Source organism: Nocardioides sp. PD653-B2, from assembly GCF_002117935.1.
Lineage (GTDB): Bacteria > Actinomycetota > Actinomycetes > Propionibacteriales > Nocardioidaceae > Nocardioides.
In genome coordinates, this window is record NZ_BDJE01000011.1 from 165,958 (window position 1) to 222,740 (window position 56,783).

The window sequence follows — 56,783 nt, forward strand, 5'->3', positions numbered from 1 at the left end:
AGATGGACGGCGACCCGGTCATGGTCGCCGACAAGAAGGTCGCCTGGCCCAGTCAGCTCGCGATCGGCAGCGACGGCATGGGCAACAGCCTCGACCACATCCGCCACATCATGGGCGAGTCGATGGAGGCCCTGATCCACCACTTCAAGCTGGTGACCGAGGGCTTCAAGGTCCCGCCGGGCCAGGTCTACGTGCCGGTCGAGTCGCCCCGCGGCGAGCTCGGCGCCCACGTCGTCTCCGACGGCGGCACCCGCCCGTTCCGCGCGCACTTCCGCGACCCGTCGTTCACGAACCTCCAGGCCACGAGCGTGATGAGCGAGGGCGGCATGGTCGCCGACGTCATCGTCGCGATCGCGTCCATCGACCCCGTGATGGGAGGCGTCGACCGATGAGCTTGAGCGAAACGACGTACGGCGAGCTCCAGGAGATCGCCGCCCGCTACCCCGAGGCCCGGTCCGGCCTGCTGCCGATGCTCCACCTCGTGCAGTCGTCCGAGGGCCGGGTGACCCCCGAGGGCATCGAGGCGTGCGCCGAGATCCTCGGCATCTCCGCCGCCGACGTCAGCGGCGTGGCGACGTTCTACACGATGTACAAGCGCCGCCCGGTCGGCGACTACCACGTCGGCGTCTGCACCAACACGCTCTGCGCGGTGATGGGCGGCGACCTGATCTTCGAGCGCCTCAAGTACCACCTCGGGGTCGGCAACGACGAGACCACCGACGACGGCAAGATCACCCTCGAGCACGTCGAGTGCAACGCGGCCTGCGACTACGCCCCGGTGATGATGGTCAACTGGGAGTTCATGGACAACATGGACCCCGACTCCGCGGTCCGGGTCGTCGAGGACCTGCGGGCCGGCACCGAGGTCCGCTCCACCCGCGGGCCCCGGGTCGTCACCTGGCGCGAGGCCGAGCGGGTGCTCGCCGGGTTCCCCGACGACCTGGCCGACGAGGGCCCGGCCGCCGGACCGGCGTCGCTGGTCGGCCTCGGCATCGCCCGTGAGCGCGGCTGGACCGCCCCGGGTCTCGATACGTCCTCGCCTGGCGGCTCGGACGACTCGACCGCCGAAGGCGCTGCCGGCGTTCCGCAGACCAAGCAGGAGGCGGTCGAGCAGGCCGACACCTCCCGCGCCGAGACCGAGACCCAGCAGGAGGAGGGCAAGTGACAGCCGACATGGGCACCCTGACCCCCGTCCTGACCGACAACTGGGCCGACGACCGCGCGTGGACGCTCGCGGCGTACGAGGCCCGCGGCGGCTACCAGGCCCTCGACAAGGCGTTCGGCATGGACCCCGCGGCGGTGATCGAGGAGGTCAAGGAGTCCGGCCTGCGCGGCCGTGGCGGCGCCGGCTTCCCCACCGGCATGAAGTGGGGCTTCATCCCGCAGGACAACCCCAAGCCCAAGTACCTCGTCGTCAACGCCGACGAGTCGGAGCCAGGCACCTGCAAGGACATCCCGCTGATGATGGCCAGTCCCCACACGCTGGTCGAGGGCGTCATCATCAGCTCCTACGCGATCCGCGCCAACACCGCCTTCATCTACATCCGCGGCGAGGTCCTCCACGTCGTACGGCGCGTGCAGCGCGCCGTCCAGGAGGCCTACCTCGCCGGCCACCTCGGCAAGGACATCCACGGCTCGGGCTTCGACCTCGACGTCGTCGTGCACGCGGGCGCCGGTGCCTACATCTGCGGCGAGGAGACCGCGCTGCTCGAGGGTCTCGAGGGCCGGCGCGGCCAGCCGCGGCTGCGCCCGCCCTTCCCGGCCGTCGCCGGTCTCTACTCGAGCCCGACGGTCATCAACAACGTCGAGTCCATCGCCTCGGTGCCGAGCATCATCGAGCACGGTCACGCGTGGTTCGCGTCGATGGGCACCGAGAAGTCCAAGGGCTACGGCATCTTCTCGCTCTCCGGCCACGTGCAGAGGCCGGGTCAGTACGAAGCGCCGCTCGGCATCACGCTGCGCACCCTGATCGACCTCGCCGGCGGCATCCGCGAGGGCCACGAGCTGAAGTTCTGGACGCCCGGCGGCTCCAGCACCCCGATCCTGACGGCCGAGCACCTCGACGTGCCCCTCGACTTCGAGGGCGTCGGCGCGGCCGGCTCCATGCTCGGCACCCGCGCGCTGCAGATCTTCGACGACACCACCTGCGTGGTGCGCGCCGTGCTGCGCTGGACCGAGTTCTACAAGCACGAGTCCTGCGGCAAGTGCACCCCGTGCCGCGAGGGCACCTGGTGGCTGGTGCAGGTGCTGGCCGGGCTGGAGAAGGGTGAGGGCGCCGAGTCCGACCTCGACCTGCTGCTCGACCAGTGCGACAACATCATGGGCCGGTCGTTCTGCGCGCTGGCCGACGGCGCGGTCAGCCCGATCTCCAGCTCCATCAAGTACTTCCGTGACGAGTACGTCGCCCACCTCACCCACGGCGGCTGCCCGTTCGACCACGCCGCCTCGACCGTCTTCGCACCCGCTGGAGCGACAGCATGACGACGACACCTGAGAAGACCGGCGTCGACCTGGTCACCGTCACCATCGACGGCATCCAGATCAGCGTCCCCAAGGACACCCTGGTGATCCGGGCGGCCGAGCAGGTCGGCGTGCAGATCCCACGGTTCTGCGACCACCCGCTCCTCGAGCCGGTCGGCGCCTGCCGCCAGTGCCTGGTCGACATCCCCGACGCCGGCAACGGCCGCGGCTTCCCGAAGCCGCAGGCCTCGTGCACGCTCCCGGTCGCCGAGGGCATGGTCGTCAACACCCAGGCCACCAGCCCCGTCGCCGACAAGGCCCAGCAGGGGATCATGGAGTTCCTGCTGATCAACCACCCGCTCGACTGCCCGGTCTGCGACAAGGGCGGCGAGTGCCCCCTGCAGAACCAGGCCATGTCCAACGGCCGCGGCGAGACCCGCTTCGAGGGCGTGAAGCGCACCTACCCGAAGCCGATCAACATCTCCGCCCAGGTGCTCCTCGACCGCGAGCGCTGCGTTCTCTGCGCCCGCTGCACCCGCTTCTCCGAGCAGGTCGCCGGCGACCCGTTCATCGCCCTGATCGAGCGCGGCGCGCTCCAGCAGGTCGGCATCTACGAGAACGAGCCGTTCGAGTCGTACTTCTCCGGCAACACCATCCAGATCTGCCCGGTCGGTGCGCTCACCAGCGCCGACTACCGCTTCCGCGCGCGCCCCTTCGACCTCGTGTCGAGCCCGTCCGTGGCCGAGCACGACGCCTGCGGCTCCGCGATCCGGGTCGACCACCGCCGCGGCAAGGTCGTGCGCCGCCTCGCGGCCAACGACCCCGAGGTCAACGAGGAGTGGATCACCGACAAGGACCGCTTCGCGTTCCACTACGCCACGCAGCCCGAGCGGCTGACCTACCCGCAGGTGCGTGACGAGGACGGCACCCTGCGTCCGGCGTCCTGGCCCGAGGCCTTCGCCGTCGCCGCCCGCGGCCTTCGCGCCGCGGGCGCCTCGGCCGTGCTCACCGGCGGCCGGGTCACCGCCGAGGACGCCTACGCCTACAGCAAGTTCGCCCGGGTCGCGCTCGGCACCAACGACATCGACTTCCGGGCCCGCCCGCTCTCGGCCGAGGAGACGTCCTTCCTCGCGGCCGAGGTCGTGCTCACCAACCCGGTCACGTACGCCGACCTCGAGACCGCGAAGACCGTCGTCCTGGCCGGACTCGAGCCCGAGGACGAGGCCGGCATGATCTTCCTGCGGCTCCGCAAGGCCTCGAAGTCTGCCCGACCTGGGGGAGGGACTCGCGTGGTGTCGATCGCGCCGTACACCTCCCGCGGCCTGGCGAAGATGTCCGGCCACCTGGTGCGGACGGCGCCCGGCGCCGAGGCCGCCGCGATCGAGGGCCTCGTCGAGCACGCCGAGTTCGGTCTCGACAGCACCGCGGTGATCCTGGTCGGCGAGCGCCTGGCCACCGTTCCCGGCGCGCTCAGCGCCGCCGCGGGCCTGGCGCGCAGGACCGGGGCCCGGCTCGCCTGGGTGCCGCGTCGCGCGGGTGACCGGGGCGCCATCGAGACCGGCTGCCTGCCCAACCTGCTGCCCGGCGGCCGGCCGGTCGTCGACGCGGCCGCCCGTGTCGACGCCGCCACCGCGTGGGGCGTCGACAACCTGCCCGAGACCGCCGGCCGTGACGCCGACGCGATCGTCGCTGCTCTGGTGTCCGGCGAGCTGGGCGGCCTGGTCATCGGTGGCGTCGACCCGGACGACACCTCCGACCCGGCCGCGACCCGCGCCGCCATCGAGGCGGCGTCGTTCGTGGTCGCCCTCGAGCTGCGCGAGACCGAGGTGACCCGCGCCGCCGACGTGGTGTTCCCGGTCGCCCCGGTCATCGACAAGGCCGGCATGTTCGTCACCTGGGAGGGCCGCCCGCGCACGTTCGAGGCGATCCTCTCCAGTCCCAGCTCGCTGCCCGACCTGCGCATCCTGGCCGGCATCGCCGAGGAGCTCGCCCAGCTCGGGCAGGGGAGACCGCTCGGGTTCCGCACGGTCGCCGAGGCGCAGCGCGAGATGAGCGACATCGGGCCCTGGGACGGGGCGCGTGCCTCCCTCGAGGGTGTCGAGACAGGACGTCCTCCTTCCTCCAGCACCGAGGGGACGTTCGCGCTCGCGACGTGGAAGCAGCTGGTCGACAACGGCTCGCTCCAGGTCGGCGACAAGGCCTACCTGGCCACCGGCCGCGCGCCGGTCGCCCGCCTCAGCCGCGCGGTCTACGACGCCCTGGGCGCGACGGTCACGCTCACCGGCGACCGCGGCTCGGTCACGATCGCCGCCGAGCCGGCCGACCTCGACGACGACGTCGTCTGGGTCCCGGCCAACTCCTTCGGCAACGGCGTGCTCGCCGACCTGGCCTCGCCGGGCAGCCGCGTCACCGTGAAGGGAGCCGAGGCGTGAACGCCGGCATCCTGCCGATGGAGGCCGACGACCTCTCCGCCTTCGGCCACGACGCGTGGTGGGTCATCACGATCAAGACCCTGCTGATCTTCCTGATCCTGGTCCTGCTCACGCTCTTCAACATCTGGTGGGAGCGCCGGGTCGTGGCGCGGATGCAGCACCGGATCGGCCCCAACGTGCACGGCCCCTTCGGTCTCCTCCAGTCGCTCGCCGACGGCGTGAAGCTGGCGCTGAAGGAGGACATCATCCCGAAGGCCGCCGACAAGTGGGTCTTCCTCCTGGCGCCGGTCATCGCGACCGTGCCGGCGTTCGTGACGTTCAGCGTGATCCCGTTCGGCCCCACGCACGTGAAGATCCCGTTCACCGACACCTACACCGCGCTCCAGCTGACCGACATGCCCGTCGCGGTCCTGTTCGTCATGGCGGTCGCGTCGGTCGGCATCTACGGCATCGTGCTCGGCGGCTGGTCGAGCGGCTCGACGTACTCCCTGCTCGGCGGCCTGCGCTCGAGCGCCCAGATGATCTCCTACGAGGTCGCGATGGGCCTCGCGCTCGTCGCGGTCTTCCTGTACGCCGGCTCGATGTCGACCTCGCAGATCGTGGCCGCCCAGGACGACCTGTGGTTCGGCCTGATCCTGCTGCCGTCGTTCGTGATCTACGTGATCGCGATGATCGGCGAGACCAACCGGGCGCCCTTCGACCTCCCCGAGGCCGAGGGCGAGCTGGTCGGCGGCTTCCACACCGAGTACAGCTCGCTGAAGTTCGCGCTGTTCTTCCTCGCCGAGTACATCAACATGGCGACCGTCTCCGCGCTGGCGACGACGCTCTTCCTCGGGGGCTGGCACGCGCCGTTCTGGATCGACCGCGTGTGGGCCGGCGCCAACGAGGGCTACGTCCCGGTCATCTGGTTCTTCGGCAAGGTGCTGTTCTTCGTCTTCATCTTCATCTGGCTGCGTGGCTCGCTGCCGCGGCTGCGCTACGACCAGTTCATGGCGTTCGGCTGGAAGCGGCTGATCCCGATCGCGCTGATCTGGATCGTCGCGGTCGCGACGATCCGGGCCGTCTCGCTCGACGGCGGGGTGGATCGCAAGTACTTCCTCATCGGCATCGGCGTCCTGGCCGCGTTCTTCCTCGTGCTCTTCTTCATCGGCGACTCCTCCGACCAGGTGGAGGAGACCGCACCGGAGGCCGCCCCGGTGGGTGGCTTCCCGGTGCCGCCGATGCCGGCCGGCGGACCGGTCCGCGGCGCCGCCCGGCCGCTCACGTTCGAGACCCGTACGTCCGTCACGGAGCCCAGCCCTGCCACGCGCAGCGCGGGGGAGGAGATCTGATGGCTGACTCACCCCAGTCGCCAGGGGAGCCCAAGAGCCTGCGGGAGCAGTTCTGGGACCCCGTCGCCGGGTTCGGCGTCACCTTCCGCACCATGTTCAAGAAGGTCGTCACCGAGCAGTACCCCTTCGAGAAGCTGCCGACCGCGCCCCGCTTCCACGGCCGGCACCAGCTCAACCGCTGGCCCGACGGGCTCGAGAAGTGCATCGGCTGCGAGCTGTGTGCCTGGGCCTGTCCGGCGGACGCGATCTACGTCGAGGGCGCGTCCAACGACGACAGCGCCAACGGCGAGGGCCGCTTCAGCCCCGGTGAGCGCTACGGCCGCGTCTACCAGATCAACTACCTGCGCTGCATCCTCTGCGGCCTGTGCATCGAGGCCTGCCCGACCCGCGCGCTGACGATGACCAACGAGTACGAGCTGGCCGACAACAACCGCGCCGACCTCATCTACGAGAAGTCCGACCTGCTCGCCCCGCTGCTGCCCGGCATGGAGCAGCCGCCGCACCCGATGCGGCTGGGCGACGACGAGGGCGCCTACTACCGCGGCGAGTACTCCGCGCCGGCTCCTGTCGCGAAGGAGAGCGGGAAGTGACCGTCTTCTGGATCCTCGCGCCGATCATGACGATCGCCGCCCTCGGCATCCTCTTCGTCCGCAAGGCCGTGCACGCCGCCCTGCTGCTGGCCGTGGTGATGATCAGCCTCGCGGTGCTGTACGCCGCACTGGATGCGCCGTTCCTCTTCGCGGTGCAGATCATCGTCTACACCGGCGCGATCCTGATGCTCTTCCTCTTCGTGCTGATGCTCGTCGGCGTCGACGCGTCCGACTCGGTCGTCGAGACGATCCGTGGTCAGCGGCTGCTCGCGATCGTCGGCGGCCTGGCCCTCGGCCTGGTCCTGGTGATCGGCCTCGGCCAGATCTCGATGGGCACGGCGGTCGGCCTCGACGACGCCAACGCGGGCGGCAACATCCAGGCCCTCGCCAACATCCTCTTCTCCCGCTACGTCTTCGCCTTCGAGACCACGAGCGCGCTGCTCATCACGGCCGCCGTGGGCGCGATGGTGCTCGCCCACCGCGAGCGGCTGACGCCCAAGCCGCGCCAGCCGGAGCTCGCCGCCCAGCGGGTCCGCGACTACGCCGAGAAGGGCACCCACCTCGGCCCGCTGCCGGCCCCCGGTGTCTACGCCCGCCACAACGCGGTCGACACGCCGGCACTGCTGCCCGACGGCTCGCCCGCTCCCGACTCGGTCTCCCGGGTGCTCGCCGCCCGCGGCGTGATCCGGTCGGCCCCGGAGCAGGCCGACCACATCGAGGCGGTCCAGCGCTCCCTCGAGGGCCACCGCGAGGAGGAGTCGCTGTGAGCGTCACGCCGTACATCGTCCTCTCGGCGATCCTCTTCACGATCGGCTGCGTCGGCGTGCTGACCCGCCGCAACGCCATCGTGGTGTTCATGTGCGTGGAGCTGATGCTCAACGCCTCGAACCTCGCGCTGGTCGCCTTCGCCCGCCAGCACGGCGACCTCGACGGCCAGATCGCCGCCTTCTTCGTGATGGTGGTGGCCGCGGCCGAGGTCGTCGTCGGGCTCGCGATCATCATGACCATCTTCCGGACCCGTCGCTCGGCCTCGGTCGACGACGCCAGCCTGCTCAAGTACTGAGGTGAACGGGTCTATGTACGCACTCAGCGAAGGCGCCATCCCGGTGGTCGACCCGACCGCCGCCGACGGTGTCTTCTCCCTGCTGTGGCTGGTGATCGCGCTGCCGCTCGCCGGCGCGGCGATCCTGCTGATCGGTGGCAGGTACACCGACAAGTGGGGCCACTACCTCGCCACCCTGCTGCCGATCGGCTCGTTCGTGATCAGCCTGGTGCTGTTCATCAGCCTGCTCGGTCGCGAGGACGGCGACCGCCAGGTCAGCCAGCACCTCTACGACTGGATCCAGGTCGGCCACCTCGACGTCGGCGCGGACCTGCTCTACGACCCGCTGTCGTCGCTCTTCCTGCTGCTGATCACCGGCGTCGGCTCGCTGATCCACGTCTACTCGATCGGCTACATGGCGCACGACCCGCGCCGCCGCCGGTTCTTCGGCTACCTCAACCTGTTCGTCGCCGCGATGCTGACGCTGGTGCTCGCGGAGAACTACCTCGGCCTGTTCCTGGGCTGGGAGGGCGTCGGCCTGGCGTCGTACCTGCTCATCGGCTTCTGGCAGCACAAGCCGTCCGCGGCTGCCGCGGCCAAGAAGGCGTTCGTCATCAACCGGGTCGGCGACATCGGCATGTCGCTCGCGATCATGCTCTTCTTCATCACCTTCGGGTCGACCAGCTTCACGGTCATCAGCCACGCGGCCGGCGGCGCGACCGACACGACGATGACGATCCTCGGTCTCCTGCTCCTGCTCGGTGCCTGCGGCAAGTCGGCGCAGTTCCCGCTCCAGGCCTGGCTGCTCGACGCGATGGAGGGCCCGACCCCGGTCTCGGCCCTGATCCACGCGGCGACCATGGTGACCGCCGGTGTCTACCTCATCGTGCGGTCCAACTTCGTCTTCGACCTCGCGCCCCACGCGCAGACCGCCGTGGTCGTGGTCGCCGTGATCACGCTGCTCTACGGCGCGATCATCGGATGCGCCAAGGACGACATCAAGAAGGTGCTGGCCGGCTCCACGATGAGCCAGATCGGCTACATGATGCTGGCCGCGGGCCTCGGCCCGGCGGGCTACGCGTTCGCGATCTTCCACCTGCTCACGCACGGCTTCTTCAAGGCCAACATGTTCCTCGGCGCCGGCTCGGTCATGCACGGCATGAACGACGACGTCGACATGCGCCACTACGGCGGGCTGCGCAAGCTGATGCCGGTGACGTTCCTGACGTTCACGATGGGCTACCTCGCGATCATCGGCTTCCCCGGCTTCTCCGGCTTCTGGTCCAAGGACAAGATCATCGAGACCGCGCTGGCGGACAACTGGATCGTCGGGCTCTGCGCGCTGCTCGGCGCCGGCATCACCGGCTTCTACATGACCCGGCTGATGCTGATGACGTTCTTCACCGAGAAGCGCTGGGAGAAGGGTGTGCACCCGCACGAGTCGCCGTCGGTGATGACGGTCCCGCTGATGGTGCTCGCCGCCCTGTCGCTGCTGGGCGGGCTCTTCCTGCTCAACGACTTCATCCAGGAGTTCCTGGCACCGGTCGTCGGTGCGGTCCCGCACGAGGACCCGCCGATCCCGGCCCTCGGCGTCACGCTGCTCGCCGTGGTCGTCGTCGCCGTCGGCGTCGCAGCCGCGTGGTTCCTGATCGGCAAGCGGGACGTGCCGCGCACGGCACCGCAGGACGTGTCGTTCGTGACCCGCGCCGGCCGCGAGGAGCTCTACGGCAACCAGGTCAACGACGTGCTCGTGGTCAACCCGAGCCGGCGGCTGACCACCGGCATCCTCGCGGTCGACAAGTACGCCGTCGACGGCACGCTCACCGGAGGCCCGGTCGCCATCGGCGCGGTCGCCATGGTCGCCCGACGCGTGCAGAACGGCTACGTCCGTTCCTACGCCCTGTCCCTGCTCGTGGGCGGGCTCATCGTCGTCCTGGCCCTCCTGGCGGTGAATCTCGCATGACCACCCCATTCAAATGCTCGCTTCGCTCCGCTGTGAACGGGGACCCCGGAAATGCATGACTTCCCCTGGCTGACACTCCTCTGGGTCGTCCCGCTCGTCGGCGCGCTCGTGGTGGCGTTCGCCCCCACGACGTCCGGCTCCGCGCTGCCCAAGCAGCTCGCCCTCGGCGTCTCGCTGCTGACGCTGCTGGTCGGCGTCGCGATCGCGGCGCAGTACGACACCGGCGACGGCATGCAGATGACCGAGACCCACACGTGGATCAAGGCGTTCGGGGTCCACTACGCCCTCGGTGTCGACGGGCTCGGCCTGCTCCTGATCCTGCTCACCGTGGTGCTGGTGCCGATCGTCTTCGTGGCGTCCTGGCACGAGGCCGACGACCGCAACCCGGCCGCGTTCTTCGCCTGGGCGCTCGCGCTCGAGGCGTTCGCGCTCATCGTGTTCGCCGCGACCGACGTGTTCCTCTTCTACGTCGTCTTCGAGGCCACGCTGATCCCGGCGTACTTCCTCATCGGCGGCTTCGGTCGCGAGGGCCGGGCGTTCGCCGCGCTGAAGTTCCTGATGTACCAGCTCGGCGGCGGCCTCATCCTGCTCGCCGCGGTGATCGGGCTGTACGTCGTGTCCGCCGACGCCGGCAGCCCGTCGTACCTGCTCTCCGACCTCCAGCAGCTCGACATCGGGACCAACGCCGAGCGCTGGATCTTCGTCGGCTTCATGATCGCCTTCGCCGTGAAGGCGCCGCTCTTCCCGCTGCACACCTGGCTGGCCGACACCACCGAGAAGGCGACGCCCGGCACCAGCGTGCTGCTGGTCTGCGTGCTCGACAAGATCGGCACGTTCGGCATGCTGCGCTTCTGCCTGGGGCTCTTCCCCGAGGCCTCGCAGTGGGCGACGCCGGTCGTCGTGACGCTCGCGCTGATCTCGATCGTGTACGGCGCGTTCCTCGCCATCGGCCAGGACGACATCCTGCGCCTGATCGGTCTCACGTCGCTGAGCCACTTCGGCTTCATCACCCTCGGCATCTTCGCGTTCAGCAGCCAGGGCGCCTCCGGCTCGATCCTCTACATGGTCAACCACGGCGTCGGCACCGCCGCGCTCTTCCTGCTCGCGGGCTATCTGATCCGCCGCAAGGGCACGTCGCTGATCAGCGGGATCACCGGTGTGGAGCACCGGGCCCCCGTCCTCGCCGGTCTCTTCCTGATCGCGGGCCTCGCCACGCTCGGCCTGCCGGGCCTGAGCCAGTTCGTCTCCGAGATCCTGGTGCTGATCGCGGCGTTCGACTACCACTGGTGGGTCGGCGCGGTCGCGGTCACCGGCATCGTGCTGGCCGCGGTCTACGTGCTCTGGCTCTACCAGCGCACCATGACCGGGCCGACGCCTCCGGGCGGTGAAACGGTCAGGGACCTCACCCGGCGTGAGCTGGGCGCGATCGTGCCGCTGATGGCCGCCCTGGTCGTCTTCGGCTTCTTCCCGATGCCGCTGCTCGACGTCGCCAACCCGACGGTCGACACGATCCTGCAGCAGGCCGGCGTCACGGACGACCCGCCCGTGGTACCCGCCGCTGATCACGACTCGGCCGAGGAAGGCGCACACTGATGGACTTCGTGAAGCCCACCATCGAGTACGCCGAGATCTGGCCCCTGCTCGTCGTCTTCGGCGTCGCCTGCGCCGGCGTCGTCGTCGAGGCCTTCGTGCCCCGCGCGGGCCGCTACCTCACCCAGACCCTGCTGGCCGCGGCGGGCCTGGTCGCCGCGCTCGTCGGCACCGTCCTGGTCGCCCGCGACCTCGACGTGCTCGGCGACGGGGTCGCGCGGGGCTCGATCGACGTCGAGGGCACGATCGTCGTCGACGGCCCGACCGTCTTCTTCTGGGGCATCATCACGCTGTTCGCGATCGGCGGCGTGCTGCTCTTCGCGGAGCGCCGGCTCGAGGGCGGCGTCTCGTCGTTCGCCGGCCAGGCCGCCGCCCTGCCGGGCACGGAGGCCGAGCGCCAGGCGTCGACCCGCGGCCTCGACCACACCGAGGTCTACCCGCTCCTGATGTTCGCGGTCTTCGGGATGATGCTCTTCCCCGCCGCCAACGACCTGCTGACGCTGTTCGTCGCTCTCGAGGTGCTGTCGCTGCCGCTCTACCTGCTCTGCGGGCTGGCGCGCCGTCGCCGCCTGCTCAGCCAGGAGGCGGCGCTCAAGTACTTCCTCCTCGGTGCCTTCTCCTCCGGCTTCTTCGTCTACGGCCTCGCGCTGCTCTACGGCTTCGCCGGCTCGATGCAGTACTCCGAGATCAACGAAGCGGTCCGCAACGACACGAGCAACCAGGCGCTGCTGCTGATCGGGCTCGGGATGCTGTCGGTCGGCCTGCTCTTCAAGGTCGGCGCCGCGCCGTTCCACTCCTGGACGCCGGACGTCTACCAGGGCGCCCCGACCGCGGTCACCGCGTTCATGGCGGCCGGCACCAAGATCGCGGCGTTCGGCGCGATCCTCCGCATCTACTACGTCGCCTTCGGCTCCGAGCGGTGGACCTGGCAGCCGATGCTCTGGGTCATCGCGATCCTGACCATGGTCGTCGGTGCCGTGCTCGCGGTCGTGCAGACCGACATGAAGCGGATGCTCGCGTACTCCTCGATCGCCCACACCGGCTTCCTGCTGACCGGCGTGCTCGGCGTCCAGACGGCCTCGGAGCTCTCCGACGGCCAGGTCACCTCGCTGCAGGCGGTGCTCTTCTACCTGACGACGTACGGCTTCGCGATGATCGGCGCCTTCGCCGTCGTCACGCTGGTGCGTGACTCGGGCGGCGAGGCGTCGCAGTTCCAGCGCTGGGTCGGCATCGGCCGCCGGTCGCCGCTCATCGGTGGTCTCTTCGCGTTCTTCCTGCTCTCGATGGCCGGCATCCCGCTGACCGCGGGCTTCGTCGGCAAGTGGGCGGTCTTCACCGTCGCCCTCTCCGCGGGTGCGTGGCCGGTCGTGATCGCGGCCATCCTCTGCAGCATCGTGGCCGTGTTCTTCTACGTCCGCGTGATCGTGCTGATGTTCTTCACCGAGGGTGAGGGCGAGGTCGCGAGCGTGACCCGGCCGTCGTTCCTGACGTCCTCGACGATCCTGGTCGGGGTCGCCGCCACCCTCGTCCTGGGCATCGTGCCCGGCCCGGTGCTCACTCTCGCCGGCCATGCGGGACAATTCGTCAGGTGACGACAGGTTCAGCCGGTTTGGCGCTCCCCGTCGCGGACGAGGCTCTCGCCGGCCGGCTCCGCGACCGCATGGCCGTGGTCGAGGAGGCGCTGTCGGGTCACGTGCAGAGCCGGGCCGGTTTCGTCACCGAGACGGCCAGCCACCTCATGGAGGCCGGTGGCAAGCGGTTCCGGCCCCTGCTGGTGCTGCTCGCGGCCGAGACCGGTGACCGGCCCGACTCCGACGAGGTCGTCACCGCGGCCTGCGTGGTCGAGCTGACCCACCTCGCCTCGCTCTACCACGACGACGTCATGGACGAGGCCGATCTGCGCCGCGGCACCGTCAGCGCCCACTCCGTGTGGGGCAACCACGTCGCGATCCTCACCGGCGACTTCCTCTTCTCGAAGTCCTCCGAGCTCACCGCCGAGCTCGGCCCCGACGCCGTCCGCATCCAGGCGCAGACCTTCACCCGCCTGGTCGAGGGCCAGATCCTCGAGACCGTGAAGCCCGCGCCCGGCGAGGACCCGCTCGCCCACTACCTCGACGTGGTCGCCGGCAAGACGGGCTCGCTGATCGCCACCTCCGCCCGCTACGGAGCCCGCTTCGGCGGCGCCAGCCCCGAGATCGAGCAGGCGCTCACGTCGTACGGCGAGATCGTCGGCTCGGCCTTCCAGCTCTCCGACGACATCCTCGACATCGCCTCCGAGTCGGGCGAGTCCGGCAAGACCCCCGGCACCGACCTGCGCGAGGGCGTCCCGACCCTGCCGGTGCTGATGGCCCAGGCCTCCACCGATCCCGCCGACGCCCGCCTCCGCGAGCTGTTGGAGGGTGACCTCACCGACGACGCCCCGCACGCCGAGGCGCTCGACCTGCTGCGCCGGCACCCCGCCCTCGACGAGGCGCGGGCCTACGTGATCGCCCAGGCCGCCGCGGCCAAGGCCCACCTGACGACGCTCCCCGCCGGCCCGGTCCGCGACGCCCTCGAGGCGTTCGCCGACATCGTGGCCGTCCGCTCGACCTAGCCCTCCGCCTGGTCCGCTCCGCCTGGGGCACCGCCCCGGCGTGACCCCGGCCGGGCCCTTGGTCCCGGCGCTGCTGGACCGATGGCCGGTGCGACCGGGCAGTCGGGCGGCGTAGATGTCGGGGCATGGGAATCTCGGATCGACGAACGCGCCGCGGCGTGGCCGTGACGATCGGCGCGCTGGCGGTCCTCGTCGCCGCGCTGCCGCGGGCCGCAGCGCAGGACGCGACGGGCATCGACCCCGCTGCCCTGCCTCGGGGAGCCGACCCGGCCGTCGCCCACCTGGTGCGCGACACCATCCGCGACGGTGACCTGCGGGTCCCGGCCACGACCCGGGGCCGCCACGAGGCCCTCTGGGCGGTCGCCGGCGGCTACGTGGTCCGCGACTACAACGTCGGCCGGTCGCGCTCGACCGTCCTCACCTTCATCAGCCGGTCGGGCCAGCAGCGCGTGGTCGCCCGGTCGCGGCACTGGGTCGAGGCAGCGGTCTCGCCCAGCGGCCGGCGGCTGGCGGTCCAGACCTGGCACGGTGCGCTGGAGAAGCGCTCGGACATCACGGTCGTCGGCCCGCGGACCGGTCGCGTCGTCGCGCGTCGTGAGCTGCGACTGGCCACCCTGGCTGCGGTCACCGAGTCGCGGGTCCTGGTCGGCCGGCGGGCCCACTGGCGCGACCCGGCCACGCAGTGGTGGAACTACGAGACCGACAGGTGGTGGCGGATCCACGGGCAGGCGGCCGTCGGCGCCGACGTGCGACAGGACAAGGTCGTCTTCGCCACGCCCGGACGCGGCGAGTTCTGCAACCGCGTGGCGGTCCTGTCCCGGCGGCGAGGACGTGGTGGCGCAGCTGCCGGGTCTACCCCCACCAGTGGTCGCCGGACGGCAGCCACGTCATCGCCACCCACACTTACTTCGACGCCGCAGGCACGGACCGGTGGTGGGTCGCCGACGGCCGCACGGCGCAGCGTCTGGCCACGATCACCGGCCGGCTCGACTGGGACGCGGTCTGGGAGGACGACGAGCACTTCTTGACCATGGCGCAGAGCGACGCCGGCCGAGCGGCCGTGCTGCGGTGCGACCTGGCCGGCACGTGCGAGCGCGCCAGCAGGGTCTGGCGGGTGCCGTTGCCGTCCGAGCCGTCGCTCTACTACGCGCCGCCGCCCGTCGTGCTGGCCGGCCGCTGAGATCCACCGAGGAGGAGTCATGCACGCGATCCGCCCGCTCCTGGCCGGTCTGAGTCTCGCCGGGCTGCTGCTCGGGACGGGGGTCCCCGTCTCGGCGGCTCCGGTCGGCGGCACCCCGGGGAACGACGTGCTGCTCGGCACCGGTGCTCGAGACCGGATCCGCGCCGGGGCCGGCGACGACGTCGTGGACTCCGGCCGCGGCGCCGACCGCGTGCGCGGCGGACCCGGCGACGACGACCTCTTCCTCGGCGCCAACCCCCTCCTCCTGGGGCCCAGCGGCGACATCGGGTTCGGTGGCGCCGGGGACGACCTCGTGCTCGGCGGCCCCGGCTTCGACGTCCTCGCCGGCGGGTCCGGAGACGACACCCTGGTCGGCGGGCCCGGCGCCAACACCTACGAGGACGGGGTCGGCCGCGACGTCGTCCTGGGCGGGCCCGACGGGGACGTCGTGTACCTCGGACGCGGACCCGACCGGCTGCGTCTCGGCGGGCACTCCGACGCGGTGTTCGTGGGCGTCGACCATCGGCGCGACGTGATCTGGTGCGGGACGGGGCGAGATCGGGTGTACTACGGCGACGCGCTGGACCCCCAGGACCTGTTCTTCGGGTGCGAGCAGTTCGCGGCCGGCCCCTAGGGTGGGCGACCGCTCAGGTCGCGGCGGTCGCCTCCACCGTGAGCCGGAGCTGGAGGCGGCGGTGGTTGACGGCCTCGATCGTGAAGATCACCAGCGCGATCCAGACGAGCACGAAGCCGGCCCAGCGGCCGGCGGGCATGTCCTCGTGGAAGTAGAGGACGCCGAGGCCGAACTGGAGGATCGGGGCGAGGTACTGCAGCAGGCCCAGGGTGACCATCGAGACGCGCGTGGCGGCGGCGCCGAAGCCGATCAAGGGGATCGCGGTCACGATGCCGGTGGAGATGAAGAGCAGGGCGTGGCCGGGGCCGTGGGCGGCGAAGTTCGACCCGCCGGTGGCGACGAGGTAGCCGACGTAGACGGCGGCGAACGGCGCGATGACGGCGGTCTCGAAGGCGAGGCTCTCGGTCGCGCCGACGTTCGCGGTCTTCTTGCACAGGCCGTAGCTGCCGAAGGAGAGCGCCAGGATCAGCGCGACGTACGGCAGCCGCCCGTAGTCGAGGGTGAGGACGGCGACGGCGGCCGACGCGATGCCCATCGCCACCCACTGCAGCGGACGGAGCCGCTCGTGGAGGATGAAGACCCCCATCAGCACCGTCACCAGGGGGTTGATGAAGTAGCCCAGCGACGTCTCGACGACCCGGCCGTTGGTGACGCCCCAGATGTACATCGCCCAGTTCACCGAGATGACCAGCGCCGCGACCGTGAGCAGCGTGCGCACCCGTCGGTTGCGGACGATGTCGCGGAGCTGGCCCTGGCGGCCGAGCACGACGATGACGATGCCCATCGTGATGCACGACCACAGGATCCGGTGCGCCAGGATCTCGAAGGCACCCGCCGGCTCGAGGAGTGGCCAGTAGATCGGGAATGCTCCCCACATGACGTAGGCCGCGATCCCGAACAGCAGCCCACGACGCGGTTCCGACACGGGCTCAGCATAGGAGCGCGTTCGTCGCGTGCGACGGTGCCCGTGGTTTGCCGTCCCATGGTCCGGGGGAGGTATCGGGTCACACGGGTGCAATACACGGAGGACCCGTGACTTCTCGGAGGGAGACAAAGGGAATGCGTCGTACGTTCACCACTTTGATCGCAACGCTGGGACTGATGGTGGCGGGCCTCGCGGCGCCGCTCCTGTTGTCGCCGGCCAGTGCCAGGACCCAGTCGCTCGGGGCGTCCCCGACGGGGCAGAGCACGGCCGCGCACCAGTCGATGCGGGCCAAGCCGCATCGCGACCTGCACGACACGATCGTCAAGAAGCGCGGCAAGCTCTACTTCAAGGGGCGGGTCGACCCGGGCCACGGCCCGGTGGTGGTGCAGAAGAAGGCCTGTGCGTCGAAGCACTGCAAGTGGAAGCGGTTCACGAAGGTCGCCACGCACGGACCGAAGGAGAAGTGGTCCGTGCACCTGCCGGCCCCGCGGCACGGCAACTGGTACTGGCGGGGTTACGTCAAGGCCTACGGAGGGTATGCCAAGTCCTGGACGGGCAAGTGGAAGACCTACACGCTCTGACGCCTCGCTGAGGTGGGGCTCGACCGCCACACGACAGGTCCTCGCTCTCGGGCGAGGACCTTGCGTGTGTCGGGGGGCAGGTCGTTCACGGCAGCGCGATGGCGCGTCGCCCCTAGACGACGGTCCAGGTGTCCCCGCCACCGATGAGGGCGGCGAGGCGGTCGGTCGGGTCGCCGGGGGCGGCGTCGCGGGCCGTCGCGATCTGGGCGCGGGCGCCGTCGTCGTACGTCGGCCGCTCGACCTGGCGGAAGATCCCGATGGGTGACTGGTTGAGGTAGCCGGAGTCGGTGAGCCGGCTGATCGCGAACGCCGTGGTGGGGTCGGGGTTGTAGGCGTTGTGGACCAGGATCGAGTCGGCGCCGACGTCGGCGACCTCGACGACCTTGACGCCGCCGGTCTCGCTGTCGCGGATCAGGCCCTTGGAGCCTTCGACGCCGAACCGGATGGGCTCACCGTGCACGAGCGGGATGATCGCGTCGGCCTTGGTGTCGTTGTTCTTGATCGCGTCGAAGGCGCCGTCGTTGAAGATCGGGCAGTTCTGGTAGATCTCGACGAACGACGTGCCGCGGTGGGCGGCGGCCGCGGAGAGCACCGCGGTGAGGTGCTTGCGGTCGGAGTCGATGGTGCGGGCCACGAAGGACCCCTCGGCGCCCAGGGCGAGGGAGACCGGGTTGAACGGGTGGTCCAGGGAGCCCATCGGGGTCGACTTGGTGATCTTGCCGGCCTCGGAGGTGGGGGAGTACTGGCCCTTGGTGAGGCCGTAGATCCGGTTGTTGAACAGCAGGATGGTCATGTTCACGTTGCGGCGCAGCGCGTGGATCAGGTGGTTGCCGCCGATCGACAGGGCGTCGCCGTCGCCGGTGACGACCCACACCGAGAGGTCCTCGCGGGCCGTGGCGATGCCGGTCGCGATCGACGGGGCGCGGCCGTGGATCGAGTGCATCCCGTAGGTGTCGAGGTAGTAGGGGAACCGCGACGAGCAGCCGATGCCGGAGACGAACACGATGTTCTCGCGGCGCAGCCCGAGCTCGGGCAGGAACCCCTGCACGGCCTTGAGGACCGCGTAGTCACCACACCCGGGGCACCAGCGGACCTCCTGGTCCGAGGTGTACTCCTTGCCGGTCTGGGGCTGGTCGCTGGTCGGGACCAGCTCGACCCCCGACCGCAGGCCGGGGAAGGGCAGCTTCTCGGTGCCCGTGGATGTTGCAGTCACTTGTTCGCCTCCTCGGCGATCGGGGTGAGGTCGACGGTGACGCCCTCGGTCTCGGCGACCAGGTTGCCGATGGCCTCCGCGAGCTCGGCGGCCTTGATCGGCATGCCGTTGACCTGGTTGTAGCCGATGGCGTCGACGAGGTACTTGCCGCGCAGCAGCAGGGAGAGCTGGCCGAGGTTCATCTCGGGCACGAGGACCTTGTCGTAGCGGGACAGGATCTCGCCGAGGTCCTTCGGGAACGGGTTGAGGTGGCGCAGGTGCACCTGGGCGACGTGGTAGCCGGCCTTGCGGACCCGGCGGCAGCCGGCGCCGATCGGGCCGTACGTCGAGCCCCAGCCGAGCACCAGCACCTTGGCCTCGCCGGACGGGTCGTCGACGACCAGCGGCGGCAGCGAGTCGGCGATCCGGTCGACCTTGGCCTGGCGGGTGCGGACCATGAAGTCGTGGTTGGCGGGGTCGTAGGAGATGTTGCCGTGGCCCTCGCCCTTCTCGAGCCCGCCGATGCGGTGCTCCAGGCCGGGCGTGCCGGGGATGGCCCAGGGGCGCGCGAGCGTCTCCTCGTCGCGCAGGTAGGGCCAGTACTCCGTTGTCGGGGGAGTCTCCGTGCCGTCCTTCGCAGTCTTTCCAGGGATGGTCTTGTTGCGCTCGGTCGCGAAGTTCGGCTCGATGACGGGCAGGTCGGCCATCTCGGGGATCTTCCACGGCTCGGAGCCGTTGGCGAGGTAGCCGTCGGAGAGCAGCATCACCGGGGTGCGGTAGGTGATCGCGATCCGGGCGGCCTCGAGAGCGGCGCTGAAGCAGTCGCCGGGCGACTGGGGTGCGACGATCGGGACCGGGGCCTCGCCGTTGCGGCCGAACATCGCCTGGAGCAGGTCGGCCTGCTCGGTCTTGGTGGGCAGGCCCGTGGAGGGGCCGCCGCGCTGGACGTCGACGACCAGCAGCGGGAGCTCGGTCATCACGGCCAGGCCGATGGCTTCGGACTTCAGCGCGATCCCGGGACCCGAGGTGGTGGTCACGCCGAGCGAGCCGGCGAAGGAGGCGCCGATCGCGGCGCCCACGCCGGCGATCTCGTCCTCGGCCTGCAGGGTGGTGACACCGAACGCCTTGTGCTTGGACAGCTCGTGGAGGATGTCTGAGGCCGGGGTGATCGGGTAGGACCCGAGGAAGACCGGCAGCCCGGACTGCACCCCCGCGGCGACCAGGCCGTAGGACAGGGCCAGGTTGCCGGTGATGTTGCGGTAGGTGCCCGCGCTCATGGGGGCGGGCTTGATCTCGTAGGACACCACGAACGTCTCGGTGGTCTCGCCGAAGTTCCAGCCGGCCTTGAAGGCCGTGATGTTCGCGTCGCGGATGTCGGCGACCTTCGCGAACCGCCTCTCCAGGAAGGTGATCGTGGACTCGATCGGGCGCCCGTACATCCACGACAGCAGGCCGAGCGCGAACATGTTCTTCGCCCGTGCCGCGTCCTTGCGGGACAGCCCGAACTCCTTGACCGCCTCGACCGTCATGCCGGTCAGGTCGACCGGGTGCACGAAGAACTCGCCCAGCGGGGAGCCGGCGTCACCCAGGCCGTCGAGCGGGTTGTCGGCGTAGCCCGCCTTGATCAGGTTGCGCCCGGTGAAGTCATGGGTGTCCACGATGATCGTCGCGCCCCTGGGCAGGTCACCCAGGTTGGCCTTCAGCGCGGCCGGGTTCATCGCCACCAGCACATCGGGGGCATCCCCCGCGGTCAGGATGTCGTGGTCGGCGAAGTGCACCTGGAACGACGAGACCCCCGGCAGCGTGCCCTGAGGGGCGCGGATCTCGGCCGGGAAGTTCGGCAGCGTCACCAGGTCGTTGCCGAACACGGCCGACTCCTGGGTGAACCGGTCGCCGGTCAGCTGCATGCCGTCACCGGAGTCGCCCGCGAACCGGATGATCACCCGGTCGAGCTGCTTGACCTGCTTGGACACCTGCCCACTTCCCTCATTGCGTCACGCGTGCCGCGGGCCCCGATGGCCCGGCGAACCCGCCGATCGTACTAACGGTACGGCCAGGAACTGGAACACGTTCCAGTTCCTGGGTCGAGCCCGCGGCCGCACGGCTTCCCACGATAGTCCGCAGTCCCGCCTCGCCGTAGCCGTCTCTCTCGCTGGATCCGTGATGGACGACACGTCCGTCTTTTGTGACCACAATGCGGATCAACTCGGCTAAGTCGACTAGGCTGCTCGGCATTAGTCAGTAGGTGCCCCTTCGTGGGCAGGAAAGAGATGACGATGAACAAGACGATCAAGGTTGCGGCGGCCCTCTCGGCTGCCGGGGTGCTGGCCTTGACGGGGTGCTCCAGTGACTCGTCCGGCGACAGTGGCGATGCGGTCAATGTCGCTGGCTACTCCGTTCTCCAGCAGGCCAACGAGGGCGTCATCGACGCCTTCAACGACACCGACGCCGGCAAGGACGTCGAGGTCAAGGGGTCGTACGGCGCGTCCGGCGACCAGAGCCGCGCTGTCGTGGCCGGCCAGGCCGCCGACGAGGTGCACCTGTCGCTCGAGCCCGACGTCACGCGTCTGGTCGACGAGGGCCTCGTCGCGGAGGACTGGAAGGACAACGAGACCAAGGGCATCTGCACCCAGTCGATCGTCGTCATGGTCGTCAAGACCGGCAACCCGGAGGGCATCGACAGCTGGGACGACCTCGCCAAGCCCGGCGTCGGCATCGTCACGCCGAACCCCGCCTCCTCCGGCTCCGCGAAGTGGAACCTGCTCGCTGCCTACGGCTCGGTGATCGCCGGGGGCGGCTCCGAGGCCGACGCCGCGGCGTACATGAAGCAGTTCTTCGCCAACGTCGTGGCGCTGCCCGACTCCGGTCGCGACGCGACCACCGCCTTCACCAGCGGCACCGGCGACGTCCTCCTCTCGTACGAGAACGAGGCGATCCTCGCCCGCCAGAGCGGCACCGACTTCGACTACGTCATCCCGGACTCCTCGCTGCTGATCGAGAACCCCTGCGCGCTGACCACCGATGCTTCCGACTCCGCCCAGGCGTTCATGGACTACCAGAAGAGCGCGGACGGCCAGAAGCTGTACGCCGAGACCGGCTACCGCCCGCTCGTCGACGTCGGTGACGTCGAGGTCAAGGGCGCCAACGACGAGAGCGACCCGTTCCCGGCTCCGGCCACGCTGCTGACGATCGACAAGGACTTCGGCGGCTGGGACGCCGCCAACACGAAGTTCTTCGACGAGAACGACGGCATCCTCACCAAGATCCAGGCGGAAGCAGGCCAGTAATGGCCTCCTCAGTCGCCGTGGGCGGCCGGTCGGCGCGCAAGCGCCGGCCGGCGTCGTCATCTCAGAAATCGGGTGCTGCTCTGACCCGGACGTCGGCCTTCGGGCTCGGCGTCTCCATGATCTGGTTCAGCCTGCTGGTCCTGATCCCGCTCTCCGCGATCATCGTCAAGGCCACCGGTGGCGGCTGGTCGACGTTCGAATCGGTGCTCACCAACGACAACACCCGAGCAGCGCTCGGGCTCACCGTGGTGGCCTCCCTGATCATCACCGCGATCAACATGGTGATGGGCACGATCATCGCCTGGGTCCTGGTCCGGGACCGGTTCCCCGGCAAGGCGCTGCTCGACCTCGTGATCGACATCCCGTTCGCGATGCCCACGATCGTCGCCGGCCTCGTGCTCCTCTCGCTGTACGGGCCGCAGAGCCCGATCGGCGTCGAGGTCAGCGGCACCCGCTGGTCGGTGCTGCTCGCGATCGCGTTCGTGACCCTGCCGTTCGTCGTGCGCACGGTGCAGCCGGTGCTCGAGGAGCTCGAGACCGACGTCGAGGACGCCGCGGCGTCGCTGGGCGCCACCCGGTTCACGACGTTCCGTCGGGTGATCCTCCCGGCCCTGGTGCCGGCGATCTTCGCCGGCGCGGCGCTGTCCTTCGCCCGCGGCATCAGTGAGTACGGCGCGCTCGTGCTCATCAGCGGCAACCTGCCCCGCAGCACCGAGGTCGTCTCGGTCCGCCTGTTCTCGTTCCTCGAGGGCGGCAACACCGAGGCCGCCGCTGCTGTCGCGACGATCATGCTGGTGATCGCGCTCCTGGCGATCGTGACGCTCGACGTCGTCCAGCGACGGGTGGCCCGTCGTGGCTAGCCCGAGCAGCACGGCGGTCGCGAACCGGTCGCAGGTCGTCACGTGGGTGCTCCGCGTGCTGGTCGTGGGCTACCTCCTGATGCTGGTCGCCTGGCCCACGGCGTACGTCGTCAAGCACACGTTCGCCGGCGGCATGACCGGCATCCAGGACGCCCTGGCTGACCCCGACGTGGTGCACGCGCTCAAGCTCACCGCTCAGATCGCGGTGGCCGCGGTCATCATCAACACGGTCTTCGGCGTGGGCATGTCGCTGCTGCTGGTCCGGCACACCTTCATCGGCAAGCGGGCGCTCTCGGTGCTCATCGACCTGCCGCTGTCGGTCTCGCCGGTCGTGGTGGGTCTCGCGCTCGTCCTCGTCTACAACGGCAGGTTCGGCTGGTTCGGACCCTTCCTCGAGGACCACGGGCTGCAGATCATCTTCGCCAAGCCGGGCATGATCATGGCGACCTGCTTCGTGATCCTCCCGCTGGTGATCCGTGAGGTCGTCCCCGTGCTCGAGGAGCTCGGCGACGACCAGGAGCAGGCGGCCCGCAGCCTCGGGGCGAGCGGCCGTCAGACGTTCCTGAGGATCACCCTGCCGAGCATCAAGTGGGCGGTCGTGTACGGCGTGGTGCTCAGCCTCGCCCGCGCCCTCGGTGAGTTCGGAGCCGTCAAGGTCGTCGCCGGCAACGTCGGCGGGGAGACCCAGGTGGCCACCGTGCTCGTCCAGCAGAAGTACCAGAACTTCCAGCAGGAGACGGCGTACTCCGTGGCGTTCATGCTCGTCTTCGCGGCGGTGCTGTGCCTGATCGTCGTCGCCCTGTTGCGTCCCCAGGACTCCCAGAAATGAGTGCAGTGTCATGAGTATCGAGATCAAGGGCGTCAACAAGATGTTCGGCGACTTCGTCGCACTCGACGACGTCAACGTGTCCCTGCCCACCGGCCAGCTGACCGCCCTCCTCGGGCCGTCCGGCGGCGGCAAGTCGACGCTGCTCCGCATCATCGCGGGCCTCGACGCGGCCGACTCCGGCACGATCACCATCGAGGGGACCAACGCGACCACGCTGCCGCCCCAGAAGCGCAACGTCGGCTTCGTGTTCCAGCACTACGCCGTCTTCAAGCACATGACGGTGGCGAAGAACGTGGCCTTCGGCCTCGAGATCCGCAAGCGGCCCAAGGACGAGATCGCGGCCCGTGTGGACGAGCTGCTCAAGCTCGTGCACCTGTCGCAGTTCGCCCACCGGCTGCCGTCGCAGCTCTCGGGCGGTCAGCGCCAGCGGATGGCGCTCGCCCGGGCGCTCGCGGTGGAGCCCACCGTGCTGCTGCTCGACGAGCCGTTCGGCGCGCTCGACGCGAAGGTCCGCAAGGAGCTGCGCGACTGGCTGCGTCGCCTCCACGACGAGGTGCACGTGACGACGGTCTTCGTGACCCACGACCAGGAGGAGGCCATGGAGGTCGCCGACGAGATCGTGGTGATCAACAACGGCCGGGTCGAGCAGGTCGGCACCCCCGACCAGCTCTACGACGAGCCGGCGAACGACTTCGTGATGGGGTTCCTCGGCGAGATCACGACGCTCAACGGGGTGATGCTGCGGCCGCACGACATCCACGTGTCGCTCACGCCCGAGGTCGCCGGCGCCGCGGAGGGCACCATCTCGCGGCTGCTGCGGGTCGGCTTCGAGGTGCGCGCCACGGTGCTCACGGACGACGGTGAGGAGGTCACGGTCATCCTGACCCGGACCCACGCTCGCCAGCTCGGCCTGGAGACGGGCGTCCGGGTCTGGGTGACCCCGGCCGCGGGTGCGCTCACCATGCCGTCGTTGACGGCCGCCGCCGGCTGACCCGGCCGGGGTGCTGCAGCGGGGTCAGCGACTCATCGGTAGTTGGTGAACTGCACCGCGAAGTCGAGGTCCTGACCCTTCACCAGCGCCTGCACGGCCTGCAGGTCGTCGCGCTTCTTCGACGAGATCCGCAGCTCGTCTCCCTGGATCTGCGCCTTGACGCCCTTGGGGCCCTCGTCGCGGATCAGCTTGGAGATCTTCTTGGCGTCCTCGGAGGAGATGCCCTCCTTGAGCGCGATCGAGATCTTCGACTGCTGGCCCGACGCGCGCGGCTCGGAGGCGTCGAGGATCTTGAGGCTCTGCTGGCGCTTGATCAGCTTGTCCTTGAAGACGTCGAGGACGGCGCTGGCGCGGTCGTCGGCGGACGCCGAGATCTCGATCGCCTGGTCGCCCTGCCACTCGATGGTCGCTCCGGTGCCCTTGAAGTCGAAGCGGGTCGCGATCTCGCGGGCCGTCTGCCCGAGGGCGTTGTCGACCTCCTGGCGGTCGAGCTTGCTCACGATGTCGAACGACGAGTCGGCCATCTGCACTCCTCCATCTGCCGGACCCCGAAGCGGGGTCCTGGGTTTTCGTCTACCGAACCTGCTGCGCTATTGTTTCGCCTTGTTGTCGCCGAGCCAAACGGCCGGCGCGACACCCCGGCAGGTTGCCCGAGCGGCCAATGGGAACGGACTGTAAATCCGTCGGTGTATACCTTCGAAGGTTCGAATCCTTCACCTGCCACTGGCGCCCCGATCCTCGCCGATCGGGGCGTCAGCTCATTTCGGGGCCGGCACTGCGGATGACACGCCGGAGCACCTGCCGACGTGGGCGGGCCGCGGTCACACGCGCCCCGGCAGGTCGTGGTCGCCGGTGTAGAAGGGCGAGTCCTTGCGGGAGAGGATGTCGCGCCGCTCCTCGGGCGTGAGCGCCTCGACCTGCGCCCGCACGTCGGACGGGAAGCCGCTCACCTCCGGCGCCTCGGCGACGGGCACGATCGTGTGCACGACTCGGTCGGCGTAGACGTGGACCATCGTGAACGCCTGGTGGCCGTCGACGCCCGAGATGAAGCGGGCGTTCGGCGCCGGGTCGCCGGTGTAGCAGGTGGCGGAGGCGACCGAGACCGGCACGCCGGCGAAGGTGGAGTACGTCGAGTAGTGCAGGTGGCCGGCCAGGATGCACCGCACGTCGGTGCCCGTGATCACGTCGGCGAGCCGCTGCTGGTCGAGCAGCTCGATGATCTGGGCTGCCGGCAGCATCGGGATCGGCAGTGGTGGGTGGTGCAGCGCGAGCAGGCTGCCGTGCGGGGCGGGCGTGGCCAGCACGTCGGCCAGCCAGGCCAGCTGGTCGTCGGTCAGGTCGCCGTGGTGGTAGCCCGGCACGCTGCTGTCGAGCGACACGATCCGCAGTCCGTCCACGTCGTACACCCGGTCCTGGGTGGCCGCGCTCGCCTCGCCGTACAGCCCGGCGGAGTACGCCGCACGCTCGTCGTGGTTGCCCATCACCCAGACGATCTCGGCGCCGATCGCGGCGGCCGCGGGCTCGACGAGCTCGCGCAGCCGGGCGTACGCCGCCGGCTCGGCCCTGTCGGCGAGGTCTCCGGTGAAGACCAGCGCCTGCGGCGCGGGGTCGAGGCGGGCGAGCCGCTCGAGCGCGAGGGCCAGCGACGCCTCGGTGTCGATCACGCCGTACTGCTTGGCCCCCGCGGCCAGCAGGTGCGGGTCGCTGAGGTGGGCGATGGCGTGCCCCGGCGCGGGGTACTGGCCGTACTGCACGCCCCGAGATTAGCCCTGCAGCAACCGAATCGCTCGAGCGCGCATCCCAGGGACGTGGACACCCTGCGGCGTGCTGCCCGGTCGGTCGGCCGGGCCGGCGTCGTGTGCGCGGTCGCCCTGACATCCCTGACCGCCTGCGATGCGGGCGGGTCGGCCGACGAGCCGACCGCTCGTGCGTCGTCGACCCCACCGGGTCGGGCTGCCGACCCGGTGGGCGACCCCACCACGAGCCCCTCGCCACCGGTGGTGAAGCCGCGCCGAGCGGTGATGCCGGAGGTGCCGATGCGGTTCATGTACGCGCGGGGGACCGGCTCCGAGGCCGTCCTGGTCAGCGCCGCCGGGATCACCGGGACGGGGCGGAGCGCGTCGGCCTACGTCCCGACCCGGACCGGCGCGGTCTTCGCCAGCGGCGACCAGGTCTACGAGCTCGTGGACGGCGGCACGGCGGTCGCCATCGGGCCGGTGCTCGAGCAGGACGTCTTCCTGGAGGTGGACCCGACGCTGCGCTATGTCGCCTGGGAGGTGCGCCGGAGCGACGGCCGCCGGGCGCGGGCACTCGTCTACGACGTGGTCGCGCACCGCCTGGTGCTGGATCGCGTGCTGCTGTGGGCGGACCGGAGCGGCCCGCTCCGGGTCGCGGACTTCGGCGCGGCCCGCCTGCGGTTGGTCCACCTGCCGCGGTGGGACTTCTGGACCTTCGCCACGGTGTCGGGTCACGCCCTGGCCACCCCGGGAGGACAGGTCGTGGACCTGCGGTCCGGCCGGGTCGAGGGCCCCGGGGCGAGCCGGGGGGTGTGGTCGCCGGGCCTGCGCTACCGGGTTGCCGACGTCCGGGGCCGGCGTCCGTGGCAGGTGGTCGACCCGACGACCGGACGGGACGTCACTCCGGCCGCACTGCTCGGACCGGGCCGGGGTGCCACGCGGCTCACCGGCTGGCTCGGCAACGCGACCTTCGGGGTGCTCACCACGTCGGGCACGTGGCGGCACTCCTCCGTCGCGGCGTCGGTCTGCCGCGTGGCGGGTCGGTGCCGGGTGGTGTGGCGGCTCCATCTCGGGCCCGACGACAGCGGTCTGTCGGACTCCAACGAGATCGGCTAGGGGCGAGCGGACGGGGAGGTGCGGGTGAGCAGGAACACCGGGATCACCCGGTCGGTGCGCTCCTCGTACTTCGCGAAGTTCGGCCAGGTGCGCAGCATGACCTGCCACATCCGAGCCCGCTCGTCGCCCTCGATCTCGCGCGCCGTGACGGGGATCTGCTCACGCTCGGTGCCGATCGTGGCCTCGCCCGCGGCGCGGAGGTTGCCGACCCACAGCGGCATGTCCGGCCCGCCGAAGTAGGACCCGGCGATCAGCCAGTCGCCCTGGTGGGGCACACACAGGAGCGGGGTCGTGCGCGGGATGCCGCTCTTGCGGCCGACCACGGTGAGGCTGAGGTTGGGCAGCCCGGCGATGTCGAGGATCGTGAACCGACCGCGGGTGACCTTCTGGAGGAAGCGGTCGCAGGCCACGATCTGGGGCAGCAGCCTGGGCATCCACGGGATCGCTCCGATGCGGATCGCCAGCGGCGTCAAGAGACCCATGGGCGGAGGCTAGCCCGGCCCGAACGGGTGGTGCGTGAGCGCACGGTGCGTGGGACGGTGAGTGACCCCGGTCACCCCGGATCGTTGCCATCGCGGGGAGTACCTGCCTAGGGTTCCGGTAAGCAGAAGAAAACCCCCACGATGTGGAATATGACGGAGGCTGACGTGGTGACTCGGGTACAGGTCGGCGATCTCGCCGTGGCAGAGGTGCTGCACCGCTTCGTCACCGAGGAGGCGCTCCCCGGCTCGGGAGTCGACCCGGATGCGTTCTGGGCGGCCACCGACGCCCTCGTGCACGAGCTGGCCCCGCGCAACCGTCAGCTCCTCGCCCGCCGCGACGAGCTCCAGGCGCAGATCGACGACTTCCACCGCGCGAACCCCGGCCGGCCCGACCCCGCGGCCTACGCCGGGTTCCTGCGCGAGATCGGCTACCTGCGCGACGAGCCGGCCGACGTCGCGGTGACGACCGCCGACGTCGACGACGAGGTGGCCCGGATCGCGGGCCCCCAGCTGGTGGTGCCGCTGCTCAACGCCCGCTTCGCCACCAACGCCGTGAACGCCCGGTGGGGCTCGCTGTACGACGCGCTCTACGGCTCCGACGTCGTCCCGCAGGACGGTGACCTCGCACCCGGCGACACCTACAACGAGGTCCGCGGCGCCGAGGTGATCGCCCGGGGCCGCGCCTTCCTCGACGCCCACTTCCCGCTGACCTCCGGCTCGCACGCCGACGCCACGTCGTACGCCCTGGACGACGACGGCCTGGCCGTGACCGTCAAGGACGACGTCGTGCGGCTCGCCGACACGGCGCAGCTGGTCGGGTTCCGCGGCGCGACCGCTGCGCCCGAGGCCGTGCTCCTGGTCCACCACGGTCTCCACGTCGAGATCCAGGTCGACCCCGAGGACCCGATCGGCAGCACCGATGCCGCCGGCGTCAAGGACCTGCTGCTCGAGTCGGCGGTCTCCACGATCATGGACCTCGAGGACTCCGTCGCGGCCGTCGACGCCGACGACAAGGTGCTCGGCTACCGCAACTGGATGCGGCTGATGTCGGGCACCCTCGCGGAGGAGGTCACCAAGAACGGCGAGACCTTCACGCGGGCGATGAACCCCGACCGCACCTACGCCACGACCTCCGGCGACGAGGTCACGCTGCCCGGCCGCTCGCTGCTGTTCATCCGCCAGGTCGGCCACCTGATGACCAGCGACGCCGTGCTCGACCGCGACGGCAACGAGGTGCCCGAGGGCATCCTCGACGCGGTCATGACCGCTCTCGGCAGCCTGCGCGACCTGCGCGGCGACTCCGAGCTGGGCAACTCCCGGACCGGGTCGATGTATGTCGTGAAGCCGAAGATGCACGGGCCCGACGAGGTCGCCTTCGCCGTCGAGCTCTTCGGCCGGGTCGAGGAGATGCTCGGCCTGCCCCGCCTGACGATCAAGGTCGGCATCATGGACGAGGAGCGGCGAACGTCGCTCAACCTCAAGGCCTGCATCGCCGAGGCCAGCGAGCGGGTGGCCTTCATCAACACCGGCTTCCTCGACCGCACCGGCGACGAGATCCACACCTCCATGCAGGCGGGCCCGATGGTCCGCAAGAACGACATGAAGGGCGAGACCTGGATCCAGGCCTACGAGGACCTCAACGTCGACATCGGCCTCGAGTGCGGCCTGCTCGGCCGCGCCCAGATCGGCAAGGGCATGTGGGCCGCGCCCGACAGCCTGGCCGCGATGTACGACGCGAAGGTCGCCCACCCGGAGGCCGGCGCCAGCTGTGCCTGGGTGCCGTCCCCGACCGCGGCCACCGTGCACGCGTTGCACTACCACCAGGTCGACGTGCGCGCCCGCCAGGAGGAGCTCGCCGCGGGGGGTCGGCGCCGCGACCGCGAGCAGCTGCTCGAGATCCCGCTCGGCGATCCCGGCTCGTGGTCCGACGACGACCGGCAGCACGAGATCGACAACAACCTCCAGAGCCTGCTGGGCTACGTCGTGCGCTGGGTCGACGCCGGCGTCGGGTGCTCCAAGGTCCCCGACATCACCGGTGAGCCGCTGATGGAGGACCGCGCGACCTGCCGGATCTCCTCGCAGCACGTCGCCAACTGGCTGCACCACGGCGTGGTCACCGGCGACCAGGTCGAGGAGACCCTGCGCCGCATGGCCAAGGTCGTCGACGAGCAGAACGCCGGCGACCCGTCGTACGCCCCGATGGCTCCGGGCTACGACGGCGACGCCTTCGAGGCCGCGCGTGCGCTGGTGTTCGAGGGTCTCGAGCAGCCCAGCGGCTACACCGAACCGATCCTGCACCGACGCCGTGCCCACAAGAAGGAGAGCTCCTGATGGACCTGGACACCGCCCGCACCATCGTGGCGGGAGCCCGCGCCCACGGCGACTCGGCGGGCTTCAAGCCGCTGACCGTGGTCGTCCTCGACGCGGGCGGCCACGTGGTGGCCGTCGAGCGGGAGGACGGCTCCTCGATGAAGCGCTTCGAGATCGGGTTCGGCAAGGCCCACGGCGCGCTGTCCCTCGGGATGGGGTCCCGCGCGATCATGGGCCGCGCCGAGCAGCAGCCGTACTTCATCGCCGCGGTCACCTCGGCGGTGGGCGGCGCGCTGGTGCCGGTCCCGGGCGGGGTGCTGGTGCGCGATGCCGACGGCGTCCTGGTCGGAGCGGTCGGCGTCACCGGCGACACCTCCGACAACGACGAGGCCGCAGCCGTGGCGGGCATCGAGAGTGCCGGCCTGACCGCCGAGACCGGCTGATGCCGGGGATGCCCGGCGTCGACGCGGTCTCCCAGCGCGCCCGGGAGCTGATCCCGCCCGAGGGCGTGATCACCGACGTCGCCCGGCTGCGCACCTACGAGTGCGACGGGCTGTCCCACTACCGGGTCGTGCCCGCGCTCGTGGTCATCCCGGAGGACGCCGCCCAGCTGGCGGGCGTGGTCCGGGCCTGCGCCGAGCACGGCGTCCCGTTCGTCGCTCGCGGCTCGGGCACCGGCCTGTCCGGCGGCGCGCTGCCGCACGCCGAGGGTGTCCTCGTCGTGACGTCGAAGATGCGCACGATCACCGCCGTACGCCCCGGCGACCAGCGCGCCGTCGTCGAGCCCGGCGTCATCAACCTCGACGTCACCCGGGCCGCGACGCCGCACGGCTACTACTACGCGCCCGACCCCTCGAGCCAGCAGATCTGCTCGATCGGCGGCAACGTCGCCGAGAACTCCGGCGGTGCGCACTGCCTCAAGTACGGCTTCACCACCAACCACGTGCTCGGCGCCGACTTCGTCTCCCCGCAGGGCGAGGTCGTCCAGCTCGGCGGGATCGCGCCGGACACCCCGGGCTACGACCTGCTCGGTGCGGTGGTCGGCTCCGAGGGCACCCTCGGCATCGTCACGTCGGCGACCGTGCGGCTGGTCCGCCTGCCCGAGGAGGTGCGCACGATCCTGGTCGGCTTCGCGTCCACCGACCAGGCCGGCGCCGCGGTCTCCGCGATCATCGCGGCCGGCATCGTGCCCGCGGCCATCGAGATGATGGACGCCCTCGCGATCGAGGCCGCCGAGGCGGCGGTGCACTGCAACTACCCGGACGGCGCCGGCGCCGTCCTGGTCATCGAGCTCGACGGCGCGGCGGTCGAGGTGGCTGCGGAGTACGACGAGGTCGAGCGGCTCTGCAACGACAACGGGGCCTTCGAGCAGCGGCTCGCGACCGACCCGGTCGACCGCGCGCTGATCTGGAAGGGCCGCAAGTCGGCGTTCGCGGCCGTCGGCCGGATCAGCCCCGACTACATCGTCCAGGACGGCGTGATCCCGCGGACCGCGCTGCCCGAGGTGCTCAAGGCCATCGCCGAGCTGTCCGGGTCGTCCGGCGTCCGGGTCGCCAACGTCTTCCACGCCGGTGACGGCAACCTCCACCCGCTGGTGCTCTTCGACGAGTCGAAGGACGGCGAGGCCGAGGCGGCCGAGGAGGTCAGCGGCGCGATCCTCGACCTCTGCATCGAGCACGGCGGGTCGATCACCGGCGAGCACGGCGTCGGCATGGACAAGGCGCGCTACATGCCGCGGATGTACGACGAGGCCGACCTCGACACCATGCAGCTGGTGCGCTGCGCGTTCGACCCCGACGGGATCTCCAACCCCGGCAAGGTCTTCCCGACACCGCGCCTCTGCGGGGAGGTCCCGGGCCGGCACCGGGGTGCCCACCCGCTCCAGGAAGCCGGACTGGCGGAGGTGTTCTAGTGGTCGAGGAGGCGCACCCGACCAGCACCGCCGAGGTCGCCGACGTGCTGCGCGACGCCACGTCACGCGGGCTCACCGTCGTCGCCCGCGGCCGCGGGACCAAGCAGGGGTGGGGGATGCCGCCGACCTCGGTCGACCTCGTCGTCGACCTGAGTGGCCTCGACCGGGTGCTCGACCACCAGGCCGGTGACCTGATCGTGGACACCCAGGCGGGCGCGCTCCTCTCCGAGGTGCAGGACGTCGTCGGCAAGGAGCGCCAGCGACTCGTCCTCGAGGAGACCGTGCCCGGCACGACGGTGGGCGGCGCCCTGGCCACCAACACCTCGGGGCCCCAGCGGATGCTCTTCGGCACCGCCCGCGACCTGCTCATCGGCGTCACCGTGGTCCGCGCCGACGGCGTGGTCGCCAAGGCCGGTGGCCGGGTCGTGAAGAACGTCGCCGGCTACGACCTCGGCAAGCTGATGATCGGCTCCTACGGCACCCTCGCGGTCATCACCGAGGCGGTCTTCCGGCTGCACCCGCTCCCCGACCTGGAGCGCTGGGTCGTCACGCCGGTCGACGACCCCGGCCGGGCCCACGACCTTGCGCAGGCGGTCGTCCACTCGCAGGCCGTGCCCTGGGCGGTGGAGGTCGACCTCCCCGCGTCCGGGCCCGGCACCCTCGGGGTGCTGCTCGGCGGCAGGTCCGAGGGCGTCGCCGACCGGGCGGAGACCGTACGACGCCTCCTCGGCGACGCCGCCGAGGTCACCGACACCACCCCGCCGGGCTGGGCGGCGCACCCGGCCGGACCCGTCCTGCTCAAGCTCACCTTCGCCCTGTCCGGACTGCGCGACGTGCTCGCCACCGCCCGCGACGCGGGCGTGCACGTCCGCGGCTCGGCCGGCGCCGGTGTCGTGCACGCCGCTGCCGACGACGCCGGCGCCCTCGACGCGCTGCGCGCGGTCTGCGCGCGGCACGGCGGCTCGGTCGTCGTGGTCGACGCGCCACCGGACGTGAAGCAGGCCGTCGACGTGTGGGGGCCGGTGCCGGCCCTCGACCTGATGCGCCGGGTCAAGGACCAGTTCGACCCCGACCACCGGCTCGCGCCCGGTCGCTTCGTAGGAGGAATCTGATGACCGACCTCGGTGAGACCGGCGCGATCGTCGACTTCGGCACGCCTGTCGAGGGTGGCGCGTTCGACGACCACAACCCGCCCGACGCCGCCCTCGTGGGTGACTGCGTGCACTGCGGCTTCTGCCTGCCGACCTGCCCGACGTACATCCTGTGGGGCGAGGAGATGGACTCCCCGCGCGGCCGGATCTACCTGATGAAGGAGGGCCTCGAGGGCGCGCCGATGACCGACGCCATGGTGTCCCACTGGGACGCCTGTCTCGGCTGCATGGCCTGCGTGACCGCGTGCCCGTCGGGCGTGCAGTACGACACCCTCATCGAGCAGACCCGCGCCCAGGTCGAGCGCCACCACGACCGCTCCGCCGGCGACCGGGCGCTGCGGGGCCTGATCTTCGCCCTCTTCCCGCATCCGAAGCGGCTCCGGCTCCTGCGCGGTCCGCTCCGGCTGCTGCAGCGCACCGGGCTCGACCGGGCGATGCGGCGCACCGGCCTGCTCGACCGGATGGCTCCCCAGCTGGCCGCGATGGAGCGGCTCGCCCCGCGGCTCGGCCGGCCCGAGCCGCTGCCCGAGCTGATCCGGGCGACCGGCGAGCGCCGGGCGACCGTCGGGATGCTGACCGGCTGCGTGCAGGGTGCGTTCTTCCCCGGCGTGAACTCCGCGACCGCGCGGGTGCTCCGGGCCGAGGGCTGCGACGTGGTCGTCCCGCCCGCCCAGGGCTGCTGCGGCGCACTGTCGGTCCACAACGGCCGCGAGGCCGAGGCGCAGGGCTTCGCCCGCAGCCTCGTCGACTCCTTCGAGGACCGCGGCGTCGAGTGGATCGTCGTCAACGCCGCCGGCTGCGGCTCCACCATGAAGGAGTACGCCGAGCTGCTGGCCGACGACCCGGCGTACGCCGACCGCGCCCGCGCCTTCGCCGACCGGGTCCGCGACGTCTCGGAGATCCTCGACGAGCTGGGGCCGGTCGCCCCGCGGCACCCGCTCGAGATGACGATCGCCTACCACGACGCCTGCCACCTGGCCCACGCCCAGGGCGTGCGCGCCGAACCGCGCCGGCTGCTCGAGGCGATCCCCGGGCTCGAGCTGCGCGAGATCGCGGAGGGCGAGATCTGCTGCGGCTCCGCCGGCATCTACAACGTGCTCAACCCCGAGCCCGCGCGCGAGCTCGGGGACCGGAAGGCGGCGAACATCGTCGCCACCGGCGCCCAGCTGCTCGTCACCGCCAACCCGGGCTGCCTCATGCAGGTGGCCTCGGCCATCGACAGGTCCGGGCACCCCATGGGCATGGCCCACACCATCGAGGTCCTCGACGCGTCGATCACCGGGAGGCCCGCTGCGACCCTCCTGCCCTGACCGCCCACGCCATCTCTCGGGAGACATCTCATGTTCCAGCAAGACCTCGACCCGGTCGGCGGGTCGCTCGCCCTCAGCGCCCTGTGCGGCGCGATCCCGCTCCTCACCCTCTTCGTGCTGCTCGGCGGCCTCAAGGTCCGGGCCTGGCTGTCCGGGCTGATCTCGCTCGCGGTGTCGCTCGTCGTCGCGATCGCGCTCTTCGACATGCCCACCGGCCAGGCGCTGCTCGCCGGCACCGAGGGCGCGGCGTTCGGGTTCTTCCCGATCCTCTGGATCGTCATCAACGCCATCTGGGTCTACAACCTGACCGTCGCGACCGGGCACTTCGACGTGCTGCGCCGCTCGTTCGAGAAGGTCAGCCCCGACCAGCGGATCCAGGCGATCATCATCGCCTTCTGCTTCGGCGCGCTGCTGGAGGCGCTGGCCGGGTTCGGTACGCCGGTCGCCATCACCGTGGTGATGCTGATGGCGCTGGGCTTCGAGCCCCTCAAGGCGGCGGCCGTCGCCCTGATCGCCAACACCGCCCCGGTGGCGTTCGGTGCGCTGGCCACCCCGATCGTCACGCTCTCGACGGTCGCGTCGGGCGCCAGCGACGCGTCCGGCCTCGACGTCGACACCCTGGGCGCGATGGTCGGCCGGCAGACCCCGATCCTCGCCCTCGTGGTGCCGCTGATCCTCGTCTTCGTCGTCGACGGCAAGCGCGGGCTGCGCAGCACCTGGTTGGCCGCGGTCGTCTGTGGTGTCGCGTTCGCCGTCGCCCAGTTCGTCGCGTCCAACTACATCTCCGTGCAGCTCGCCGACATCGTCGCCGCCCTGGTCGCGGCCGCCGCGGTCGTCCTGCTGCTGCGCGTGTGGACCCCCGCCGACGTGCTGGTGGCCGAGCCTCGGACCGACGCGCCGGTGCCGGTGACCGCGGGCAGCGGTGGCCGGGGAGTCGGTGGCCGGGGAGTCTCCGCCGGCGCCGCCGCCGACGCGCCGCCGGACAGCCGCGCCGAGGTGGCCCGCGCCTACGCGCCCTACCTCGTGATCATCGCGATCTTCTCCATCACCAACATCACCGCGGTCAAGGAGTTCCTCGCCAAGGAGCCCTGGACCTACGCGTTCGCCTGGCCGGGGCTCGACGTGTTGAACACCGCCGGTGACCCGGTGTCGTCGACGACGTACGTCCTCAACTGGCTGCCCGCGGCCGGCACCCTCATGATCATCGCCGGGCTCATCACGGCCGTGCTCCTGCGGATCTCGCCGTCGACGATGGCGCGCACCTACGTCGGCACGTACGTCGAGCTGCGCTCGGCCATCGTCACCGTGATGGCCGTGCTGGGACTGGCCTACGTGATGAACCTGTCCGGCCAGACCGGCTCGATGGGGGCCTGGCTCGCGGGCGCCGGCGCCGGCTTCGCGATCCTCTCGCCGATCCTCGGCTGGATCGGCGTCGCGGTGACCGGGTCGGACACCTCGGCCAACGCCCTGTTCGGTGCACTCCAGGTGCAGACCGCCTCGCAGGCGGGCCTCGACCCGACCTTGATGGCCGCCGCGAACTCGTCCGGCGGCGTGCTCGGCAAGATGGTCAGCCCGCAGAACCTCGCCATCGCGGCGGCCGCCGTCGGCATGGCCGGGCGCGAGGGCGACATCTTCCGCAAGGTCATAGGCTGGAGCCTCGGCCTGCTGCTGCTGATGTGCATCATCGTCGGCCTGCAGTCCACGCCGGTCCTCGGCTGGATGGTGCCCTAGAGGGAGGTCGGATGGCGGTGCAGTCGGTCGACCGGGCCCTCGACGTCCTGGAGGCGCTGGCCGAGGCCGGCAAGCCCCAGGGCGTCGGCGAGCTCGCGGCGCGCACCGGCCTCCCCCAGGGCACCGCGCACCGGATCCTCCAGAGCCTCCAGGAGCGCGGCTACGTGCGGCGGGACGGGTCGCGGAAGTACTCGCTCGGCACCTCCGCCGTCCGGCTCGCCGACGGTGCGCAGCGCGCCCTGGCCCGGAGTGCCCGGCCCTACCTCGCCGAGCTGGTCACGCTGTCGGGCGAGACGGCCAACCTCGCCGTCCGCGAGGGTGACGACGTCGTCTACATCGCGCAGGTCTCCTCGCCGCACACGCTGCGGATGTTCGCCGAGGTCGGGCGGCACGTGCCTCCGCACTCCACAGCGGTCGGCAAGGTGCTGCTCGCCGCGCTGCCCCGCGAGGAGGCCCGGGCGATCCTGCGGCGGACCGGCCTCGCCCCGCGCACCGACGCGACCATCACCGACCTCGCGGCGTTCGAGGCCGAGCTCGACCTCGTGGCGGCGCAGGGCTGGGCGGCCGACGAGGAGGAGCAGGAGGCCGGGGTGCGCTGCGTCGCCGTACCCGTCGGCGGTCCGGGCCCGACGCTCGCGGCGATGTCGCTCTCCGGTCCGGCCGACCGCTTCGCCGGCGGCCGGGTCGAGGGCCTGGTGGAGGCGATGCGGCACGTCGGGCAGGCGTTCGGCGCCGGGTCACCGCCCCAGCAGGTCGCGGACCGCGTCGCCGACTGACCCGGCGTCGACCACCGCGGCGACGTGGGCGTCGGGGCGCACCAGCCAGACCTCACCGGGCGGTAGGTCGAGATCCGTCGCGACCGCGCAGGGCACGTCGGTCGCGGGTGGCCCGAGCTCGCCGGCCGCGAGCAGCAGCAGCCCGTCGCGGGCGAGCGCCCGCAGCCGGCCGTCGGCCACGGGCGGCCGCGGGGAGCCGGCGTAGCGGTGTGCCGCGTAGAGCGTCCCGGAGTCGATCGCGCCGCGCGCAGCCGGATCGGCGAGCGCGCGCTCGAGGACGTCGCGGCGGTGCAGGCGACCCTCCTCGGTCTGCGGCACCAGGAAGTCCATGGTCCGGCTGGTGACCGCCAGGTTGGCGCGGGCAGCCGCACCCCGCTCGGCGTCGTAGCTCGCGACGAGCGACCCGTCGGCCCACCCGTGCAGCGCGAACGCCAGCTTCCACGCGGCGTTCTCGGCGTCGGCGACGCCGGAGTTGAGACCGCGCGCGCCGAACGGTGCCATCAGGTGCGCGACGTCGCCGGCGAGCAGCACCCGGCCGACGGCCATCCGGTCGACGCTGCGGGAGTGGAAGCGGTAGACGGTGCACCACACGACCTCGAAGGCACGCTCGCCGACGACCTGCCGGATCCGCGCGTCGAGAGCGCCGGACGCCTGCTCGGCCGCGAGGTCGAAGCCGGGCTCGACCTGCCAGTCGATCCGGAAGACCGAGTCGGGGCAGGGGTGGATGAGCACCTGGCGGCCCGGGTTCCACTCCGGGTCGAAGTGGAAGCGCCGCTCCAGCGTCCGGTCGGGCAGCTCGCAGCGGATGTCGCAGATCAGGAAGCGGTCGTCGAAGGACCGGCCGTCGAAGGACAGCCCGAGCGCGTCGCGGACGACGTCTCCCCGGGCCCCGGCGCACGCCACGACGTACGGCGTCTCGAGCCGCACCGGGCCGTCCGCCGTGTCCGCCGCGACCACCACCCGGTCACCGAGGTCGCGCAGGCCGGTGACCCGGTGCCCCCACCGCACCTCGATCGACGGGGTCTCCGCGATCCGCTCGTCGAGGAGCTCCTCCACCCGGCTCTGCGCGATGTTGACCCACGGCGGGAACGGCGACCCGCTGGCGTCGGAGAACTCGACGTGGAAGAGCTCGTGCTCGCGGAAGTAGGTGCGCGCCACCCGCCAGGTCACGCCCTCGTCGGCGATCTGACGGCCGGCACCGACCGAGTCCCAGACCTCGAGCGTGTCGCGCTGCTGGCAGATCGAGCGCGAGCCCTCGATCGTCCGCTGCGGATGCGCGTCGAGCACCACCGCGGGGATGCCCCAGCGGGCGAGCAACAGTGCGGTGGTCTGGCCGACCGGTCCGTTGCCGATGACGACGACCGGAGGCCCGTCGTACGCACCCATGGGCGCAATCTAGACCCGCGCGGGCTCGACGACTCCGGAAACCTCACCGAGCGCGATCCGGCCGCCGGCGGTGCCGGGCGCGGTGTAGCGGAGCACCACCTCGTCGCCGTCCTCGAGGAACGTGCGGCCGTCTCCCCAGAGCTCAGCACCGAACGGCTCCGTGCCGCCCCAGCTGAGCTCGAGGAACGAGCCGCGCTGGTCGCGCTCGGGGCCGCTGATCGTGCCGGAGGCGTAGAGGTCACCGGTGCGCAGACTGGCTCCGTTGACCGTGATGTGGGCCAGCATCTGGGCCGGCGACCAGTACATCGTGCGGTACGGCGGACGGCTCACGACCGTGCCGTTGAGCAGCACCTCGACGTCGATGTCGAGGCCCTGCACGTCACCGGGGCCGAGGTAGGGGAGCGGCGTCGGGTCCTGGCCGGGCAGGTCGACCCAGGCCGCATCCAACGCCTCGAGCGGGGTCACCCACGCGGAGATCGAGGTGGCGAAGGACTTGCCGAGGAACGGCCCGAGCGGCACGTACTCCCAGGCCTGGATGTCGCGCGCCGACCAGTCGTTGAGCCCGACGACGCCGAAGACGTGGTCGGCGAACGCGCCGTACGCCACCGGGCTGCCGAGCTCGGAGGGCGTGCCGACCACGAAGCCGAGCTCGGCCTCGATGTCGAGGCGGGTGCTGGGACCGTACGTCGGACCGTCGTCGCCGCGGTGCTGGCCGCTGGGCCGGGTCACGGGCGTCCCGGACGCGACCACCGTGCCCGCGCGGCCGTGGTAGCCGACCGGGAGGTGGCGCCAGTTGGGCAGCAGGGGCTCCTGGTCGGGGCGGAAGATCCGGCCGACGTTGGACGCGTGGTCGAGGGAGGCGTAGAAGTCCACGTAGTCGGCGACCTCGACCGGCAGGTGCAGGGTCACGTCGGCGACCGGCACGAGGTGCGGCTCGACGAGGTCGCGCTCGGTCTCGTCGGTGAGCAGCCCGGTGATCCAGCGGCGCACGGACTCGCGGACCAGGCGCCCCTCCGCCATCAGCGCGTTGAGCGAGCGCTCCTGGAAGACGTGGTGGGCGTCGAGCATCTCGGCCGCCGCGACCGGGGCCAGGTCGAGCACCAGCTCGCCGATCCGCACCCCGACGCGCGGCTCCTCGCCGGCGAGCGAGAACACGCCGTACGGCAGGTTGTCGACGTCGAAGAGCGAGCCCTCGGCGCCGTCCACCCAGGTGGTCACGAGTCCTCCAGCAGTCCGAGGGCGAGCAGGTCGTCGCGCGGCTCGTCGACGTCGCACGACCCGAACGACGTGAACCAGCGGCGCGCGCCGGCCAGGTCGAGGCTGCGGGCCTGGTCGGCCAGTGCGGTGCCGTCGCGGAGCTCCAGGACCTCGACGACGTCGGCGAGCGGAGTCCCGTCGAACAGCAGCCGGGTGGCGACGAGCACGTTGAGGAAGCCGTGGTGCTCGAAGCCGCCGGCGCCCGTGTGGCGCACCGCGCGGTGCAGGCCGGCCGTGCACTTGAACGGCGTCTCCCGGTCGAGCGAGGCGTCGATCCAGCGGGCCAGGGTCGACGCGGCCGGGAAGGCCACCGCGTCCAGGCCGCCGGTGCGGAACTTGAGCCGCAGCTCGTGCTCCGCGACCACGTCGGCGGCGGCCAGCCACCCCGCCGGTGAGCCCACCCGCGGCAGCTCGACGTAGACGGGCACGTGGTCGTCGAGCACCCCGTCGGCGCGGGCGGCGTCGACCGCGGCGACCACCCGCCGGGCGTTGCCGGGCAGATCGTCGAGGTCGCGCAGTGCGAGCTCCAGGCCCTCGAGCGCGATGTGCAGCTTGCGGCAGAGGTCCGCGGGCCCGGCCACCTGACCGGCACCGCCGGTGAGCACGACCGAGAGCGCGATCGGGGTGGACGTGAGCGCCGGGAGGTCGGTGTCGCGGACCACGAACGTGCCGACCAGGTCGCCGTACGGCTGCGAGCGGCGGGCGACGTGGGCTGCGGCGGCGTCGCCCAATGCGGCGTCGCCGGGCGGGAAGATGGCGGCGTCGTCGACCAGCCCACGCCAGGCTGCGGGAAGAGGATCCGTTGACACCCGGGATACTCTAGCCGTGAAACACATAGCGGACGAAGATGTCCGACTATCGGATGAATTGGAGCGATGGTGGCCCATTACCGACGCCTCGGCGAGCTGCCTCCGAAGCGGCACACGCAGTTCCGCGGCCCGGACGGGCAGCTCTACTTCGAGGAGCTGATGGGAGAGGAGGGCTTCTCCTCCGACTCCTCGCTGCTCTACCACCGCGGCGTCCCGTCGGCGCTCGTGGCCTCGGAGATCTGGGCGCTGCCCGACCAGACCCGCACCCCCAACCACCCGCTCAAGCCCCGGCACCTGCGGCTCCACGACCTGGAAACCGGCGGGGATGCCGTCACCGACCGGCGCCTCGTGCTCGGCAACCACGACGTGCGGATCTCGTACGCCGTCACGGGCACCGACGCGTCGCCGTACTACCGCAACGCGATCGGCGACGAGTGCGTCTACGTCGAGTCCGGCGCCGGCGTCGTGGAGACGGTCTTCGGTGTCATCGGCTACCGCACCGGCGACTACGTCGTGATCCCGCGCGCGACCACGCACCGCTGGGTGCCGGCGCAGCCGAGCCGGCTCTACGCGATCGAGGCCAACAGCCACATCGCGCCGCCGAAGCGCTACCTCTCCCGCTACGGCCAGCTGCTCGAGCACGCGCCGTACTGCGAGCGCGACCTCTTCGGCCCGACGCAGCCGTTCATCCAGGAGGGCGCCGACGTCGACGTGCTCGTGAAGCACCGCACCAGCGCCGGCGTCGTCGGCACCCGGATGACCTACGCGACGCACCCCTTCGACGTGGTCGGCTGGGACGGCTGTCTCTACCCGTACACGTTCAACATCGAGGACTACATGCCGATCACCGGCAAGATCCACCAGCCCCCGCCGGTGCACCAGGTCTTCGAGGGGCACAACTTCGTGATCTGCAACTTCCTGCCGCGCAAGGTCGACTACCACCCGCTCGCGGTCCCGGTGCCCTACTACCACTCCAACGTCGACAGCGACGAGGTCATGTTCTACGTCGGCGGCGACTACGAGGCGCGCAAGGGCTCGGGCATCGACGTCGGCTCGATCTCGCTGCACCCGGGTGGCTACGCCCACGGCCCGCAGCCGGCCGCGGTCGAGGCGTCGCTGGGTGCGGAGTTCTTCGACGAGTCCGCGGTCATGGTCGACACGTTCGCGCCGCTCGACCTCGGCGAGGCCGGCCTCGCCGTCGAGGACCCGGCGTACGCCTGGACCTGGGCCGGCCGCGGCGGCGACGACTCGGCCGTCTTCTCCAACAGCTAGCGTCAGGGAGCGACCGGCTGGTTCGTGAGCGTCTTGTAGGTGTAGGCCGTGCCGAGCAGCACGATCGGCACGGTGACGATGGCGCCGACGAAGCAGACGACGAAGCCGACCACCGCGACGAGGCCGCCGACGATGTACCAGACCAGCGTGTTGCCGAGGTTGTCCTTGACCAGGTTGACGCTCGCCTTGATGGCGTCGACCGGGGCCAGCTTCTTGTCGATGATGAAGTAGAGCGTGTACGACGTCGCGAAGCCGACGACCAGGCCCGGCAGGTAGCAGAGGATCGTGCCGACGAAGGTGGCGACGGCGATGATGATGCTCGCGACCAGCACCGAGCCCAGCTGGTCGGTCTTGAGGATGTCGGAGAAGAGGAACGGCCTGCCCTCGGTGACGTTGAGCGAGGCGCGGACCAGGCCGGCTCCGATGATCTGCCCGACGACGAGCAGGACCGCGGAGATGAACGCCTGGAGGATCAGCCGGGGGATGAAGCCGGTGCCGTTGTCGCAGGTCTGCCGGAACGTGTCCGGGTCGGTCGTGCAGGTCGGGCCGTCGGTCAGCAGCGCGGTCAGCCCGAAGCCGAGACCGGCGACGATGGCGAGACCGACGACCAGGACGACCGCGGAGATGATGATCTGCGCGGCGTTCGCCTGGAACTTCGCCCAGCCGTAGGACAGCGCGTCACCGACGTTGTAGGCGCCGCCCGGTCCCGGCGGAGCGGGCGGGGGCGGCGGCGGTGCACCGCCGGGATCGCCGTACGACGGCGGTGGCGGGGGCGGGGGCGGGGGAGGAGGCGTCTCGCCGGACGAGGGCGGAGGGGGCGGCTGCTCGGGAGGTGGCTGGTTCGTTGACATCCGGATGCTCCTGGATCGGTCTTCGGGTTTGCCCAGTTGGCAACCTAGTCGTGCGCCGCCCGTGCGGTACAGGGCTGAAACGGGCTATTCGTGCGGCATCTTGGGTCGTCACATCGGGTACCCGCACTGGAGACGCCTTGCCACGAGCGACAGGATGGGGACATGAGCCGCAAGCCACCGAGCCGGGACATCGACGAGCGGGAGCTGGAGGTGTCGGGCTCCGCCCACGCCGCGGCGGGAGTCACGGCCGTCGCCGTGAGCATGAAGCGATCGCTCGAGCAGATGGGGGTCCGTCGTACGGCGCAGTCCCTGCTCAAGCTCAACCAGGTCGACGGCTTCGACTGCCAGGGCTGTGCCTGGCCGGACCCCGATCCCGAGCACCGGCACACCGCCGAGTTCTGCGAGAACGGTGCCAAGGCGGTCACCGAGGAGGCGACCCTGCGCCGGGCCGGGCCGGGCTTCTTCCGCGAGCACTCGCTCGCCGACCTCGCCGACAAGTCCGACTACTGGCTGGGTCAGCAGGGCCGGATCACCGAGCCGATGGTGCTGCGCGCAGGTGGCACGCACTACGAGCCGATCTCCTGGGACGGCGCCTTCGAGCTCATCGGGCGCCACCTCAACGGGCTGGCCAGTCCGGACGAGGCGGTCTTCTACACCTCGGGGAAGACCTCCAACGAGGCCGCGTTCGTCTACCAGCTCTTCGCGCGCACGTTCGGGACCAACAACCTGCCCGACTGCTCCAACATGTGCCACGAGTCGACCTCGGTCGGTCTCGCCGAGGTGATCGGCATCGGGAAGGCGTCCGTCTCCTACGACGACGTCCTCGAGGCCGAGGTGATCGTGATTGCCGGCCAGAACCCGGGCACCAACCACCCCCGGATGCTCACCGCCCTGGAGGAGGCCAAGAAGAACGGCGCGAAGATCATCGCGATCAACCCGCTGAAGGAGGCGGGACTGGTCCGCTTCAAGAACCCCCAGCGTCCCAAGGGCGTGGTCGGGCACGGCACCGGGATCGCCGACCTGCACCTGGCGGTGCGGATCAACGGCGACCTCGCCTTGTTCCAGGCGATCGCGTCCCTGCTGCTGGCCTGGGGCGAGCTGGACCGGGACTTCATCGATCAGCACACCTTCGGCTTCGAGGAGTACGCCGCCCACCTGCGCGCGCTGGACTGGGACCTCGTCCTCGCCTCGACGGGGCTGACGCGTGAGGAGATCGAGGCGGCGGCCCGGATGATCGCGGCCTCCGAGAAGACCGTCTACTGCTGGGCGATGGGCGTCGTCCAGCACAAGAACGGCGTGGCCAACGTCAAGGAGATCGCCAACCTGGCGTTCCTGCAGGGCAACATCGGCAAGCCGGGAGCCGGTCTCTTCCCGGTGCGCGGCCACTCCAATGTCCAAGGTGACCGGACCATGGGCATCTGGGAGCGCCCGCCCGGGCACTTCCTCGACGCGCTGCGCGACGAGTTCGACTTCGAGCCGCCGCGCGAGGACGGCTTCGACGCCGTCGCGGCCGTCAAGGCGTTCCGCGACGGCCACGCGAAGGTCTTCTTCGGCCTGGGCGGCAACTTCGTGGCCGCCATGTCCGACACCGCCGTCACCGAGGACGCTCTGCGCCAGGCCGAGCTCACCGTGCACGTGTCGACCAAGCCGAACCGCTCCCACGTCGTCCACGGCCGCGAGGCGCTGATCCTGCCGGCGCTCGGACGCAGCGAGAAGGACCTCACCGGCGGTCAGCCGCAGCGCGTCACCGTCGAGGACTCGGTCTGCGCCGTGCACGCCTCGCAGGGACCCCTCCCGCCCGCCTCGTCGCATCTGAAGTCGGAGGTCGACATCGTCTGCTCGATGGCGCTCGCGACCCTGGGTGCGCAGCACAGCATCCCGTGGGCCGCGTTCCGCGACGACTACACCCAGATCCGGCGCCGGATCTCTCGCGTCGTCCCCGGCTGTGCGGGCTACGACGAGAAGGTGGACCAGCCGGGAGGATTCGTGCTGCCGCACCCGCCGCGCGACACCCGCACCTTCCCCACCGAGAAGGACCTCGCGATATTCACGGTGAGCCCGACCGAGGTGCTGCACGTGCCCGAGGGCCGACTCCTGCTGCAGACGATGCGCTCGCACGACCAGTTCAACACCACGATCTACGGCCTCGACGACCGCTACCGCGGCATCAAGAACGGTCGCCGGGTGGTCTTCGTGAACCCCGACGACATCGTCGGGCTGGGTCTCGAGGAAGACCAGATCGTCGACATCGTCAGCGAGTGGGAGGACGGTTCGGAGCGGCGGGCGCCGAGGTTCCGCGTGGTTGCGTACGACACGCCGCGGGGCTGCACGGGGGCGTACTACCCCGAGACGAACGCGCTGGTGCCGCTCGACTCGAAGGCCGAGGGCAGCAACCAGCCGGCCTTCAAGTCGGTCGTCGTCCGGCTCGAGGCCGTCGCCGGGGAGCAGCCGGGCGAGGGTCGGCCCGAGCTGAGCCAGCCGTCCCATGCCTCCGAGACCGGACGTGGCGACGAGGAGAAGCGGCACGTCGAGCCGGACCAGCTCAGCTGACGCCCGGCGGTGGTCGATCGCGTCGCCAGCGCCCACAATGAGCAGGTGAGCAACCTCGAGGAGAAGCCGGACGAGGTCACCGCCGCGGGCACGGTCACCGGGTCCGTCGAGATCATGACCCCGCGTGAGGTCCCGCTGGGCGGGCCGCGGGCGATGCACGTGCGCCGTACCCTGCCGCAGCGGCACCGGTCGCTCATCGGCGCATGGTGCTTCGTCGACCACTACGGGCCGGACGAGGTCGCGGACTCCGGCGGCATGTCGGTGGCCCCGCACCCGCACACCGGGCTGCAGACGGTGAGCTGGCTGTTCACCGGCGAGGTCGAGCACCGCGACAGCGCCGGCACCCACGCCATGGTGCGGCCGGGCGAGGTGAACCTGATGACCGCGGGCCGCGGGATCAGCCACTCCGAGGTCTCGCCGGCCACCACCACGACCCTCCACGGCGCGCAGCTCTGGGTGGCGCTGCCCGACAGCGCCCGGCACATCGACCCGGGCTTCGCCCACCACGCGCCGGCGCCGGTGACCGGCGACGGCTGGGAGGCGCGGGTCTTCCTCGGCTCGCTGCTGGGCGACACGTCGCCGGTCCCGACGTACACGCCGCTGCTCGGCGCCGAGCTGCTGCTCTCGCCGCACACCACGCTCGAGCTCCCCGTCGAGGCGGCCTTCGAGCACGGCGTCCTGGTCGACACCGGTGTCCTGTCGGTGGCCGGCGTCGAGACCAAGCAGCACGACCTCGCCTACGTCCCGCCCGGCAGCGCGACGCTCGAGCTCACGGCGTACGACGAGCCGGTCCGGCTGCTCCTGCTCGGCGGCCCGCCCTTCGGCGAGTCCATCGTGATGTGGTGGAACATCGTGGCCCGCACCCACGAGGAGGTCGTCGCCTGGCGCACCGAGTGGCAGGACCAGATCGTCGACGGACGCCTCACCGACGGTCGGTTCGGCATCCCGGTCGGCGAGCAGCTCCCGCCCATCCCGGCCCCGCCGCTGCCCAACGCGAGGCTCACGCAGCGCCGCTGAGGTAGCTGCGCTGACCCGTCGCTTCTGCACGCTCTCGGTGCGCTGACCCGTCGCTTCTGCACGCTCTCGGTGCGCTGACCCGTCGCAGCTGCGCGAGGTCGCCGTGTGCGTAAGCGACGGGTCAGCGATCTCCGGGCGTGCGTAAGCGACTGGTCAGCGATCCCCGGGCGTGCGGAAGCGACGGGTCGATGTCGGCGGGGTGCGCCAGGATGGCCGCATGGGACCCGTGACCGGCGACGACGGCCTGCCCCGCTGCCCGTGGGCGGGCGGGCCCGGCGTGATGCGCGACTACCACGACACCGAGTGGGGCAACCGGGTCCACGGCGAGGCGAGCTACCTGGAGCGGCTGACGCTCGAGGCGTTCCAGTCCGGGCTGTCGTGGTCGACGATCCTCCACAAGCGCCCGGCGTTCCGCGAGGTCTTCCACGACTTCGACGCCGAGGCGATCGCCGCCTTCGGCGACGCCGACTTCGCGCGGCTGATGGACGACGCCCGCATCGTGCGCAACCGGTTGAAGATCCAGGCCACCATCACCAACGCCCGGGCGACGGTGGCGCTGCGCGAGCAGGAGGGGCTGGAGGCGTTCGTCCTGTCGTTCGCCCCCGAGGTGCCGCCCGCGCCGAGCGACACCGGCGAGATGGCGACGATGTCACCGGAGTCGAAGGCGCTCTCCCAGGAGCTCAAGAAGCGCGGCTTCGCGTTCGTCGGCCCGACCACGATGTACGCCCTGATGGAGGCGATCGGCATCTTCGACCCGCACCTGGTGGGGTGCTTCCGGCGACGAGGCTGAGCACCGCCTCGCGCACGGGTGTTCAGGCGACCAGGGCTGCGGCCTCCGCGGCGAGGGTGGTGATGCGGTCCCAGTCCCCGGACGCGACGGCGTCGGCCGGGGTCAGCCAGGAGCCGCCGACGCAGCCCACGTTGGGCAGCGCGAGGTACGACGGAGCCGAGGCGGCCGTGATCCCGCCGGTCGGGCAGAACCGTGCGGCCGGGACGGGCGAGGCGATCGCCTTGAGGAACGCCACACCGCCGGACGCTCCGCCGGGAAGAACTTCAGCTCGGTGATGCCCGCCTCCAGCGCGGCCAGCGCCTCCGAGACGGTGGCCGTGCCCGGCAGGAACGGCAGGCCCGTGTCCTGCATGGCGCGCAGCAGCGAGCCGGTCGTGCCGGGGGAGACGAGGAACTGCGCGCCGGCGTCCATGGCGAGCTCGGCCTGTTCGGGCTTCACGATGGTGCCGGCACCGACCAGGATCCCCGGCACCTCGTCGGCGATCGCGCGGATCGCGTCGAGGGCCGCGTCGGTGCGCAGCGTCAGCTCGATGGCGGGCAGCCCTCCGGCGACCAGCGCCTTCGCGATCGACACGGCATCGGTGGCGGAGTCGACGACGACCACCGGCATCACCGGCACGACGTCGAGGACGGACATCTCACGCGGGCTGGACAAGGGGGGCCTCCTGGCGCGGGGCGTCGACACCCGGGAAGACGCTGGCGCCGGCGTCGGCCGGGCCCACGGTGGCGCGGAACGCCGCGAAGAGCTCGCGGCCGGTGCCGGCCCATTCCCGGCCCTGCGGTGCGCGGCCGGTGACGGGTCGTACGACGAAGTCGTGGTGGTCGACGTGCAGGTCGAGGCGGCCGTCGTCGGCGTCCACGGTCACCACGTCGCCGTCCTGGATCCGCGACAGCGGACCGCCGAGCGCGGCCTCCGGCGTGACGTGGATGGCGGCCGGGACCTTGCCCGACGCGCCGGACATCCGCCCGTCGGTGACGATCGCGACCCGTTGACCGCGGTCCTGCAGCACGCCGAGCGCGGGCGTGAGCTTGTGCAGCTCGGGCATGCCGTTGGCGGCCGGCCCCTGGTAGCGGATCACCGCCACGAAGTCGCGGCCGTCGAGCGAGCCGGCGGCGAAGGCCTCGAGGAAGTCGTGCTGGTCGTCGAAGACGATCGCGGGTGCGGTGACCAGCCGGTGCTCGGGCTTGACCGCCGAGGTCTTGATGACCGCGCGACCGAGCGGGCCGGTGAGCATCCGCAGCCCGCCGTCGACCGAGAAGGGGTCGCTCGCCGGGCGCAGTACCGCGTGGTCGAGCGAGGCCGTCGGCCCGTCCTCCCACGTCAGGTCGTCGCCGCGGAGCACCGGCTCCCGGGTGTAGCGCCCCAGGCCGGGGCCGGCGACGGTCCGCACGTCGTCGTGCAGCAGGCCGGCGTCGAGCAGGGTGCGGACGAGGAACGCGATCCCGCCGGCGGCGTGGAAGTGGTTCACGTCGGCCTCGCCGTTGGGGTACATCCTGCTGATCAGCGGCACCACCGCCGACAGGTCGGACAGGTCGTCCCACGTCAGCGTGATGCCCGCGGCCCGGGCGATCGCGACCAGGTGCATGGTGTGGTTGGTCGACCCACCGCTGGCGAGCAGGGCCACGCAGGCGTTGACGATCGCCTTCTCGTCGACGATGTCGCCGATCGGCGTGTAGTCCCCTCCCTGAGCGGTCAGCTCGACCACCCGGCGGCCGGCGGCACGGGTCAGCGCCTCGCGCAGCGGCGTGCCCGGGTTCACGAACGACGACCCCGGCAGGTGCAGGCCGAGCACCTCCATGAGCAGCTGGTTGGAGTTCGCGGTGCCGTAGAACGTGCAGGTCCCGGCCGAGTGGTACGACGCCGCCTCGGCCTCGAGCAGCTCGTCGCGACCGACCTTGCCCTCGGCGTACAGCTGGCGGATCCGGGCCTTCTCGGAGTTCGGCAGTCCCGAGGCCATCGGCCCGGCCGGCACGAAGACGGTCGGCAGGTGACCGAAGGACAGCGCGCCGATCAGCAGCCCGGGCGTGATCTTGTCGCACACGCCGAGCATCAGCGCGCCGTCGAACATGTCGTGGGAGAGCGCGATCGCGGTCGACATGGCGATCACGTCGCGGCTGAAGAGCGAGAGCTGCATGCCGTCGCGGCCCTGGGTGATGCCGTCACACATCGCGGGCACGCCGCCGGCGAACTGCGCGATGCCGCCCGCCTTGATGACCGCCTTCTTCAGCAGCTCGGGGTAGTCGCGGTAGGGCTGGTGCGCCGAGAGCATGTCGTTGTAGGACGACACCAGCGCGACGTTTGGCTTGGTCCGGCCGCGCAGCGCCTGCTTCTCGGCGGGCTCCGCGGCGGCGAAGCCGTGGGCGAGGTTGGCGCAGGCGAGCTGCCCGCGGGCCGGTCCGGCCTGACCGGCGGCGCGGATCCGGGCGACGTACTCGGCGCGGCCGACGGTGCTGCGCTCGACGATCCGGGCCGTCACCTCCGCGAGGACGGGGTGGGGAGTGGTCACTGGTCGGGCTCCTGCCAGGTTCGGCCGTCACGCTCGACGAGCGTGGTGGCGGCGGTGGGTCCCGTGGTGCCTGCGTTGTAGCGCTTGGGACGGTCGGGCGACGCGGCCCAACGGGTGAGGATCGGCTCGGCCCACGTCCACGCGGCCTCGACCTCGTCGCGGCGCATGAAGAGGGTCGGGTTGCCCTTGATGACGTCCATCAGCAGCCGCTCGTAGGCGTCGGGCATCCGCTGCTCGAACGCCGTGGCGTAGCTCAGGTCGAGCGACACCGGGCGGAGGCGGTAGCCGCCGGGGCCGGGTTCCTTGGCCGTGAGGTGCAGGCGCATGCCCTCGTCGGGCTGCACCTGGATGTGCAACCGGTTGGGCGTCGTGACGCCCTCGGCGTTGGGGAACATCGCGTGCGGCGGCGCCTTGAAGACGACCACGATCTCGGAGGCCCGCCGGTCCATCCGCTTGCCGGTGCGCAGGTAGAACGGCACCCCCGCCCAGCGCCAGTTCTGCACCTCGGTCTTGAGGGCGACGAAGGTCTCGGTCCGGCTGCCCGCGTGGCCGAGGTCCTCGGAGTACGACGGCACCGCGACCCCGTCGACCAGCCCTGCCGTGTAGCGGCCGCGGACGGTGTCCTGGTCGACGTCGGCGGGGGTCATCGGCTTGAGGGCCTGCAGCACCTTGAGCTTCTCGTCGCGCACGGTCTCGCGCCCGACGTACGTCGGGGGCTCCATCGCGACCAGGCAGAGCAGCTGGAGGAGGTGGTTCTGCACCATGTCGCGCAGCGCCCCGGCGTGGTCGTAGTAGTCGCCCCGGCCGCCGACGCCCACGGTCTCGGCGACGGTGATCTCGACGTGGTCGACCCAGCGCGAGTTCCAGAGCGGCTCGAGGAAGGTGTTGGCGAAGCGCGTGACCAGGAGGTTCTGCACGCTCTCCTTGCCCAGGTAGTGGTCGATGCGGAAGATCTGCGACTCCGCGAAGACCCGTCCGACCGCCTCGTTGACGGCCTGCGCCGAGGCGAGGTCGTGGCCGATCGGCTTCTCGAGGACGACCCGGGCGTGCTCGTCGACGACCCCGATCTCGTCGAGGCGCTGGCAGATGGAGCCGAAGAGCTTGGGCGCCACGGCGAGGTAGAACACGCGCACGGCGTCCTCGGGGTGCGGCCTGTCCTTGAGCAGCGCGTGGAGGCGGTACCAGTCGTCGGGGTTCTCGGCGTCGAGCATCAGGTGGTGTAGCCGGTCGAGGAAGCGGTCGACGGCGCCGTCGTACAGGTCGGCGGCGTCGACGTACGTCGTGAGCGCGGCGCGCACCTCCGCGCGCCAGCCGGCGTCGTCGAGGTCGGAGCGCGAGACGCCGAGGATCCGGTAGTCGGCGGGCAGCTGCCCCTCGAGGTCGCGCTGGTAGAGCGCAGGCAGCAGCTTGCGCAGCGCCAGGTCGCCGGTCCCGCCGAACACGGCGAAATCACACCTGTCCGGAAGCGCGTGGGGGGCGGGATGAGGGTCCATGACACCCACGGTAGGGAGAACTTTGGATCGATACAAGGCCAAGTAAGGTTTTTTTGAGTCCAAAGTACGTCGGATTATGCTCACACCGTGACGGAGTTGGTCGAGACCCGCGAGACGACCGCGCCCGCGACGGCCGGCGAGCTGCTCGAGCTCGTGCGCTCGGGGCGCGCCAGTACGCGCTCGCAGCTGCGGATGCTGACCGGCCTCTCGCGCACCGCCGTGACCGCCCGGGTCTCGTCGCTGACCGCCGCCGGGCTGCTCCTCCTCGGCGAGGAGCTCGCCTCCACCGGCGGCCGCCCGCCCGGCGCCCTGGTGTTCAACAAGGACGCCGCGCTCGTCCTCGCCGTCGCCATCGGCCGGTCGCGCAGCCAGCTGGCCGTGCTCGACCTCGACGGCCAGGAGCTCACCTCCGACTCGCGCGACCACGAGATCGGGGTCGGCCCCGACGAGCTGATGCCCCAGATCGTCGAACGGCTCCGCACGCTCCTCGACGGCGCTCAGTCCGATTCGGGTCAGCCGCCGGTCCTCGGCATCGGGCTCAGCCTGCCCGGCACGCTCGACCCGGTGCGCGGCCTGAGCATCGGCTCGCCGGTGATGTCGGGATGGGACGGTGTCGAGCTCGCGCCGTACTTCGCCGGCCTGGGTGAGGCGCCACTCTTCGTGGCGAACGACGCCGACGTGCTGGCCCGCTCGGAGCTGCTCGGCGGGGCCGGCTCGCTCGACGACGCCCTCGTGGTGAAGGCGTCCACCGGGCTCGGGCTCGGCATCGTCGCCGACGGCCGGGTGCTGAGCGGGAGCCTGGGCGCGGCCGGCGAGATCGGCCACACCATCGTCGACGCGGCCGGCGAGCTGCCCTGCCGGTGCGGCGCGACCGGCTGCCTCGAGACGATCGCCGCCGGGTGGGCGCTGGTGGCCAGGATGGCCGAGGCCGGCCAGCCCGTCGGCCACGTGCGCGACCTCGTCGCGCTCGCCCTCCAGGGCGACTCGTTCGCCCGCGGCCTGCTGCGTGACAGCGGCCGTGAGCTCGGCGAGGTGCTCGCCGTCGCCATCAACCTGCTCAACCCCGCTGCCGTCGTGATCGGCGGCGACATGGCCGCGGCGTTCGACTTCTACGTCGCGGGCGTGCGCGAGAGCGTCTACCGGAGGTCGGCCCCGCTGGCCACCCGCGACCTGCAGTTCCTCGCGGCGACCCACGGCGACCGCGCCGGCGTGGTCGGCTGCGCCGCGCTGGCCCTCGACCACGTGCTCAGCCCGCTGGCGGTCGACGCCCGCCTCGCCGCCGACGACCGATCCCGGCCAGACCCCGTACCTTGACCCCCGTGGAACCCAACACCTGGCTCTGGATCCTGGCCGGCTTCCTGGCTGCCATCTTCGTCGGCACCGGCCTGCTCAAGCTGACGACCCCGCGCGACCGGCTGGTCGCGTCGGGCATGGGCTGGGCCCGGGAGTTCTCGCAGGAGCAGATCCGGCTGATCGGGATCGCCGAGGTGCTGGGGGCGATCGGCCTGGTCGTGCCGCCGCTCCTGGGCATCGTGCCGCTCCTGTCCCCGGTGGCCGCCAGCTGTCTGGCCCTCGGGATGGCCGGCGCCACCGCGGTCCACATCCGCCGCCGGGAGTTCCTGCCCGACGCCCTGCGCTCCCTGGCGGTCGTCGTCCTGTGCGTGGTGCTGGCGGCGTACCGGTTCGGACCGCAGCCGTTCTGACCTCCCGGTGACCTCCGGGTGGGTAGCGTGACCCGCGTGACGCGCGTACACGCCTTCGGAGACGACGCCCTCGGGCACCACGACGCGGTCGGCCTGGTCGCCGCGATCCAGGACGGGGAGGTCTCGATCCCCGAGGTGATCGACGCCGCCATCGCGCGTACCGAGCGCCTCCAGCCCGACCTCAACGCCGTCGCGTACGTCGCCTACGACCGCGCCCGGGCCGAGGCGCGCGATCCTCGCGGTGGCTTCTTCGCCGGTGTCCCGACGTTCCTCAAGGACAACGTGGACGTCGCCGGGATGCCGACCCAGCAGGGCGCCGACGCCTACGCGCCGACGCCGCTCACGAAGGACGGCGACTTCGCCCGCATGTTCCTGGCCACCGGCCTGGTCCCGCTCGGCAAGACCCAGCTCTCCGAGTACGGCTTCAGCCCGTCGGCCGAGCACCCGCGGATCGGGCCGGTCCGCTCGCCGTGGGACCCGGCGCACACCGCCGGCGCGTCATCGGCCGGCACGGCGGCCCTGGTCGCCGCCGGCGCCGTGCCCCTCGCGCACGGCAACGACGGCGGCGGCTCGATCCGGATCCCGGCGGCCGTCAACGGCCTGGTCGGACTGAAGCCGACGCGGGACCGGCTGGCCCAGGACGCGATGAACCGGCAGATGCCCGTGCGGATCGTCTCCGACGGCGTGCTGACCCGGTCGGTGCGCGACACCGCGGCGTTCCTGCGCGAGGCCGAGCAGGTCTACCGCGCGTTGCCGCTCCCTCCGGTCGGCGACGTGACCCGGCCCGGGCGCAAGCGGCTGCGCATCGCCGTCCACACCGACGGCATCGGTCGACCGGCCTCCCCTGAGGTCGTGGAGCTCACCCTCAAGACCGCGCGGCTGCTCGAAGAGCTGGGCCACGAGGTCGAGCAGGTCGAGCACCCGGCCCCGGCGAGCACGCCCGACGACTTCCTCCTCTACTGGTCGATGCTCGCGATGGCGATCACCCGGACCGGCCGGCGCCAGTACGGTCCCACCTGGGACCGCACCCGCCTCGACAACCTCACGCTCGGGCTGGACCGGCACTGCAGCCGCCGGATGCACCGGCTGCCCGGCGCGATCCGCCGGCTGCGCCGGCTGAGCCGGGTCTCGGCCGACTTCCACCAGCGCTACGACGTCGCGCTGACCCCGACGCTCGCGCTGCAGACGCCGCGGGTCGGCCACCTCGACCCCACCCACGACTACGACACCGTGATGGAGCGGATCCTCGAGTGGGTCGCGTTCACCCCGTGGCAGAACGCCACCGGTGACCCGGCGGTGTCGCTGCCGCTCGCGACCACGGCCGCAGGGCTGCCGCAGGGGATGATGTTCGCCGCCGGCGCGGGTCGCGAGTCCACGCTCCTCGAGCTCGCCTACGAGCTCGAGGAGGCCGCGCCCTGGCCCCGCATCACCGACTGAGCGTCGAGGTCATCGTCGGACGACGAGCAGCGTCTGCGCCGACCGGGCGACCAGCCCGAGCTCGTCGTACACCGCTGCCGTGGCGACGCCGACCGCGCCGTCGCCCAGCGTCGTCTCGGCGTCCAGGCAGACCCACTCGCCGACCGGGTCGCGGAGCACGTGCACGGTCAGCTCGGTGTTGAGGAACCCCCACTCGGCCACGTCGAGGGCCGCGCTCGCGCCCGAGGCCGAGTCGACGCAGGCGAGCAGTCGCTGCACCGGCGAGATCGGCTCTCCCTCGACCAGGTCGGGCGTCCGCATCCACACCACGCCGGTGCCGGGCTGCTCGAGGCCGCCGCGGATCCAGCGCCAGTCGATCGCGTCGAGGTAGCCGCCGTGCCAGCCGCGCGGCCGGTCGTGGCGGGCGCCGTCGGACGGTGCGTGCGGCAGCGGCCCGGGTGCACCGCCGGGACCTGCCGCCCTCGGGAACAGCCAGGCCCGGGCCGACGCCGCGACCCGGTCGCGCTCCACGTCGACCAGCTCCGCGCCGACCAGCTGCACGGACCTGCCCGGCCGCAGCACCGAGGCGCTGACGGCCACCGGGCCGACCGGGACCGGGCCGAGCAGCTCCATCGTGAAGCGGCCGATCCGGGCGTCGGAGAGACGCTCCACGGAGCGCGCGAGGAGGGCCGCCGGAGGGCCGCCGTGCTGCGCCTCCGGGGACCACGGACCGGCCGTCGTGGGCAGCGACTCGAAGGTCTCGCGGGGGCCTGCCGCAGCCTCCGGGGAGGGGTGGATCGAGCGGTAGAAACAAGTCTGTTCAGCCGATTTCTCGATCACGTATCCCCCTGTGTATTGTTCTTCGTCGTTGCCCCTTTAGCTCAGTCGGCAGAGCGTCTCCATGGTAAGGAGAAGGTCTACGGTTCGATTCCGTAAAGGGGCTCTGGGTTCGGGAGGCACCGACCAGTTAGTCTGGTCGGTGCGCACCCTGTCCCCGTGGCGGGGTAGCTCAGGTGGTTAGAGCACACGACTCATAATCGTGGTGTCGCGGGTTCGAGTCCCGCTCCCGCTACTCGTACGTGTTCGACAGCAGCACCCAGCAACGCCCATCGACAAAGGACTTCCCGTGGCTAGCAAGAGCTCCGACGTTCGCCCCAAGATCACGCTCGCGTGCGTGGACTGCAAGGAGCGCAACTACATCACCAAGAAGAACCGTCGCAACGACCCCGACCGCATGGAAATGATGAAGTTCTGCCCGCGCGATCGCAAGCACACCCTGCACCGCGAGACCCGCTGATCCCACCGTTTGGTGAGGTGGTTGCCCAGCAGCCGTCCCGTGCACGACCGACCCGTCAGGAGCGCTCCTGACGGGTCGATGTCATTTCAGACCGAGCAGTGCGGGCGCTGCCACCGGGCGAAGTCGGAGACGTCGAGACGCAGCAGCATCGGGACGACGGGCCGCCCGCCGAGGTCCTGGTAGCGCTTCGCGCCGGCCTCGCTGACCACCCAGAGCGAGTCGTCGCCGACGAGGTCCATCCCCTCAGCGCCGGGGACGAACGCCCGCCGGTGCGTGCCCGCGGGGCCGACCAGCACGCCGCAGCGGGTGACCGACTGGGCGAACCACGCGGCGGCCGGCCGCCCGCCGAACGAGCCCCAGACGGCGCCCTGGGTGGCCGGCGGCGCGCTGGTCGAGCCGCTCGCCATGTCCGAGGTGACGTCCAGGACGGACGAGCCGAGGATGGTGTCGGTGTCGAACCAGTCGACCTGGGCCCGGCGATGCGGGTACCAGCGGCCGACACCGAGCCGGCCCCCGCCGTCGACCACCGCGAACGACCCGCGCAGCGGCGGCGTCAGCGCCCAGACCCGCTCGACCTCGAGCGTCTCCGGGTCGATCAGCCACAGTCGGGTCGTCTCGACCAGCCACAGCCCGTGGTCGTCGCGGACCAGGCCGCCGCCGTGGCGGCACTTGAGCGGGTCGCGGTCACCGACCTGGCCGGCCACCGGGTCCAGCCGGTCCACGACCTTGCCCGTCCGCACGTCGACCCGCTCGATGATGCAGTAGCGGTAGTGCACCGGTGACGCGCCGTTGAAGCCGCTCACCCAGGCGGTGCCCCCGGCGACGGTGACGCCCTGCGGGATGAAGCCCCTGCCGGTGCGCAGCCAGACGCCCGCGCAGACCGCGTGGTCGTTGGCGAACCGGTCGAGCTCCTTCTTCGGCAGGTACGACGGCGGCCGGCCGCGCACGTCGTCGTACGAGATCGGGCCGCAGCCCTCGCGGGCGTCGACCTCGCCGGCGTCGTAGCCCTCCGGTGGGGTGCTGCCGGCACCCGAGGTGCAGGCCGCGGCTCCCAGGAGCAGGGCGAGCAGGACCGACACCCCCCGCACCCGGAACCATCGGCTCGGCCATTGGCTAGGTTGGCGGCATGCCAGTCGACCAGTCGCTCGTCGGCCGGGTCTTCCCACCCACCCGACCTTATGTCGTGTCGGAGGAGAAGATCCGCACCTTCGTCGAGTCCACGGGTGGCGGGTACGCCGGCGGCCCGGCGCCCGCGACCTTCCCGATCGTGCTCGCCTTCGAGGCGATGAACGCGTTCCTCGAGGCCGAGTCGATCGATCTCTTCCGGATCGTGCACGGCGAGCAGAAGTTCGCCTACGAGCGTCCCGTCCTGCCCGGCGACGTACTCACCGCGACTCTCACCGTCGCGACGCTGCGCCAGATCGCGGGCAAC

General features: G+C 71.3%; 51 protein-coding genes, 3 tRNA genes and 1 pseudogene (2 of these 55 only partly in view). 40 read left to right on the top strand and 15 right to left on the bottom strand.

The window, feature by feature from the left end; genetic code table 11:
- From PD653B2_RS05775 to PD653B2_RS05840, 15 genes are all read left to right on the top strand, one after another.
- Positions 1 to 392, top strand: the final stretch of a protein-coding gene (locus PD653B2_RS05775; protein WP_085871373.1) for an NADH-quinone oxidoreductase subunit D. Its footprint begins 949 nt before the window's first position; the window shows 392 of its 1,341 coding nt (coding positions 950–1,341); the start codon falls outside the window, past its left edge; its stop codon occupies positions 390 to 392.
- Positions 389 to 1,165, top strand: a complete 777-nt coding sequence (nuoE, locus tag PD653B2_RS05780; RefSeq protein WP_085871374.1) for an NADH-quinone oxidoreductase subunit NuoE — start codon at positions 389 to 391, stop codon at positions 1,163 to 1,165. The genes PD653B2_RS05775 and nuoE overlap by 4 nt, the downstream gene beginning before the upstream one ends.
- 8 nt (positions 1,166 to 1,173) lie before the next feature.
- Positions 1,174 to 2,481: an NADH-quinone oxidoreductase subunit NuoF gene (gene nuoF, locus PD653B2_RS05785; RefSeq protein ID WP_085871375.1), complete on the top strand. Its 1,308-nt coding sequence runs from the start codon at positions 1,174 to 1,176 to the stop codon at positions 2,479 to 2,481.
- Entirely contained in the window at positions 2,478 to 4,892 is a 2,415-nt protein-coding gene (locus PD653B2_RS05790; RefSeq protein ID WP_085871376.1) for an NADH-quinone oxidoreductase subunit G, read from the top strand. The genes nuoF and PD653B2_RS05790 overlap by 4 nt, the downstream gene beginning before the upstream one ends.
- A gap of 17 nt (positions 4,893 to 4,909) precedes the next feature.
- Positions 4,910 to 6,223 (top strand): NADH-quinone oxidoreductase subunit NuoH, encoded by a 1,314-nt coding sequence (nuoH, locus tag PD653B2_RS05795; RefSeq protein WP_085871455.1) that lies wholly within the window; start codon positions 4,910 to 4,912, stop codon positions 6,221 to 6,223.
- Entirely contained in the window at positions 6,223 to 6,813 is a 591-nt protein-coding gene (nuoI, locus tag PD653B2_RS05800; protein ID WP_085871377.1) for an NADH-quinone oxidoreductase subunit NuoI, read from the top strand. Before nuoH ends, nuoI begins: the two co-directional genes overlap by 1 nt.
- Complete coding sequence (locus PD653B2_RS05805) at positions 6,810 to 7,580, top strand: NADH-quinone oxidoreductase subunit J (RefSeq protein WP_089503892.1); 771 nt, start codon at positions 6,810 to 6,812, stop codon at positions 7,578 to 7,580. Before nuoI ends, PD653B2_RS05805 begins: the two co-directional genes overlap by 4 nt.
- The gene (nuoK, locus tag PD653B2_RS05810) at positions 7,577 to 7,876 is read left to right on the top strand and encodes an NADH-quinone oxidoreductase subunit NuoK (protein WP_085871378.1); all 300 of its coding nucleotides are present in this window, start codon (positions 7,577 to 7,579) and stop codon (positions 7,874 to 7,876) included. Before PD653B2_RS05805 ends, nuoK begins: the two co-directional genes overlap by 4 nt.
- 13 nt (positions 7,877 to 7,889) lie before the next feature.
- Entirely contained in the window at positions 7,890 to 9,818 is a 1,929-nt protein-coding gene (nuoL, locus tag PD653B2_RS05815; RefSeq protein ID WP_085871379.1) for an NADH-quinone oxidoreductase subunit L, read from the top strand.
- 51 nt (positions 9,819 to 9,869) lie between these two features.
- The gene (locus tag PD653B2_RS05820; RefSeq protein WP_085871380.1) at positions 9,870 to 11,411 is read left to right on the top strand and encodes an NADH-quinone oxidoreductase subunit M; all 1,542 of its coding nucleotides are present in this window, start codon (positions 9,870 to 9,872) and stop codon (positions 11,409 to 11,411) included.
- Complete coding sequence (nuoN, locus tag PD653B2_RS05825; RefSeq protein ID WP_085871381.1) at positions 11,411 to 13,000, top strand: NADH-quinone oxidoreductase subunit NuoN; 1,590 nt, start codon at positions 11,411 to 11,413, stop codon at positions 12,998 to 13,000. Before PD653B2_RS05820 ends, nuoN begins: the two co-directional genes overlap by 1 nt.
- Positions 12,997 to 14,001, top strand: coding sequence for a polyprenyl synthetase family protein (locus PD653B2_RS05830; RefSeq protein WP_085871382.1), 1,005 nt, complete (start codon positions 12,997 to 12,999; stop codon positions 13,999 to 14,001). The genes nuoN and PD653B2_RS05830 overlap by 4 nt, the downstream gene beginning before the upstream one ends.
- A 158-nt stretch (positions 14,002 to 14,159) precedes the next feature.
- Positions 14,160 to 15,029, top strand: coding sequence for a hypothetical protein (locus PD653B2_RS05835; protein WP_085871383.1), 870 nt, complete (start codon positions 14,160 to 14,162; stop codon positions 15,027 to 15,029).
- Positions 15,026 to 15,181, top strand: coding sequence for a hypothetical protein (locus PD653B2_RS24775; RefSeq protein WP_165763341.1), 156 nt, complete (start codon positions 15,026 to 15,028; stop codon positions 15,179 to 15,181). Before PD653B2_RS05835 ends, PD653B2_RS24775 begins: the two co-directional genes overlap by 4 nt.
- Before the next feature lie 19 nt (positions 15,182 to 15,200).
- Entirely contained in the window at positions 15,201 to 15,815 is a 615-nt protein-coding gene (locus PD653B2_RS05840) for a calcium-binding protein (RefSeq protein ID WP_085871384.1), read from the top strand.
- Between the two features lie 13 nt (positions 15,816 to 15,828).
- Here the strand turns inward: PD653B2_RS05840 and rarD are convergent, their stop codons facing one another.
- Complete coding sequence (rarD, locus tag PD653B2_RS05845; protein WP_085871385.1) at positions 15,829 to 16,740, bottom strand: EamA family transporter RarD; 912 nt, start codon at positions 16,738 to 16,740, stop codon at positions 15,829 to 15,831.
- 155 nt (positions 16,741 to 16,895) lie between these two features.
- On the opposite strand from rarD, the gene PD653B2_RS05850 reads away from it, so the two are divergent.
- Positions 16,896 to 17,321 (top strand): hypothetical protein, encoded by a 426-nt coding sequence (locus PD653B2_RS05850; protein ID WP_133058950.1) that lies wholly within the window; start codon positions 16,896 to 16,898, stop codon positions 17,319 to 17,321.
- A gap of 112 nt (positions 17,322 to 17,433) precedes the next feature.
- On the opposite strand, the gene PD653B2_RS05855 is transcribed toward PD653B2_RS05850, so the two are convergent.
- Positions 17,434 to 18,534: a 2-oxoacid:ferredoxin oxidoreductase subunit beta gene (locus tag PD653B2_RS05855; RefSeq protein ID WP_414689151.1), complete on the bottom strand. Its 1,101-nt coding sequence runs from the start codon at positions 18,532 to 18,534 to the stop codon at positions 17,434 to 17,436.
- Positions 18,531 to 20,486: a 2-oxoacid:acceptor oxidoreductase subunit alpha gene (locus PD653B2_RS05860; RefSeq protein ID WP_085871387.1), complete on the bottom strand. Its 1,956-nt coding sequence runs from the start codon at positions 20,484 to 20,486 to the stop codon at positions 18,531 to 18,533. The genes PD653B2_RS05855 and PD653B2_RS05860 overlap by 4 nt, the downstream gene beginning before the upstream one ends.
- 282 nt (positions 20,487 to 20,768) lie before the next feature.
- On the opposite strand from PD653B2_RS05860, the gene PD653B2_RS05865 reads away from it, so the two are divergent.
- The 4 genes from PD653B2_RS05865 to PD653B2_RS05880 are packed head-to-tail and all read left to right on the top strand — an operon-like array spanning position 20,769 to position 24,480.
- Positions 20,769 to 21,800: a sulfate ABC transporter substrate-binding protein gene (locus PD653B2_RS05865; protein ID WP_242665152.1), complete on the top strand. Its 1,032-nt coding sequence runs from the start codon at positions 20,769 to 20,771 to the stop codon at positions 21,798 to 21,800.
- Positions 21,800 to 22,660, top strand: a complete 861-nt coding sequence (cysT, locus tag PD653B2_RS05870; protein ID WP_085871388.1) for a sulfate ABC transporter permease subunit CysT — start codon at positions 21,800 to 21,802, stop codon at positions 22,658 to 22,660. The genes PD653B2_RS05865 and cysT overlap by 1 nt, the downstream gene beginning before the upstream one ends.
- Positions 22,653 to 23,489, top strand: a complete 837-nt coding sequence (locus PD653B2_RS05875) for a sulfate ABC transporter permease (RefSeq protein WP_085871389.1) — start codon at positions 22,653 to 22,655, stop codon at positions 23,487 to 23,489. The genes cysT and PD653B2_RS05875 overlap by 8 nt, the downstream gene beginning before the upstream one ends.
- A 10-nt stretch (positions 23,490 to 23,499) precedes the next feature.
- Complete coding sequence (locus PD653B2_RS05880; protein WP_085871390.1) at positions 23,500 to 24,480, top strand: sulfate/molybdate ABC transporter ATP-binding protein; 981 nt, start codon at positions 23,500 to 23,502, stop codon at positions 24,478 to 24,480.
- A gap of 32 nt (positions 24,481 to 24,512) precedes the next feature.
- On the opposite strand, the gene PD653B2_RS05885 is transcribed toward PD653B2_RS05880, so the two are convergent.
- Complete coding sequence (locus PD653B2_RS05885; RefSeq protein ID WP_085871391.1) at positions 24,513 to 25,004, bottom strand: YajQ family cyclic di-GMP-binding protein; 492 nt, start codon at positions 25,002 to 25,004, stop codon at positions 24,513 to 24,515.
- 116 nt (positions 25,005 to 25,120) lie between these two features.
- Here PD653B2_RS05885 and PD653B2_RS05890 point away from each other — a divergent pair.
- Positions 25,121 to 25,203: transfer RNA gene (locus PD653B2_RS05890), tRNA-Tyr, on the top strand.
- Between the two features lie 98 nt (positions 25,204 to 25,301).
- Here PD653B2_RS05890 and PD653B2_RS05895 read toward each other — a convergent pair.
- On the bottom strand, positions 25,302 to 26,234 hold the full coding sequence (locus PD653B2_RS05895; protein ID WP_085871392.1) for a phosphodiesterase: 933 nt from the start codon (positions 26,232 to 26,234) through the stop codon (positions 25,302 to 25,304).
- A 54-nt stretch (positions 26,235 to 26,288) separates the two neighbouring features.
- On the opposite strand from PD653B2_RS05895, the gene PD653B2_RS05900 reads away from it, so the two are divergent.
- Positions 26,289 to 27,332 carry a hypothetical protein gene (locus tag PD653B2_RS05900; protein WP_085871393.1) on the top strand — a complete coding sequence of 348 codons (1,044 nt, stop codon included), beginning with the start codon at positions 26,289 to 26,291 and terminating at the stop codon, positions 27,330 to 27,332.
- On the opposite strand, the gene PD653B2_RS05905 is transcribed toward PD653B2_RS05900, so the two are convergent.
- A complete protein-coding gene (locus PD653B2_RS05905; RefSeq protein ID WP_085871394.1) occupies positions 27,329 to 27,814 on the bottom strand; it encodes a nitroreductase family deazaflavin-dependent oxidoreductase in 486 nt (161 codons plus the stop codon). The two genes, PD653B2_RS05900 and PD653B2_RS05905, sit on opposite strands and share 4 nt — an antisense overlap.
- Before the next feature lie 168 nt (positions 27,815 to 27,982).
- Between PD653B2_RS05905 and PD653B2_RS05910 the strand changes: the two genes are divergently transcribed.
- The 7 genes from PD653B2_RS05910 to PD653B2_RS05940 are packed head-to-tail and all read left to right on the top strand — an operon-like array spanning position 27,983 to position 37,004.
- The gene (locus tag PD653B2_RS05910) at positions 27,983 to 30,145 is read left to right on the top strand and encodes a malate synthase G (RefSeq protein WP_242665153.1); all 2,163 of its coding nucleotides are present in this window, start codon (positions 27,983 to 27,985) and stop codon (positions 30,143 to 30,145) included.
- Positions 30,145 to 30,567 (top strand): GlcG/HbpS family heme-binding protein, encoded by a 423-nt coding sequence (locus tag PD653B2_RS05915; RefSeq protein ID WP_085871396.1) that lies wholly within the window; start codon positions 30,145 to 30,147, stop codon positions 30,565 to 30,567. The genes PD653B2_RS05910 and PD653B2_RS05915 overlap by 1 nt, the downstream gene beginning before the upstream one ends.
- Positions 30,567 to 32,036, top strand: a complete 1,470-nt coding sequence (locus tag PD653B2_RS05920) for an FAD-linked oxidase C-terminal domain-containing protein (RefSeq protein ID WP_207559339.1) — start codon at positions 30,567 to 30,569, stop codon at positions 32,034 to 32,036. Before PD653B2_RS05915 ends, PD653B2_RS05920 begins: the two co-directional genes overlap by 1 nt.
- Positions 32,036 to 33,148, top strand: coding sequence for an FAD-binding oxidoreductase (locus PD653B2_RS05925; protein WP_207559340.1), 1,113 nt, complete (start codon positions 32,036 to 32,038; stop codon positions 33,146 to 33,148). Before PD653B2_RS05920 ends, PD653B2_RS05925 begins: the two co-directional genes overlap by 1 nt.
- The gene (glcF, locus tag PD653B2_RS05930; RefSeq protein ID WP_085871398.1) at positions 33,148 to 34,497 is read left to right on the top strand and encodes a glycolate oxidase subunit GlcF; all 1,350 of its coding nucleotides are present in this window, start codon (positions 33,148 to 33,150) and stop codon (positions 34,495 to 34,497) included. Before PD653B2_RS05925 ends, glcF begins: the two co-directional genes overlap by 1 nt.
- 30 nt (positions 34,498 to 34,527) lie before the next feature.
- Positions 34,528 to 36,228: an L-lactate permease gene (locus PD653B2_RS05935; protein ID WP_085871399.1), complete on the top strand. Its 1,701-nt coding sequence runs from the start codon at positions 34,528 to 34,530 to the stop codon at positions 36,226 to 36,228.
- 11 nt (positions 36,229 to 36,239) lie between these two features.
- The gene (locus tag PD653B2_RS05940) at positions 36,240 to 37,004 is read left to right on the top strand and encodes an IclR family transcriptional regulator (RefSeq protein ID WP_085871400.1); all 765 of its coding nucleotides are present in this window, start codon (positions 36,240 to 36,242) and stop codon (positions 37,002 to 37,004) included.
- Here PD653B2_RS05940 and PD653B2_RS05945 read toward each other — a convergent pair.
- From PD653B2_RS05945 to PD653B2_RS05955, 3 genes are read right to left on the bottom strand one after another with little or no spacing between them, the layout of a single operon-like run.
- A complete protein-coding gene (locus PD653B2_RS05945) occupies positions 36,966 to 38,390 on the bottom strand; it encodes an FAD-dependent monooxygenase (protein ID WP_085871401.1) in 1,425 nt (474 codons plus the stop codon). The two genes, PD653B2_RS05940 and PD653B2_RS05945, sit on opposite strands and share 39 nt — an antisense overlap.
- A gap of 9 nt (positions 38,391 to 38,399) precedes the next feature.
- Entirely contained in the window at positions 38,400 to 39,608 is a 1,209-nt protein-coding gene (gene fahA, locus PD653B2_RS05950) for a fumarylacetoacetase (protein ID WP_085871402.1), read from the bottom strand.
- Complete coding sequence (locus tag PD653B2_RS05955) at positions 39,605 to 40,456, bottom strand: hypothetical protein (RefSeq protein WP_133058951.1); 852 nt, start codon at positions 40,454 to 40,456, stop codon at positions 39,605 to 39,607. The genes fahA and PD653B2_RS05955 overlap by 4 nt, the downstream gene beginning before the upstream one ends.
- Positions 40,457 to 40,525: 69 nt before the next feature.
- Here PD653B2_RS05955 and PD653B2_RS05960 point away from each other — a divergent pair, with 69 nt between their 5' ends.
- The gene (locus PD653B2_RS05960) at positions 40,526 to 41,728 is read left to right on the top strand and encodes a homogentisate 1,2-dioxygenase (RefSeq protein WP_085871460.1); all 1,203 of its coding nucleotides are present in this window, start codon (positions 40,526 to 40,528) and stop codon (positions 41,726 to 41,728) included.
- A gap of 2 nt (positions 41,729 to 41,730) precedes the next feature.
- On the opposite strand, the gene PD653B2_RS24380 is transcribed toward PD653B2_RS05960, so the two are convergent.
- The gene (locus tag PD653B2_RS24380; RefSeq protein ID WP_085871404.1) at positions 41,731 to 42,579 is read right to left on the bottom strand and encodes a hypothetical protein; all 849 of its coding nucleotides are present in this window, start codon (positions 42,577 to 42,579) and stop codon (positions 41,731 to 41,733) included.
- A gap of 162 nt (positions 42,580 to 42,741) precedes the next feature.
- Between PD653B2_RS24380 and PD653B2_RS05970 the strand changes: the two genes are divergently transcribed.
- The 3 genes from PD653B2_RS05970 to PD653B2_RS05980 all read left to right on the top strand — a co-directional run bounded on the left by PD653B2_RS05970 (position 42,742) and on the right by PD653B2_RS05980 (position 46,936).
- Positions 42,742 to 45,129 carry an FdhF/YdeP family oxidoreductase gene (locus PD653B2_RS05970; RefSeq protein ID WP_085871405.1) on the top strand — a complete coding sequence of 796 codons (2,388 nt, stop codon included), beginning with the start codon at positions 42,742 to 42,744 and terminating at the stop codon, positions 45,127 to 45,129.
- Between the two features lie 45 nt (positions 45,130 to 45,174).
- Positions 45,175 to 46,146, top strand: a complete 972-nt coding sequence (locus tag PD653B2_RS05975) for a pirin family protein (RefSeq protein ID WP_085871461.1) — start codon at positions 45,175 to 45,177, stop codon at positions 46,144 to 46,146.
- Between the two features lie 217 nt (positions 46,147 to 46,363).
- Positions 46,364 to 46,936: a DNA-3-methyladenine glycosylase I gene (locus PD653B2_RS05980; protein ID WP_085871406.1), complete on the top strand. Its 573-nt coding sequence runs from the start codon at positions 46,364 to 46,366 to the stop codon at positions 46,934 to 46,936.
- A gap of 22 nt (positions 46,937 to 46,958) precedes the next feature.
- Here the strand turns inward: PD653B2_RS05980 and eda are convergent.
- From eda to zwf, 3 genes and pseudogenes are all read right to left on the bottom strand, one after another.
- Positions 46,959 to 47,572, bottom strand: a pseudogene (gene eda / locus PD653B2_RS26005) (bifunctional 4-hydroxy-2-oxoglutarate aldolase/2-dehydro-3-deoxy-phosphogluconate aldolase).
- Position 47,573: 1 nt separating this feature from the next.
- The gene (gene edd / locus PD653B2_RS05990; RefSeq protein WP_085871407.1) at positions 47,574 to 49,442 is read right to left on the bottom strand and encodes a phosphogluconate dehydratase; all 1,869 of its coding nucleotides are present in this window, start codon (positions 49,440 to 49,442) and stop codon (positions 47,574 to 47,576) included.
- On the bottom strand, positions 49,439 to 50,935 hold the full coding sequence (gene zwf, locus PD653B2_RS05995; protein ID WP_085871408.1) for a glucose-6-phosphate dehydrogenase: 1,497 nt from the start codon (positions 50,933 to 50,935) through the stop codon (positions 49,439 to 49,441). The genes edd and zwf overlap by 4 nt, the downstream gene beginning before the upstream one ends.
- A gap of 87 nt (positions 50,936 to 51,022) precedes the next feature.
- Between zwf and PD653B2_RS06000 the strand changes: the two genes are divergently transcribed.
- Genes PD653B2_RS06000 through PD653B2_RS06010 form a run of 3 tightly spaced genes read left to right on the top strand, consistent with a single transcriptional unit; the run spans position 51,023 to position 54,075 of the window.
- Entirely contained in the window at positions 51,023 to 52,249 is a 1,227-nt protein-coding gene (locus PD653B2_RS06000; RefSeq protein WP_242665156.1) for an ROK family protein, read from the top strand.
- Positions 52,250 to 52,254: 5 nt separating this feature from the next.
- The gene (locus tag PD653B2_RS06005; RefSeq protein ID WP_085871409.1) at positions 52,255 to 52,638 is read left to right on the top strand and encodes a DoxX family protein; all 384 of its coding nucleotides are present in this window, start codon (positions 52,255 to 52,257) and stop codon (positions 52,636 to 52,638) included.
- Positions 52,639 to 52,674: 36 nt separating this feature from the next.
- Positions 52,675 to 54,075, top strand: a complete 1,401-nt coding sequence (locus PD653B2_RS06010) for an amidase (protein ID WP_085871410.1) — start codon at positions 52,675 to 52,677, stop codon at positions 54,073 to 54,075.
- A 9-nt stretch (positions 54,076 to 54,084) separates the two neighbouring features.
- Here PD653B2_RS06010 and PD653B2_RS06015 read toward each other — a convergent pair whose 3' ends face one another.
- Positions 54,085 to 54,894: a thioesterase family protein gene (locus PD653B2_RS06015; RefSeq protein ID WP_207559341.1), complete on the bottom strand. Its 810-nt coding sequence runs from the start codon at positions 54,892 to 54,894 to the stop codon at positions 54,085 to 54,087.
- 30 nt (positions 54,895 to 54,924) lie between these two features.
- Between PD653B2_RS06015 and PD653B2_RS06020 the strand changes: the two genes are divergently transcribed.
- The 3 genes from PD653B2_RS06020 (at position 54,925) to rpmG (ending at position 55,351) form a co-directional block, all read left to right on the top strand.
- Positions 54,925 to 54,997, top strand: a tRNA-Thr gene (locus PD653B2_RS06020).
- A 55-nt stretch (positions 54,998 to 55,052) separates the two neighbouring features.
- Positions 55,053 to 55,126: transfer RNA gene (locus PD653B2_RS06025), tRNA-Met, on the top strand.
- Positions 55,127 to 55,180: 54 nt separating this feature from the next.
- Positions 55,181 to 55,351 carry a 50S ribosomal protein L33 gene (gene rpmG / locus PD653B2_RS06030; RefSeq protein WP_085871411.1) on the top strand — a complete coding sequence of 57 codons (171 nt, stop codon included), beginning with the start codon at positions 55,181 to 55,183 and terminating at the stop codon, positions 55,349 to 55,351.
- Positions 55,352 to 55,437: 86 nt separating this feature from the next.
- Here the strand turns inward: rpmG and PD653B2_RS06035 are convergent, their stop codons facing one another.
- A complete protein-coding gene (locus PD653B2_RS06035; RefSeq protein ID WP_133058952.1) occupies positions 55,438 to 56,439 on the bottom strand; it encodes a hypothetical protein in 1,002 nt (333 codons plus the stop codon).
- Positions 56,440 to 56,477: 38 nt separating this feature from the next.
- Here PD653B2_RS06035 and PD653B2_RS06040 point away from each other — a divergent pair, with 38 nt between their 5' ends.
- Positions 56,478 to 56,783, top strand: partial view of an FAS1-like dehydratase domain-containing protein gene (locus PD653B2_RS06040; RefSeq protein WP_085871413.1) — the 5' portion only. 96 nt of this gene lie beyond the right edge of the window; 306 of the gene's 402 nt are visible here — the first part of the coding sequence; it begins with the start codon at positions 56,478 to 56,480; its stop codon lies beyond the right edge, outside the window.

Bases quoted from the DNA above. Each gene is read 5' to 3' on its own strand.
- nuoI (WP_085871377.1), top strand. From the start codon at position 6,223: ATGGCTGACTCACCCCAGTCGCCAGGGGAGCCCAAGAGCCTGCGGGAG.
- PD653B2_RS05885 (WP_085871391.1), bottom strand. From the start codon at position 25,004: ATGGCCGACTCGTCGTTCGACATCGTGAGCAAGCTCGACCGCCAGGAG.
- PD653B2_RS05905 (WP_085871394.1), bottom strand. From the start codon at position 27,814: ATGGGTCTCTTGACGCCGCTGGCGATCCGCATCGGAGCGATCCCGTGG.
- PD653B2_RS24380 (WP_085871404.1), bottom strand. From the start codon at position 42,579: ATGTCAACGAACCAGCCACCTCCCGAGCAGCCGCCCCCTCCGCCCTCG.
- PD653B2_RS05840 (WP_085871384.1), top strand. From the start codon at position 15,201: ATGCACGCGATCCGCCCGCTCCTGGCCGGTCTGAGTCTCGCCGGGCTG.
- PD653B2_RS05790 (WP_085871376.1), top strand. From the start codon at position 2,478: ATGACGACGACACCTGAGAAGACCGGCGTCGACCTGGTCACCGTCACC.
- cysT (WP_085871388.1), top strand. From the start codon at position 21,800: ATGGCCTCCTCAGTCGCCGTGGGCGGCCGGTCGGCGCGCAAGCGCCGG.
- glcF (WP_085871398.1), top strand. From the start codon at position 33,148: ATGACCGACCTCGGTGAGACCGGCGCGATCGTCGACTTCGGCACGCCT.
- nuoE (WP_085871374.1), top strand. From the start codon at position 389: ATGAGCTTGAGCGAAACGACGTACGGCGAGCTCCAGGAGATCGCCGCC.
- PD653B2_RS05935 (WP_085871399.1), top strand. From the start codon at position 34,528: ATGTTCCAGCAAGACCTCGACCCGGTCGGCGGGTCGCTCGCCCTCAGC.
- zwf (WP_085871408.1), bottom strand. From the start codon at position 50,935: ATGGACCCTCATCCCGCCCCCCACGCGCTTCCGGACAGGTGTGATTTC.
- PD653B2_RS05940 (WP_085871400.1), top strand. From the start codon at position 36,240: ATGGCGGTGCAGTCGGTCGACCGGGCCCTCGACGTCCTGGAGGCGCTG.
- PD653B2_RS05820 (WP_085871380.1), top strand. From the start codon at position 9,870: ATGCATGACTTCCCCTGGCTGACACTCCTCTGGGTCGTCCCGCTCGTC.
- nuoL (WP_085871379.1), top strand. From the start codon at position 7,890: ATGTACGCACTCAGCGAAGGCGCCATCCCGGTGGTCGACCCGACCGCC.
- nuoN (WP_085871381.1), top strand. From the start codon at position 11,411: ATGGACTTCGTGAAGCCCACCATCGAGTACGCCGAGATCTGGCCCCTG.
- PD653B2_RS05880 (WP_085871390.1), top strand. From the start codon at position 23,500: ATGAGTATCGAGATCAAGGGCGTCAACAAGATGTTCGGCGACTTCGTC.
- nuoF (WP_085871375.1), top strand. From the start codon at position 1,174: ATGGGCACCCTGACCCCCGTCCTGACCGACAACTGGGCCGACGACCGC.
- PD653B2_RS05970 (WP_085871405.1), top strand. From the start codon at position 42,742: ATGAGCCGCAAGCCACCGAGCCGGGACATCGACGAGCGGGAGCTGGAG.
- PD653B2_RS05945 (WP_085871401.1), bottom strand. From the start codon at position 38,390: ATGGGTGCGTACGACGGGCCTCCGGTCGTCGTCATCGGCAACGGACCG.
- PD653B2_RS05920 (WP_207559339.1), top strand. From the start codon at position 30,567: ATGCCGGGGATGCCCGGCGTCGACGCGGTCTCCCAGCGCGCCCGGGAG.
- nuoH (WP_085871455.1), top strand. From the start codon at position 4,910: ATGGAGGCCGACGACCTCTCCGCCTTCGGCCACGACGCGTGGTGGGTC.
- PD653B2_RS05980 (WP_085871406.1), top strand. From the start codon at position 46,364: ATGGGACCCGTGACCGGCGACGACGGCCTGCCCCGCTGCCCGTGGGCG.
- PD653B2_RS05915 (WP_085871396.1), top strand. From the start codon at position 30,145: ATGGACCTGGACACCGCCCGCACCATCGTGGCGGGAGCCCGCGCCCAC.